Source organism: Bacteroides sp. D55t1_190419_B8 (genome assembly GCF_015558905.1).
GTDB classification, from domain to species: domain Bacteria; phylum Bacteroidota; class Bacteroidia; order Bacteroidales; family Bacteroidaceae; genus Bacteroides; species Bacteroides vicugnae.
In genome coordinates, this window is the sequence record NZ_JADMOU010000010.1 from 1 (window position 1) to 57,671 (window position 57,671).

The following is a 57,671-nucleotide window of genomic DNA, read 5'->3' on the forward strand; positions in this document are numbered from 1 at the left end:
ATATGGGTAGGACTTCTTATCATAATTCAACAAATCATGCAAGTCATGAAAGTCGACAATCCGGTGAATCAGATTGGCAGAAGGAAGAAATTGGCAACATACCTCTTTTTCTCCCTCCAATTTATATTTTATTTTTGGTATACATACATCAGTAATATTCACACCATCAGACTTTAGTATCTCTATATCCACTACCTTCCCATATGTTTTCTTGCTATACGCTTTTATTATCTTGCAATGAATTATCCACAAGATTCCCATTTGCAGAACAAGAAAAGCACCTCGCAATAGAAGTACAACAGCAACTATACAAACTATTATATTTATAAACATACTTTTATTTTTTATGTCGACTAGCTCTTTTCTTCCGGATATCTGCTTTCATCTTCGCTGCACCCGAACCATGCTGACCACGAATATACGTCGCTTTTTTCGCTTTCGTTTTCACCTTTTCCTCTTCTTTGGGCTTATCTTTCTTACCTTTAAAAACGATGCCACCCATGATTGCTTCTTCTATACTCATATAATCATTTATTAGTATTCAATATTTCCGATGGCAAAGATAACCCTTTTCTGCGGATTTATTTATCTTTGCAAAGTTAACAATCGTAACCACCAATGGCAACAACAATTCTTTCTGCAGAAAAGGACCCGATGGGAGCCGCTATTTCTGACTATTTCAACCATCACAGAGCTGATCGTTTGCGGGTATTTTCTTCTCAATTCGAAGAAGATGAAATTCCCGTCAAAGAACTGTTTCGTAATATACAGTCTATGCCTATACTAGAGCGTACCGCCCTGCAAATGGCTACCGGACGGATTTTGGATGTAGGTGCCGGAAGTGGTTGCCATGCGCTGGCACTTCAGGAAATGGAAAAAAACGTATGCGCCATTGACATTTCTCCCTTATCTGTCGAAGTAATGAAACAACGCGGAGTGAACGATCCCCGCCTCATCAACCTTTTTGATGAAACATTTTCCGAAACATTCGATACGATCCTAATGCTCATGAATGGTTCCGGAATTATCGGACGGCTGAATAATATGCCCGTTTTTTTCCAACGGATGAAACGTATTCTCCGCCCTGGTGGATGCATACTTATGGATTCCAGTGATTTGCGTTATCTTTTTGAAGAGGAAGACGGTAGCATAGTCATCGACCTTGCCGGAGATTATTACGGAGAGATTGACTTCCAAATGCAGTATAAAGATGTAGAAGGAGACACATTCGACTGGTTATATGTAGATTTCCAGACTCTTAGCTTATATGCTTCCGAATGTGGTTTTAAGGCAGAATTGATAAAAGAAGGAAAGCATTACGATTATCTGGTCAAACTTAGCATTGCTTGAGAATACATCATCATATAGTGACGGTATGCACTCCGGATAGCGTCACTATATAACCAAAATAGTAACGCCATCACATCAGGATAGCGTTACTATTTTTATATACTCATACCTGTTCCGTTAGAAACATCTGATGAGGGTTTTCTTTCATTTCAGCATTTCATTAATTGCCTGCACAAGAGAAGCAAACTCTTCCTCATTATATAAACGAGTCAGCTTTACAATTTTCCCTTCCTTATCAATCAACACGTTTCTCGTTATTCCGGATTCACGTAATGCATATTTCGCAAAAATATCAGCTCCCGGATCCAGTCCTAACGGATAAGTGACTCCGGTAGATTTAGCAAAAGCCAGTACTTTGTCAAGCGGTTCGTCACGGTCAATGCCAATCAGAGCAAAGTCTGCATTATTTTTATGCTTCAACCAAATATCCTTCTCGATAAACGGCATTTCTTTACGGCAAACTCCACACCAGCTTGCTGTGAACTGCAACATGACTACTTTACCACGAAGGGAAGATAAACTCACCTGTTTCCCATCTGTCAAGGTAATCGTGAAATCCGGAGCCATCTCTCCTACCCGGACAATATATCCTGTACTATCTGCCTGAACAGATTTTGCATCCGCAGCTACTTCTACACTATCTGTTGCAACTTCAACATTCGCCGTTCCTTTCTTCTGTCCGGAACAAGCCCATATACCTATGGCTAAAAGCGCCATACTACATACATTCATAATTTTCATTTTCATCTAATCATTGGTAACTTTGCAAATATAAAAAAAGTATGCGATGTATTTGCATTTTTAAAAGAAATTCATACCTTTGCACCCGCAAAAGAAAAACGCCTCTTTAGCTCAGTTGGCCAGAGCACGTGATTTGTAATCTCGGGGTCGTTGGTTCGAATCCGACAAGAGGCTCTCCAGAATGAATGCTGTTTATCACATCAGATAAGCAGCATTTTTTTATTAATTACCGTTACATTTCAAGTAGCAAGTCCGGGTACACGTTGAAAAAAAGCGTTTATCGGTGCATCGTAAATAAACTTATCCAAAGCTTGCGCCCCTATTTGCGTCCTCTTCAAAAACAAAAAGCTCCGAAACCCTTTATTATAAGTAGTTTCGGAGCTTTGCTTGAGGTTCCTGGCGGATCTTAAACCACCAAGACAATCCTTTTATTTCCAATTGATTAGAACTATCTTAGCTTCGCTACTGTAAAACAATTGTAAAACAAATATTCTGTTTAAATCGTTTATTAATAGTCACAAAGATAAACTGATAATTTTAATTTGCAAAGAAAAAATGGAAATAATTATTTCATTTCTTCTTCAAAACGAGCAGACCTATCTAAGCTATCCTCATTGCTGTTGCACTGATTACAATTGAAATAGTTATAGCTCATCTTAAGCAAATTCATTTATATAAAGATTTAAAAACCACATACATCTTAAAACTTTTGTCCTTGATATATTTCAATTTTTCTATTTTTAAACTCCTGGCTTATATATGCATATGCACTCCCAATTGAGTACAGTAGGATTAGTAGATAATAAAACATGAGGTAATATGTTAAACATCTAAGAAACAGAATACCTACTAAATACAAAGAATTTCTAAAAGCCTCCCATGACCAAAACAAAGGAATATCTGAAACAACCAAATCTTTATAATACAGAAAATAGTCCACAACTGAAATGGACATAGAATAAGAGGTACTAAAACACAATGATAATAATAAAATCAATATTATAGATAAAATAATAGAATAAGCAGTTAATGAAGTATATTGCATGAAAAAATTTCTTCGTTTTAACAATCTTACTCTTTCAATATGAGTTTTATTAGTAACATCAAAATTAGTGCTATTAAATTTATCAAATATCATTATTATAAGATTAATATTCAATCCTATAAAAATAGATAAAGCTGTTATTATATAGCCAGCAAATTCTTTATCAATACCTTCATTAAATATTGTTGTCACAACTAAAGCAACAACTAAAATAAGAAGTTTGAGAGTTGTAAAATAATTTTTCTTTTCATTTTTTTTAAGTTCATAAAGAAGACTTTTTTTCTGCCATTCATGAGCATCATGAATGATTCCCAATGTATATCTGATAGGTAGTTGCTCTATGAACCAACTAAATAATCTATTCATCCGTTTCATAAATTCTATACCCCGGCAAAGTTTCTGATTTTACAATCTCTAACTTATTATAACAGTACTCCTTCAACTGAACGAAGTTAGGTATTCCATCTTCATCAACATCCACTTCTTTATAAAGATAAATTATTGGACGAATCTTTAAATCTTTATCTATTTCAAAAGTACTGGTATTTCCTGTTTTAGTATTTTTAATTGTACCAGTGCAATGTTGATAATCCTTAGCAGCCTTATTATTTAAATTCATATTCAGTATTCTTTGTAGAAAATTAGGAATTTGCGAATAAGTAATAGGCTGATTAGATGGAGAGGACACTTCTACTTTAAGTACAACATCCTTCACTTGCTGTTCCCCTATTTCATCATCACCATTTATAGTATCCCCATTTATAAAGGGAGTAGCAAAAGTAAAATGATCTAATATACTATTCGCAGAAAACTGCTCACTCATTTCCTTTGTGCAATAATATGAAAATTCAACATCATATTTATCTCTTTTGTTACGCAGGGTTTTTCTTATAAACTCAATAATTTCGTTTTTTACCGTTATATCAGGATAATATTGCAGTAACATATATCCAACATTATGATTCATTGGCAAATAAATCATGCAATAATAATCATCTGTTATAACATCATCCTTATTTACTTCTTTTCTATTATTCTTATTCCGAAGCTGACGTGCATTTCGAGGACGACCATAAAGCCCTCCAATCATTACTCCTTCTAGGATATTTTCGGTTGGATGATATACTAGTTTAGTAGCAACCTCTTCAGGAGTTAACATAATATGAGCTTCATGTTTTACCAAACCTGCTCTAGACTTTTTGACTGATATTCCTTTTTTCTTTCCTAAGTGTGGAACTACAAATTCATCCTGATCAAGAGTGCGATAGAAGTTTTTGGCATATTTCTCGAACACAATATCATCATTGACTGTAGATTCTATATTGTACTTCTTGCATATTGCTTGTTTAAATGAAAAATCAATCTCGTCTTTATGCAAAAGCGCTATTTTTATAATGGTTAATCTTGGACTATTATCCTGCTTTTGTTTTTCTATACGCTCTAATTCAGCATCTTCTCTACTAGCTCGTGCTAATGTTGTTCGTGGGTTCGGCATTATTTACTCATTTTAGAATTTCAAATTTTATTAGATTCTCATTTTAGCTATTGAGTTAACAATTACAAATATACACAGAAGCTTCTAATTATCATAAAAATTAGAGCATTATTTCTAATCTTTCCTCCAAACGACATTTTTATACCATGATAGCACCCCTTTATTGAGAGCAAATGAGCGTCTATTTCATTTTTTGCACCTTTAATATTATAGTTTGGTGCTGTAAATAAGCAATTTGCTTTCATCTAGCTTTTCATAACTTAAAATTCTTTAAGCCATGATAGACAAATATTGCTGCAAAGCGGCTATCTCCGCTTCAACTACTAACTTCTGAAAGTCTTCCGGCAACTGTTCCGTATGTGACTTCTCCAAAGCCTTGTAGTAGTTTACCTTTGCGTCATTACTACCTTTCAGAGCAATAATAACATAGCCATGACGAAGAAGATACAAGTTCATCAACAAACGAGAGGTACGCCCATTACCATCTATAAACGGATGAATCCGCACCAGCTCATCATGTAAATAGGCAGCAATAAGAACAGGATGCACCTTTTCTAATTCCATTTGCTTGAAACGGAGAATGAAATCTTCCATCTGTTTCTCTATCAGATAGGGCTGCGGTGGCATATGTGTACTACCTAAAATCATAACTGGAACTGTGCGATACCTTCCGGCATTCTCACGGTCTATCCCATGAAGAATAAGGGCGTGTATCTCTTTGATAGTTCGTTCGCTTATCTCTATATCTTGTTTGGCAATATCTTTAATATAGCTGATAGCTTCGGCATGATTGATTGCTTCCAAATGTTCACGCATGGATTTCCCCGAAATAGTAACGCCTTCGTTTACTACAAGGGCTGTTTCCTGTAAGGTGAGCGTATTCCCTTCTATACGGTTACTTTCATAGGTATATTCAATATCCAAAGCATCTTGAATCTTTTTCAAGGCTTCTTCGGGAAGTGGACGCAAAGAGGATAATTGCTCTTTGAAAACATCTATTTCATTCAGTAATTCCTTAATATCTTCATTCATGGTTACTCTATTTCTTTAATTCGTTCCACTTGCTTATTCAGAAAGTAATCGGCATAAGGAGAATAATTGCCCGTTTCATAAAAGGCAATCAGTCCTTTCCTGTAGTTCAGTATATCGGCATCTTTGGAGGAATAGACAGGGATAATGTCAGCGTTCATCAAAACAATGCTTTCCACCATTCGGGAAGTACGTTTGTTGCCATCAATGAAAGGTTGTAACTTAGCTATGTTACAATGGAGATAAACAGCTCGTTCCAATGGATTGGTATATTGCTCCTGCTGATAAAGTATTTCATGCAACTTAGCCCTAATATCGTGTAAGTCCTTTGGGGGAATATATTCTGTACCACTGATACGGACAGCTCTGGTTCTTAAATAACCCGATTCTTCATCGGAAACCAAGCCCGTAGATATAGATTGATGTACCCTAAACAAAGTACGCTCATCTATCACTTCTTGATTCTTCCCTTTATTGATATACTCCACTTCGGAAATAAAAGTATTATATAGGTTTTTCAGCATTTTGGCATCTTCATACTTCTTTTCGGAAGTAATACCATCTTTGAGCAATGCCTCTGTTTCCACGTAAGTATAGGTATTACCTTCAATCTTACCTGAATAGTAACACCACACTACCGCCAAATCTTTTATTTCACTCGAACGCAAATCCGATAGCTTAGCTAAAGGATGATTCAAAATGAATTGCGCTTTTTCCTGCTGTTCTTTATTAAATATCTGTTCCATAATCATAAAACAATTGCAGCCTATGGTTAGATTTTATTGTTCCCTATAATACTTTTCCCTTCATAATATTTAATCCTGCCTTTCAGTTCATCAATATCCTTCTTAATAGAATCCGTAACAGGAATATTGTGCTTATCCAGAAAAGACATAAGTTTCTGTAGTTCTTCCTGTATTTCCATCTTTCGGATACCATAGTAGTAGGTAGATGTAAAGTCGAACTCGTCTTTAGACATCAATACCCTTGCCACATCTTTCGGAGTGGTTTTATCTGTTATCGTAATCTCCGATTCTAATAATGAAGAAATGTATTTCAAATCCGCAGCATCAGGGCTATACTGTTTCTTTAGTATGTCAAAGTATGAATTAAACTTTTGTTCTTTGGCATCCCATTCGAGTTTCACCATTCCGAAGCCGTGAATTGAATAAGCTATTACTTTTTTCAGCAATCCTTCCAACTCTTCCTTATTGATGCATATACCACTCGTAGTATCAGCAGAGTAGCTATCAAAGAAATAGGCGGGCTCTACATTAAAGTATTGAGCCATAGTTAGCAGCGTATCTATCTTAGTAGAATTCGCTTTAATGATTTTGTGCAAACTCTGCTCCGTCATACCCAGTTCAACGGCAGCCTGTTTCATTGTTACGTTTTTCTTTTCGCACAACTCTTTTATTCTTTCAAGATGGACCATAAGATTGTATTTAAAAGTTAAATACTAAACAAATAGTTTAGCTTTAAATATATTCTTTCTATATTTGCAGCCACAAAGATAAGAAATAAAATTTAGTTCTAACAATATAAACGAAAATTCTAATTAGAAAGAAAAGATGGAAACAGTGATTGTAACTACAGAAGCCGTTATCGAAAAGATAATGGAGAGAGTGTTGGATAAGAAGTTGCCGCAACCGCCCGAAGCGAGTGTTGAAAAGACTTATAGTATTAACCAAGTGGCGAGAATGATGGGACGTTCTCACAAAAAAATTTCAGACCTTGTTGCAGCAGGCGTACTAAAAGCAACTGCCGATAATCGAATTTTTGAGAGTTCTATTAAAGAGTATAATAACAAGTAAAGCTAACTGCTAAACAAAAAGTTGAACATGCGAATTTCTTTTTCATCCACCACACGAGAAAGTAAAGTAACGCTCCCCAGATGGGGCGTTACCTTGTAAATGAATTGATATGATAGCCCATGATAATATGCCTGAACAACAAGAAGATAGTTTTCCTATCTCTGTTTTCCCTGAACCGATACGGGAAATAATAAGCGAAACAAAAGCCTGTCTGAATTATCCGACAGACTACATTGCTTCTGCTATCTGCTTTACCCTTTCCGTTGGTATAGGCAACAATTTTGTTGCAAAGGTAAAAGAGGGGTGGGACGAACATGCCATCTTATATATGGCAATCATCGGACGTTCAGGAGTAAACAAGAGCCATCCGCTTAGTTTTGCCATGCAGCCTTTGTTTGAATTGGATATGAACTCATCCGTCAAATATCAGAAGGAGCGGAAGGAGTACGACCGTCTACTGTTTGCAAGCAGAAAAGAAAAAGGCAGTAAAGAAGAAAAGGAACTGCCAGTTGAACCTGTACTGAAAAAGTTCATCGTATCGGATATTACCCCCGAACGGCTTATCACGATTCATCAAGATAACAAACGAGGTATCTGTCTATATGTAGACGAACTGATGTCGTGGTTAAAGAATTTCAACCGTTACAACAGTGGTTCAGAAGAACAGTTTTGGTTATCCGTATTTAGTGGTAAACCGATTATACTGGATAGGCAGGGAAATAAAAGTTCTGCTTTCATCAAGCACTCCTTCATTTCCGTGATTGGCACTATACAGAAAGGATTGCTCAAAGAACTGGCAAAAGGAGAAAGAACAGAGAACGGTTTTATCGACCGCATCCTATTTGTTTTTCCACCCAACTTAAAGAAGGAGTATTGGAATGAGTGTGAACTATCTACGCACATCGCACCACTTTGGGAGTCTATTATCAGAAAGTTGACCGATATTCAATGTACTACAGGAGAGAATGGGGAACTCATTCCGTCCAAACTTGCCTTTAGCACGGAAGCTCGCAGCCTGCTCTACAAGTGGCAACACATGAATACAGACTTATGCAACACAGAATCTGATGATATTCTGGTCGGGGTATATAGCAAATTGGATATATACATTATCCGTTTCAGCCTGATTCTACAATTAGTCCGATGGGCTTGTGATGAAGCGGAACGGACAGAGATAGACCAAACAAGCGTAGAAGGAGCAATCGCAATCGTTGAGTATTTCCGTAATTCAGCAAAGAGAGTACAAGAGATTACCAATTCTTCGGCATCATTGGAACAGCTACCAACCGACAAAAGTAATCTGTATAATGCTTTACCTATGGAGTTTACCACAGGTGAAGGAATTAAGATAGCCCAAAAGCTAAATATCTCGGCAGATGCTTTCAAGCGTTTTTTAGCAGACAAGAAAGGAAAGCTCTTTGAGAATGTCAGCCACGGATCATACAAGAAGATGATATAAGCCTGCATTATCCGCATTTTCCACACTTTGACTTTCATATAATTGATTTTCAAGTGTATAAATATGCGCATGAAGTGAACTCGCCACACTTTATGCAGGTACGAAACAACCTTTGGCGAAAAAGAGTTAGATATGAATATAGAAGAAGTAAAGAATATCAAATTAGCCGATTATCTGCAAAGTTTAGGCTACCACCCTGCCAAACAGCAAGGAAACAGCCTTTGGTACAACTCACCATTTCGGGAAGAAAAAGAACCCTCGTTCAAAATAAACCTTGACCGTAACGAGTGGTACGATTTCGGGATAGGTAAAGGCGGCAACATTATTGCACTGGCGGCAGAACTGTATCATATATATAATGTGTCCGACCTATTACATCGCATCGAAGAGAAAGCACCGTACATTCGTCCCGTTGCTTTCTCTTTTCCACAGCAGACCATCGAGCCGAGCTTTCAGAATCTGGAAGTCGTTCCGCTTACCCATCCTGCATTACTTCGTTACTTGCAAGAACGTGGGATAAATGCGGAACTGGCAAAAAGAGAATCCAAGGAGCTTCACTTCGTCAGTAACGGTAAACCCTACTTTGCTGTAGGCTTTCCCAATCAGTCGGGAGGGTATGAGGTACGCAACCCATTTTTCAAAGGATGTGCAGCCCCTAAAGACATTACCCATATCCGACAGCAGGGAGAGCCCAAAAGCACCTGTTTTCTTTTCGAGGGATTCATAGACTACCTTTCTTTCCTCACACTCCGGACAAAGAGCAATCCGCAATACCCCTGTTTGGACTGGCAGGACTATATCATCCTGAACTCGACTATCAATCTATCGAAAGCGATGTACCCGTTAGCAGACTATGAACATATCCATTGCTTTCTCGATAACGACAAAGCAGGGGTAACGGCATTGCAGGAGATCACCAAAGAGTATGGTATACGTGTACGTGATGCTTCACGCCACTATTCCGAGTACAAAGACCTGAACGACTTTCTTTGTGGTAAGAAGCGCATACAGTCCACTGACTTAACCCGGCAGACAAAGCAAGCGCTACAGCCGCCCAAGAAAAAGAACAGAGGTTTCCGAATGTAATCTGCCGCATGCACCCCGCAGGTATTTAGTCAGAAATACCATAGCTTATTAGGGCTTTTTCTTCACGCTCCGTTACACTTCACTAAAAAAGCCCCAATAAGCCAAAGGGTTTCCAACCCTCTGGACACCCCGAATCGGCAGACGCCTGCCGAAATAAAGCGCTTCAAAGTTAAACATTAAAATTAGAAATAAATGGGATATGCAGTATTACATATGGAGAAAGCCGGCGGTTCGGATAACGGAATGTCGGCACATATTGAGCGAACTATCGCTCCAAAGAATGCGGATGCCAACCGCACACATCTTAATCGGGAAATGGTGACCTTTCCGGATGGAGTTAGCAATCGTACCGAAGCGATTCAACACCGATTGGAAACAGCAGGGTTGCAACGCAAGATTGGCAAGAACCAAGTTCGGGCGATACGCATTTTACTTACGGGCAGCCCCGATGATATGAAACGGATTGAGCAGGGCGGCAATTTAGATAAGTGGTGCAATGATAATTTAGATTGGCTTTACAAGACTTACGGAGCAAAGAATATCGTTTCGGCAGTTCTGCATCTTGATGAAACCACACCTCACATTCACGCCACGATGATACCTATCGTTACAGGTGAACGGAGAAAGACTAAGACAGAACAGGCAAAAGCCAAAAGGAAGTACCGTAAGAAATCGACTGACACCGCCCGATTATGTGCCGATGATGTGATGAGCCGTGTCCGTCTGAAAGAATATCAGAACAGTTATGCTGAACAGATGGCAAGGTATGGTTTGCAGCGAGGTGTTGACGGTTCGGAAGCCAAACACGCTTCCGCTTCTCAATACTATCGGGACTTGCTTACCCAAACCGAGAGTGTACAGGTAAATATATCACAGCTACTTGAACAGAAAGAACAAGCAGAACAGGAACTATCCTCAGCCAAAGCAGATATTAAAAAGGAGAAATTGAAAAACTCCGCTGCTGATATCAGCTCTAAGTTGATAGATGGGATCAGTTCCCTGTTGGGCACTCCTAAAGTAGCGAAAACCGAGATAGAGAATAAGAAACTAAAAACAGCTATACAGCAATTGTATAATGAAAATAAAACTATTCGGCAAGAGGTTGAAGCTATTCAAAGTAAAGCATTAGGTGAAATTGAGAACCTAAAAAAAGAGTATGATGTAGAGCTTGAAAAGACCAAGAAACATTACATACAGCGAGAGGAAAAATTTATTAATGAGAATAGCGGATTAAAACAATGCCTGTCTAATCTCTTTCAGTGGCTACCCATCGCCCAAGAGATATTACAGATGGAGAAGATATGCAAGGTTATCGGCTTTACAGCCGAACAAGTCAGCAAGCTTTTAACAGGAAAGTCACTATTCTTCAGCGGTTCACTATACAGCGAAGAGCACAAACGAAGATTCAATACTGATAACTCCACGGCAAAGATAGCCCAAGATAGTGAGGCTAAAAAGCTGTTCCTTGTAGTGGATGGCAGCCATATTACCGACTGGTTTAAGCAAAAGCATGAAGATTTATCAATACGTCTTTCTCGTAGCCGAAATACGGATAAAGAGAAAGGACTAAGAATATAAATATCAGAAAGTTGATACACAATATTTTGATAGAAAAGAAAGTTGAATTAATCTTTTTCTCTATATTTGTCCTACAAACTAAAATTCAGTAACATGATAATGAATAGAGCGGTTTTAAGAATTAATGAATCGGAATATGATATTCTTAAATTCAACTATAAGTTCCAAGGGATACAGATGCCAAAGGTCGCCCATATGGCAATTATTATGGCGGTGAGATATCAGTTCAACTTGAGTCCACTGATAATATCCGGCTATTTCAGCAAATGATTCGCAAAGATGTGCCAACAGTAGACGGTTCTATTGAAGTGCTTTCAGGTAATGACGGAATTTGTGTCAGGCGTATTGAATTCGAGGAAGCGTATATCTACTCTTACGGAGAGCATATGCAATCTGCAAGTTACTTACCCATGACAACTACTATTGCTATAAGCCCTATAAGGCTGGATTTCAACAACAAGGTGATCCGGCTTGACCGTAAATGGCCAAGAGCTTCGTACGGGTGGCAAAAGTATGAGGAGGTGAAATATGCGAAGCCCGTATCACGTGAAGAAAAAAAGAGCATGAAAATTATTGAGGCATATTGGATTGATAAAAAGAATAAAAAACGAAAAGATTTATTAACAGATCATCCGGTTAAACTCTATATCGTATTAGAAGAGTACACTGTTGGGGCGGAAGCTAAGTTCCATTTTGCAAATGAAGATAATAAAGATTGGGATACTGCCGACTTCTCCGGAATTATTGATAAAGATGGAATTGTAGAAATAAATGATTTTCAATTAATAAAAAAATAAATTATGGGAAGATGCAAAATAACTGCTATTAACGATGATATAAATGGCTTCGCAATGCTCAACGTGAGGATAAACAATAAGAGACTATTCATTGCGCGGTCGAGCATAGATAAAGCTTTGCCGGAAATGTACAATTACGATGGCGAACAGCTATTTTTTGTAGAAGTGCCTTATGATGCATTGATTGTTGACGGCATAGAACGGGCATCGGGAAAGGCGCGAACGGTGATGACTTTAGCCAAAATGGAGCAAAGTATTGCCGCCGGAGGGAAATCCTATAAAATAAATCCTGCCTATGGCGTGGAAACATCACAAATAGAATCATACTCCTTTACAACTAAAGGAGGAGAAGTAATGACCGTGACACCACAAGAAGGTCAATACCGGTTCTATTCAAACCGAGGTATAACAAAAATACTGGGGATTCTTGAGCAGACCGGCAATTTATTGGATATTGTCAGTATCTTAAACTTCGGAATGAATAGTGATAATAAAAAAGAACTGCTGCCTATACCCGGACCTTTGGGAGTATTGAATCTACCGATGAAACGGTATTTAGACGAGACAGACGAAGTTTTGGAGCATGCTGCGAAAGAGCAGTTGAAGAGGGCGAAGAAAGAAGGGATTGATGCTGTCCGCAAACTTGTTAGAAATAGAATGTACAAAAATATGGGATATGACCTACTAGACGTGTCAAACGATGTAGTTAATCGTATTATGGAGAATGAGTTTAACACAATAGAGGAGGTGGATAGGTTTGCCAGCAATAGTGTACCAAAGACAGCATCCATTTTGTATAGAAAAACAGAAGACAATCTTGGCGAAATAGCAACCATAGAGGCTTTCTTCTTTAATATAGAATAAGATGAGGAATTTATTATTAGTTTTATCAATCATTTACAGTTCGTGTGCGATCGCTCAAAATCCGGATAAAATAAACGTGCATATTAAACCGATTGAGTCCGACCTACAAATAGAGCTTGTGTGTGACACAGTGAATAATCGTGTGTGGGAAGTGCGTTTTCCTTTTGAGTATGAAATAAAGGATCAAACCCCTGCCGGTGCATGGGTTAGGGGTGCTGATTTTTACTATTCTGCAGAATTTTTATCTAGATATACAGAGGCAGGATGGACATCAGTACCTTATTGGATGAAAATTGATGGAAAATACATGTTTCATCCTCACCCAACGAAGCTAAAAGAAGGTAGATATCCGAACCCCAGTTATTACCTGATACGTTCTATGCACAGTATCCAAGAAAAAAGTGATATACAGGATAGTCTGGCTCAATACATTCCGGAACTAAAAAAATTTAAGGTTAACATCGGCACACTGAAGGAATTTAAAGCGAAACATCCACAGTTGACAGAAAGATTTCTCAAAGGAGACAGTGTGAGCATTCAAGGCTATAATAAACGAACTAAGCACTATGAATCAATTGATCTGCCTATTGAATATTAAAGTAGAGCAATCATGTAAAAATGAGAACAAGTACTGGCGAGAAGAAAAAATTCTTTATTCTCGCCCGCATTGTATTACACCTACTTTGTGCACATTCTTAATATACAAATACACAATACATTAACAAGAAATGTGAGGGAAGTGTGGAAAATGTACCCATATTACACCATCCACTTATCCCGCATCTCCTTCACTATATCCTCGTCATGCAAGTGCGTATAAATATCCTTGATGTCATTACCCTCCGCATGCCCCATTATCCGTTCGGCTATCCCATCACGAATACCTTTCTTCGCAGCGAGCGTTCGGAAGCTGTGCCGTGCTCGATGGAAGGTCATTGTCTTATCAATCTTCAAATCTGCCATAATATCTTTCAAATAACGATTGGTGGGCTGATTGGATATTGGCAAGAATATCTTTTGGCACGGTTCTCCATTTCCAAGTAGAGCCACGACTACAGGCGAGACAATGGGAATTTTATAAGTTACGCTGGTTTTGGTACGCTCATTACATAATATCAGATACGTTTCGCCTGTATCAACTGTTATCGGTTTGATGTCCGAATAGGTAAGTACAGAGAACTCAGCAAAGGATAGGCTGGTATAGCAGCTAAACAGAAACTCTCTCAATACTTCCTGCTTTCCCTTGCTGTATTCTTTCTTATCGTACACCGCTTGCAGCCTTTTAAGCTCTTCTTCCGTTAATACATCGTTATTCTGTGCCTTGATATTCTTTTTGATTTCAAACTTCTCATAGGGATTCTTTGCCAATTTCTCCTTATCGACAGCAATGCCAATCAGAAATTTCAAGTTAGAGTGCTTCTTGTAGACGGTAGAAAGAATATTGCCTACTTCAAGTTCATGGTTATGGAACTGCTGAATGAAGTCCAAAGTTACCTCACTGAAAGAAAGGGTTGGTTTCCATTCCTTCATCGTATTGATGAGCTTGTAATAATTGGAAATCGTTCCTGCTGCACGGGATTGTTTTAGCTGCTCAATCTCGTTTGCTATGAAAACATAGAAATCCGTATTGCCGTGATGCTTATCTTTCAGACGTTCCAAGAATTGAGGGATAGGCAACGGAGTAAAGAAGTTCTCCATTACTATCGTGTCTGCCTTCTGATACACTTCACTGATGGCTTTGTTGTAGTAGTAACAACGAGGTTCAGAACCACGTACCGTATTCGATACTTTGTTCCAATGTTTGGGGTAAACCGCTATATTCATACTGATTAAAGTAGAACGACGGTAAGCAGTGTAACGCAGACAAACCATCTGTTTGCCTTCTTTGGTTGCATAATCTTTGCGCAACTCAATCTTAATCGTAGCTTTCATTACAATTTTTGGCTGTTTTACTGTAAAACAATTGTAAAACAAAAGCTGAAAACTATGAAATTTCTTCTTCCAATCCTTCCACCACAGAGGACGTAAGTACTTAAAAAACAGAAGGATTAGAAATTCTCTTTCTAATCCTTTCTTGCTTTTGGAGGTTCCTGGCGGATTCGAACCGCCGTACACGGTTTTGCAGACCGCTGACTAAGCCACTCATCCAAGGAACCATTATTTCTCGTTTGCGGTTGCAAAGGTAGTACAAATTTTGAAACTACCAACTATCCGCAGCAATTTTTCTTTGTACTTTTTTTCTTTACATCACACTCTCCGCGTTTCTTGTCCATCATATCCTTTAGTTCACAGCCACTTACACAGCTATCGCAAGGATTCTGATTTTCTCGCGTACGACGAAAAAAAAGAAATATTCCATATATAACGCGGGCAATACAGAGTACAACCAGTACTCCGACTACCCAATCTTGCCAATTATTCATACAAACAGTCCTCCAATCTGATAAACAGCAAATGATACAAGCCAAGCCAAGCCCGTTGTGTAACAAGCAGCAAAGAGCGCCCATTTCCAACTACCCGATTCCTGTTTTATAGCCGCTATCGCCGCAATACACGGAAAGTAAATCAATACAAACAACATATAACAGAAAGCAACCAATGGAGTAATCGGAATTCGTTCTGCCAAACTTACCGAATCAGCATCCGGATCATCTGCATATAAGACACCTAATGTACTTACTACCAACTCTTTCGCTCCCACACCGGAAAGCAAGCCAATACCTAGTTTCCAATCAAATCCCAGTGGTTTTATAACCGGCTCTATGCCACGCCCCAACTGGCCGATATAAGAATTTTCCTGCTGTTCAGCAGCCGTTTCATAAGCATCATGATTCGGATAATATCCCAGGAACCAGATTATAATAGAAGCAATCATAATAATTCCTCCCATCTTTTTCAAATACTGCGCTCCCTTTTCCCATGTGTGACGGAAGATCGATTTCGCTGTCGGCATCCGGTAAGGTGGAAGCTCCATCACAAATGGAGTATCATCACCTTTCACCAAAAACTTGCTAAATAAGCGGGCCATTACCACAGCCAATACAATACCAATCACATAAATACTTAACAACACCAGACTTGCATTGTTCGGGAAGAAAGCACCCACCAACAATAAATAAATCGGCAGACGCGCACTACAAGACATCAAAGGATTCACCAACATTGTAATAAGGCGGCTCTTCCGGTTCTCAATAGTACGGGAAGCTATAATAGCAGGCACATTGCACCCAAATCCCATAATCAAAGGTATGAATGATTTTCCGTGCAATCCCATTTTATGCATGATCTTATCCATGATAAAAGCCGCACGAGCCATATAACCCGAATCTTCCATAAGAGAAATGCAGAAATACAAAATCAAGATATTCGGCAAAAAGACAATAACCGCTCCTACCCCACCAATAATTCCATCAATCAGCAAATCTTTAAATGGACCTTCTGCCATATTATTGCGCAACAAGTCACCAATCTGCTCAACAACCCATTCAATCCCCATCATCGGATATTCTCCAATGACAAACGTACCTTCAAACATCAGATACATAAAAAGGAAAAAAATAGGAAATCCCCAAACACGATGAGTTACGATCGAATCCAGCACTTTCGTTGTCTGCGCCTGCTCCAAGTGATTATCTGTGAATGTCTCTTTCAGTGCACCGCTGATAAATCCATATTTAGCATCCGTAATAGCCGATTCACAATCCTCATTCATTGTGTCCTGAACACGCTTCGACATCTTGTCACGGACATGGAATATCTCATCCGCATTTGGCAATGTGCGCACAATACGTTCAATATCAGGATCATTCTCCAACAATTTAATGGAAAGGAAACGGGTAGAATATTTATGCCGGATAAATTCGTTCTTAGACACTTCACTTTTTACAGCCTCAATCGCTTTTTCGATATCAGGTCCATGATTAATATGAATATGTCGGAAGACACGTCCCGTCTTTTTGTGTTCACGCACATAATCTTCCAAATGCTCTTCCTCATGTTTCTTGCGATCCACCAAGGAGTCATGCCATTCAGTCAAATCCTTAAGAACTTCCGGATTCATATTTCCCTGTTTGTCGAAGAAGTCTACTCCTTCATACAGATTGATAACAACATGAAACAAGGTGTCCAATCCACGATTTTTCTTACTGACAGTAGGCAACATCGGCACCCCGAACAACTTGCTCAACAGATGATAATCCAAGGTATTTCCACTGGCTTCCAACTCATCATAAATATTCAGAGCTACTACCATGCGGACATTCATATCTATCAATTGGGTAGTCAGATATAAGTTTCGCTCCAGATTGGAGGAATCGACCACATTAATAATCACGTCCGGAGTTTCATCGATAATATGACGACGGACATAGATTTCTTCCGGCGTATAAGCAGACAAAGAATAAGTTCCCGGCAAATCGACAATACGGAAATGATAGCCTTCGAAATCAAAATAACCTTCTTTGGCATCCACGGTTACACCGCTGTAGTTTCCGACATGCTCATGAGCACCGGATGCAAGATTAAACAGAGAAGTCTTGCCACTGTTCGGGTTTCCGACCAAAGCAACATTGATGGTACGGCGTTTACCTAACGCCAACCGTTTCATATCTTCTTCTTTTACTGAAAGGTCTTCAGGCAATCCTTCATGATAAACGGTCTTTTCGGCCAGCTTCTTTGCTTCCTCCTCGCTGATCACTTCGATCATTTCAGCTTCCTGACGACGAAGAGAAATTTCATAACCTAAAACTTTATATTTTATGGGATCTTTTAGCGGGGCATTCAACAGCACTTCAACCGTTTTACCTTTAATAAAGCCCATCTCCACAATACGTTTACGAAAACCACCGTGCCCCAATACCTTTACAATAACACCTTTTTCTCCTGTTTTTAATTCGGACAAACGCATAACTCTCAAAATTTTTGGCAAAGATAATTCATAACTTCGGAGCATGCAAATTATTTAGAATGTTTTTAAATAGCAGCCTTTTTCATCCTCTAAAAGATTCAGAAAAAATAAAAAAACTTATTGATAAACTCGTATCTTTGCAGGCATGATACAACAACGCGTTACAAAATATATAGAAAAGGAACATTTGTTCTCACCGGATGATAAAATCCTGATCGCATTGAGTGGTGGTGCCGACTCGGTAGCATTGCTATATATTCTGCATACAGCAGGTTATCATTGCGAAGCCGCACATTGTAATTTCCACTTGCGAGGCAAAGAGTCAGACCGGGACGAGTTATTTGTCCGCCAACTTTGCGAAAGAATGGAAATCCATTTACATACCATTGATTTCAACACGACCCAATATGCAACGGAAAAACATATTTCGATTGAAATGGCCGCACGGGAACTCCGCTACCAATGGTTCGAGAAAATTAGAAAAGAATGTCAGGCAGATGTTATCGCTGTGGCCCATCACCAAGATGATAGCATAGAAACTATACTACTTAACCTGATTCGGGGAACAGGAATTACCGGTCTGTTAGGAATCCGCCCCCGTAATGGAGCCATCGTACGCCCTCTGCTTTGCATCAACCGGGAAGAAATAATTCGTTACCTGCAAAACATCGGACAAGATTATGTGACAGACAGCACCAATCTGGAAGACGAATATACCCGTAATAAAATCCGGCTCAACCTCCTTCCCCTCATGCAGGAAATTAATCCGTCAGTCAAAAACACTCTGATAGATACGAGTAATTATCTGAATGATGTAGCCACTATATATAATAAATGTATAGAGGCGACTAAAAAGAAAATCATTACAGCAGAAGGTGTCCGAATCAGTGATTTGGTTAAGGAACCGGCACCCGAAGCTATCTTATTCGAAGTCCTGCATCCTCTAGGATTCAATTCCGCACAAATCAAAGATATCGCCCATTCGCTTCATAGCCAACCGGGCAAGCAATTCTGCAGCAAAGAATGGAGAGTGATAAAAGACAGAGAATTCTTATTAATAGAAACCATTGAATCTGAAAATGAGGTTCTTCCTCCTTTTCAAATCATCAAAGAGGAAAGAGAGTACACCCCGGATTTTCTCATTCCACGTGAAAAGGAAATAGCCTGTTTTGATGCCGACAAACTGAATGGAGAAATTCATTACCGGAAATGGCAACCGGGAGACACTTTTATCCCTTTTGGAATGAAAGGAAAGAAAAAAATAAGCGATTATCTGACCGACCGCAAATTTTCTATCAGCCAAAAAGAACGCCAATGGGTACTCTGCTGTGGAGAACACATCGCATGGCTGATAGGCGAACGAACAGACAACCGCTTTCGTATTGATGAAACGACCAAGCGCGTCGTGATCTACAAAATAGTTTGAGGCAACTTCTGTTTCTTGAAGCAATCTGACAACAAAACTGCAAAAGGGGTATCATATACCCTTGCTTTCCTAACGCAAGCTTTTACACAGGCGCAACATTTAATACATTTAGCCTCATCCGTATGTAGCTCGTCCCCTTTCGTTATAGCCCCTGCCGGACAACGGACCACACACAACCCGCAATGGGTACACAAATTCTCATCTTCCACCCAAGGAGCCCGGGGAAGCGGTGTCCCACTTTTACGTAACTTGATGACTTTCCTCAAAAAACGGAACAAAGGAAAAAATGGCTGACTCGGACGCTTGATAGCACGTACATCCACCGGATAAAGGGTATCCATATTATCAGCTGTCTGTATTTTTTCCATGATTTTCTTCCCAAACTCCACCGCAAAGGCTAAATCCGTTTCATCAGGACGTCCCATTGCAATCGGATATTTGTCGGTACTATATGAATGTTCTCCAATAAAAGTTGCCCCGGCTATTACTTTAAATCCATGAGGAATAGCAAAAGCATCCAGTTCCATTAAAGCTTTTTCATAAGCACGATTTCCATAAACCACTACCAAAACGGTAGGAGTATCCACTCCACGGATATACTGCAAACGCTCCATTGCCAGAGGAGCGACATGTCCTCCATACACAGGCACTACAATAATAGCCAAAGAAGATGTAGGAATCACAATTTCATCTGCAATCTGCTGTGTCACATTGATAGGAAAAATATTTTTTATGCCCGCTCCGTGAACAATCGCCTCCGCAACTTGTTTAGATGTGTGTGTAGGCGAAAAATAAATTAAATGAGCTTCATTTACTGTCATACTATTTTCTTTTATGTAGCAAAGATACACTTTTACGTGGAAAAAAATGTTTGATTGTTCATGAAACCAAAAAAAATTATTATCTTTGCCCCGTTGAAACATTCTACGATTCAACATATACATCCCTAATTCAGAATAAAAAACAAAACGTATGCTCGCATATCTGTAGCCATGAGCTGTAGTAATGCTGTCCATAATTCAGCAAAAAAAGAAATATTAATAACTTACCATACTATATGTATAACATTATCCAATTAAACGACAAAAATCTGTCGGAACTTCAAGTTATTGCCAAAGAGTTAGGCATAAAAAAAGCAGACTCATACAAAAAAGAAGACCTTGTTTATAAAATACTCGATGAACAGGCCATTGTAGGAGCTACAAAAAAAGTTGCCGCAGATAAACTAAAAGAAGAACGCAAAAATGAAGAACAAAAGAAAAAGCGTTCACGGGTAGCTCCTACCAAAAAAGAAGACAAGGTGGTTTCCGCAACAAAGAGTGGAGAGGCTAACAAGACAAAAGAGCCCACTCCTGTAAAAGCGGCACCACAACCTTCCCAAAAAGAAGAGAGTACAAACAAAGAAAAAGAAACTGTTGTTGTAGAAGCTAAAGCAGAAAACACTGCTACTCCCAAGCGTAAAGTAGGCCGTCCTCGTAAGAACTCTGACGCAGAAGAGAAAAAAGAAGTAGAAAATGCAAAACCGGCAGCACCCAAAGTAGTGGAGTCTAAGCCTGTTGTTGCAGAGAAAGCTACTGGTACTGAGGAAAAAACGGCTCCGGTACAACAGCAAACAGCCGAGAAGAAAGCAAAAAACAAACCTGCATCAGAAGCGAATAAGCCTGTTGCAGAAACAAATAAACCGGCTGCAGAACCTAACAATCCTGTTGTAGAGAAAAAGGTTATAGATAAACCACAAAAGAAAGCTGCCCCCGTTATCGACGAGGAAAGTAATATCCTGTCCAACGTTGACGACGATGATTTTATTCCAATCGAAGATCTGCCTTCTGAAAAAATAGAGCTTCCTACCGAACTATTCGGAAAATTCGAAGCTACCAAAACAGAATCAGCACAGACAGCACCGGAACAATCATCTCATCCTCAACAGCAACAACAATCTCAACAGCAGCAATCCCAGCAGCAACGTCCGCGTATTGTTCGCCCACGCGACAATAACAACGGCAATAATAATGCTACTAACAATGGCAATAACGCCAATAATAATAGCAATAATAATTTCCAGCGTAACAACAATAACCAGAATCAGGCTCAGATTCCAAATCAAAATCAGAACCAAAACCAACAACGCTTACCGATGCCACGTGCCGCTCAGCAGAACAATGCGGGTGAAAATCTTCCGGTACAACAACAGCAGCAGGAACGCAAGGTTATTGAACGCGAAAAGCCTTATGAATTCGATGATATTCTCAACGGAGTAGGCGTTCTGGAAATTATGCAGGATGGATACGGATTCCTCCGTTCTTCCGACTACAACTACCTTTCTTCTCCGGACGATATTTATGTATCACAGTCTCAAATCAAACTATTTGGTCTGAAAACCGGTGATGTAGTAGAAGGAGTTATCCGTCCACCCAAAGAAGGAGAAAAATATTTCCCATTGGTAAAGGTTTCGAAAATCAACGGACGTGACGCAGCTTTCGTTCGCGACCGTGTTCCTTTCGAACATCTGACACCTCTCTTCCCGGATGAAAAGTTCAAACTTTGCAAAGGCGGTTATTCAGACTCTATGTCTGCCCGTGTTGTCGATCTTTTCGCTCCTATCGGTAAAGGTCAGCGTGCATTGATCGTTGCCCAACCAAAGACAGGTAAGACCATCTTAATGAAAGATATAGCTAATGCTATCGCAGCCAACCACCCGGAAGTTTACATGATTATGTTGCTGATTGACGAACGCCCGGAAGAAGTTACTGACATGGCTCGCAGTGTTAATGCAGAAGTAATCGCTTCTACTTTTGACGAACCGGCAGAACGTCACGTAAAAATTGCAGGTATCGTATTGGAAAAGGCAAAACGTCTGGTAGAATGCGGTCACGACGTAGTTATCTTCCTTGATTCTATCACTCGTCTGGCTCGTGCATACAATACAGTATCTCCTGCATCCGGAAAAGTTCTTTCTGGTGGTGTGGATGCAAATGCACTTCATAAACCAAAACGCTTCTTCGGTGCTGCCCGTAATATTGAAAACGGCGGTTCACTGACCATTATTGCTACCGCACTGATCGATACCGGTTCTAAAATGGACGAAGTTATCTTCGAAGAATTTAAGGGTACAGGTAACATGGAGTTGCAGCTCGACCGCAACCTGTCCAACAAACGTATCTTCCCGGCAGTCAACATTACCGCATCCAGCACTCGTCGCGACGACCTGTTGCTTGATAAAACAACCCTTGACCGCATGTGGATATTACGCAAATATCTTGCCGACATGAATCCGATCGAAGCAATGGACTTCGTTAAAGACCGTCTGGAAAAAACCAGAGACAACGACGAATTCCTGATGAGCATGAACAGCTAATCAACAGCAAACTTATAAATGAACGGTGAACAAACTGCGCCATAACAAGTGCAGTTTATTCACCGTTTTCTTTTTCAGTAACCCGTTTTATGACTTATCACCTGCCGTTTATCACTTATCATTCAACTCCCATCACCGATAGTTCCCCCTAACGGCCAGCCAACCTTTCATTTTTGTACAAAATACTTTCATTTGCGTCCAAAACCACTACCTCACCCTTTTTTACGTTTCCTTTTTTCCTATTTTTGCTTCCAAATCAAATATTACTTAATTCTAACCAGTAATGAAAACTATTTATCCATTCATGGGATTAGCCCTGTGCAGCGTGACAGCACAGGCTCAAGAAAAGCCCAATTTCCTGATTATTCAGTGCGACCATCTTACACAACGTGTTGTGGGAGCTTACGGACAAACACAAGGCTGTACCCTCCCTATTGACGAAGTCGCTTCACGAGGAGTTATCTTCTCCAATGCTTATGTAGGCTGCCCTCTCAGCCAACCCTCACGTGCTGCTTTATGGAGTGGCATGATGCCTCATCAAACCAATGTACGCTCCAACTCCAGCGAACCTATCAACTCACGTATTCCCGAAAACATACCGACATTAGGAAGCCTTTTCTCTGAAAACGGTTATGAAGCCGTACACTTCGGAAAAACACACGACATGGGTTCACTTAGAGGATTCAAGCATAAAGAACCGGTAGCCAAGCCATTCACCGATCCGGAATTCCCGGTTAATAACGACAGTTTCCTGGACGTAGGAACATGTGAAGACGCTGTTGCTTATCTAAGTAATCCGCCGGAAGAACCATTCATCTGTATTGCCGATTTTCAGAACCCTCACAATATCTGCGGATTTGTAGGAGCAAACGAAGGAATACATACCGACCGCGCCATCAGTGGAACCCTTCCGGAGCTACCGGCCAATTTCGATGTAGAAGACTGGAGCAATATCCCTAAACCAGTGCAATACATCTGCTGCAGCCATCGCCGCATGACCCAGGCCGCTCATTGGAATGAAGAGAATTACCGTCATTACATTGCCGCTTTCCAACACTATACCAAGATGGTTTCCAAGCAAGTAGACAGCGTATTGAAAGCCCTCTACTCCACTCCTGCCGGAAAAAACACAATCGTTATTATCATGGCTGACCATGGTGATGGAATGGCTTCACACCGCATGGTGACCAAGCACATCAGTTTCTATGATGAAATGACCAACGTACCGTTTATCTTTGCAGGTCCTGGCATCAAACAACAGAAAAAGCCCGTAGACCAAGTATTGACACAGCCTACGTTAGATCTTCTGCCTACCCTTTGTGATTTGGCAGGAATTCCCGTTCCGGCCGAAAAACCGGGAATCAGCCTTGCACCTATATTAAAAGGGGAGAAACAGAAAAAAACTCACCCTTATGTAGTTTCCGAATGGCATAGCGAATATGAATATGTCGTTACTCCCGGACGTATGGTACGCGGACCGAGATACAAGTACACTCACTATCTGGAAGGTAACGGAGAAGAGCTATATGATATGAAAAAGGATCCGGGAGAACGCAAGAATCTCGCCAAAGACCCTAAATACAGTAAGGTTCTCGCCGAACACCGTGCCATGCTTGATGATTACATCGCCCGCACCAAAGATGATTACCGGAGTTTGAAAGTAGATGCCGATCCACGATGCAGAAACCATACTCCCGGCTACCCCAACCACGAGGGCCCTGGGGCACGAGAGATACTCAAAAGAAAATAAATTATAAAAAAGAGTGAAGATTTCTTTGTAATCTTCACTCTTTTTAGTTCTTTTGCAGATAAACTTACAAGCAAGCAATTCTTATATCAAGTGAAAAAATACAGACGTCATATAATTGCAATAGTCGTAACCGTATTAATATCGGTCACCTTATATGCAGCACGTACAAATTCAGATCGTCTTTCTTTATTACAACCTTTACTTGAATATAATCATCCATTCAGTCCGGACATCCCTATCGACAGCATCATTGCCTGGGAAAAACTTTTAGAACCGGAATTACAAAAGAAACAACAATATCCACTCCTATTTCAAATAAATTTGCTGACCGTTCAGGCCTTGATAGCAGAAGGCAACATCAGTCTTGCCATCAATCAGGCCAACCAGATGTACCAGAAAGCCAAAGAAATGGATTATCCTCTGGGGACAGCACTCGCATTACACGCCATTGGAAATACTTATTTAAGTTCATCAACGCCACAAGCCGCCATCGAATCATACAGGGAAGCATTAGAAGTGATCCGGAAAATCCCTCATGCCAGCCAATATGTCAAAACAATTCTGCCCCAACTCATTCTGACCAAGCTCAAATATCATCAAATGACAGATATAGAAGACAATATCCGGGAACTCGAATCTGTTACTGACAAAGGCGGGAATCCACAAGACGACTTTCATCTAGTTTACTGTCAGGCATTCTACCGTATTCAGACACACCATCTTCCCGAAGCATTAAACCACATACAGCAAGCCAAGCAAATCAGTCAGCAGCATCTGTACCCATATTTTCATTTAATGATTAAATACTTGTACTCTTGCTACTACACTGAATCTAAAGAGTACATTCAGGCATTAACCACACTTGATGAATTACTTTCGCATACGAGAACTACCAACTCATACACATCCTTGCAAGTACAAAAGGATCGTGCCCACATACTTGCCCTGATGGGAAAAGGCAAGGAAGCATGTGAAGCCTATGAAATATTCAATACGTACAAAGACTCTTTGGACGCAATGAATTATATTCGCCAAATCAACGAATTACACACCCTCTACCAAATAGACAAAAACGAACTGGACAACTTAAACAGACAGAAGACAATCCTTTTCTGGAGTTGGTTTACCATCCTATTCATTGTCATACTGATTGTATTTTTCATCCTTTTGGTCAAACGAGGGAATAAAAAACTGCGCCAATCACAACAGGAGCTGGAAAAAGCGAAAAAGCAAGAAGAAAATTCCATCCGGGCAAAGAGCCTTTTCCTTTCCAACATGAGCCATGAAATTCGGACACCACTCAATGCGTTGTCCGGCTTCTCCTCTATCCTAACGGAAGAATCCATCGACAACGAGACCCGGAAACAGTGTAGCGATATTATTCAGCAAAATTCAGAACTGTTACTCAAGCTGATTAACGACGTAATCGACTTGTCCAGTCTCGAAGTGGGCAAGATGAAATTCAAATATGAGCGGTGTGATGCAGTAGCAATATGCAAAAATGTTATCGACATGGTTGAGAAAATAAAACAGACAAATGCAAACGTCCGTTTTTCAACCTCTCTCCATTCATTAGAACTGACGACAGACAATGCAAGGTTGCAACAATTATTAATCAACCTTCTCATCAACGCAACCAAATTTACTCCGCAAGGCTCCATCACCATGGAACTGGAAAAACAGACAGAAGATATAGCACTGTTTTCTGTGACCGACACCGGTTGCGGTATCTCTCCGGAGAATCAGAATAAAATATTCAACCGTTTTGAGAAACTAAATGAAAATGCTCAAGGCACAGGACTCGGCTTGTCTATCTGCCAACTCATTGTCGAACAGCTGGGCGGCAAAATATGGATTGACTCCAATTATAAGGAAGGAGCCCGTTTCCTGTTCACACACCCTATTTACCATGAGCAACCAGGAAAGGAGGAAGCCGAATGAAACAAGTCCTGCTCCTGTTCCTTCTATTATGCTGCGCCTTCTTCACCGGAAAAGCCAGTACCGAGATTGTTTTGGAATCAGATAGCCTGATAAAGGTGTTGCAAACGTTACCATACGATACGACACGGCTGAATGTTCTTAATAAAATCATCAGAATAGAACAAAACAACCAGCAATGTATCCAATATTCAGATGTATTAATGAAAGAAGCATTGCAACTGAGAAACGACAGATACGCCGGTCTGGCCGCTTACTACCATATCTTATACTATTACAATCGTAATAATCAAGACAGTGTAGCGAAATGGCTCACCATAATGGAGCCTCATGCCCGGAAATCAGATTTATGGAATTACTTCTTTGATGCCAAACGTTTCCAGATAGATCTGTACACATTCAACGAACAATATGAACTTGCTATCAACGAATCTCAAAAGATGCAACAGCAAGCCTCCCAAAGGAATAGTAACCGGGGGAGTATAGCCGCCTATCAATGCCTGAGCAATGCATATATCGGCAGTCAGCGCTGGGATAAAGGAATAGAAGCATTGGAGACTGCCTACCAGCTACTCACCCCGACAGAAAATCCGGTGGTCCGTATCTCAGTATTATCACAGTTAGTATCCGTTGTCAAAGAAAAGAAGGATAATAAAAAACTACTCAAATATCTGCAGGAACTGGAAAACACCCTTCATAACCATATCAGTGCGAACCCATCTTTAAAAACGGGGTTTGCCGATGTATATCTGTTCAATGAACTGTTCTACAGCTATTATTACCTGAATACCCATCAGCCGCAACAAGCTTATGAACATCTTGTAAAATCTAAAGAATATCTGGATGAGAATACTTATTTCATGTATAAAGTACTCTATTTCGACACATTTGCCAAATATCACCAAGCAATTGGAGACTACCAACAGGCATCGGATTATATCGACACGACACTGACGATGTTGAAGAAAGACTTCACAAGCGACTATGCCGAACAGCTACTCGAAAAGGCCAGAATATGGAAACAGGCAGGGCAAAGCGAAAAAGCCATCCCTCTGTATGAGGAGGCACTCGCCATCAAAGACTCGACAGCCACTGTACTCTCAAACAATCAGATGGCACAGATACAGAGCAAATACAATATCGAAAAAACAGAACTGGATCAAAAAAGGGAAAACAACCGGCTCCAGCTCACCTATCTGATCTTTATATTTGTTATCCTGCTTCTGCTTTTTATCTTTATGGCGCGACTCTTTATGGTACGGAAAGCACTCAAATACGCAGAAAACGAAATCCGGAAAACAACAGAAAACGTGCGGAAAACCAATGAAATAAAAAATCGCTTCCTGTCCAACATGAGCTATAACATCCGTACCCCGCTCAACAATGTAGTCGGTTTCTCACAACTCATAGCCAGTGAACCCAACATAGACAAGGAAATAAGGCAAGAATACTCAAACATCATCCACAAAAGTTCGGAGAAGTTAATGAGACTTGTCAATGACGTTCTCGACTTATCCCGTTTGGAAGCCCAAATGATGAAGTTCCAGTTGCAAGACTATGATGCCACTACCCTATGTAAGGAAGCATGTTGCATGGCGCAGATGCAAAACGAGAAAACAGGTATCCAGATTGAGTTTTCCAGTGAAACAGACGCTCAAATCCATACCGATATAACACGACTGACGCAGGCCTTGCTTAGCGCACTGGTATACCCGCAAGAACAAAGACAAGCACGAATCATCCGATTCACATTAAACCGGGATGAAGATATGCTCCGTTTCCGGATCACTAATTCACCTTTGGCAGACCATGCATTCGTATCACAGGAAACCATCATCCGGCATGATATAAACCTGTTATTGCTAAAACATTTCGGAGGAAACTATCTCGTCAACGATAAAACTCCCGAAGGTCCGGAAATTGTTTTCATCTACCCCATCGTTTCCGAATCGAAATAAAGCACTATCTTTGCAAAGTGTAAACTTAAACACTTAATTATGTACACCAACAAACAGATTTGGAGTGTCAGTTATCCGATACTACTAAGCTTGCTGGCACAAAATGTCATCAATGTCACCGACACAGCATTCCTCGGACACGTAAGTGAGGTAGCCCTTGGAGCATCGGCTATGGGCGGGTTATTCTATATATGCGTATTCACCATCGCATTCGGATTCAGTACCGGTTCGCAGATAGTCATAGCACGACGCAACGGCGAAGGACGCTATTCGGATGTCGGTCCCGTCATGATTCAAGGAGTCATGTTCCTGTTCGTGATGGCACTGCTGCTATTCGGATTCACCAAAGCATTCGGCGGAAACATCATGCGTTTGCTGGTTTCTTCAGAATCCATCTACGAGGGAACGATGGAGTTTCTGGACTGGCGTATTTACGGATTCTTTTTCTCGTTCATCAATGTCATGTTCCGGGCATTGTATATCGGCATTACACGCACTAAAGTACTAACGATCAATGCTATCGTCATGGCATTAACCAATGTAGTACTGGACTACGCATTAATTTTCGGAAAGTTCGGTTTGCCGGAAATGGGTATCAAGGGAGCGGCTATCGCCTCCGTACTGGCAGAAGCTTCCTCCATTCTCTTTTTCGTCATTTACACATACCTCACCGTCGATTTGAAGAAATATGGTCTGAACCGTCTGCGTACATTCGACCCGGCATTGCTGATGCGGATACTTAGTATCTCCTGTTTCACTATGCTGCAATATTTCCTGTCAATGGCTACCTGGTTTGTATTCTTCGTAGCCGTAGAACGGTTGGGACAACGGGAACTGGCGATTGCCAATATCGTCCGGAGTATCTACGTCGTACTGCTGATTCCGGTCAATGCATTGGCTACTACCACCAACAGTCTTGTCAGCAACGCCATCGGTGCGGGAGGTATCCAGCACGTGATGCCGCTCATCAATAAAATTGCCCGGTTCTCCTTTTTCATCATGCTGGGATTAGTAGCAGTATCAGCATTATTTCCAGAGTTCCTGCTCTCCATCTACACCAGTGAAGCGGCACTCATTACGGAATCCGTGCCCTCAGTATACGTTATTTGTTGCGCCATGCTTATCGCATCTGTAGCCAACGTGGTGTTCAACGGCATCTCCGGAACAGGAAATACACAAGCAGCCCTGTTGCTCGAAACAATTACAATCATCATCTACGGGTCCTACATAGTTTTCATCGGAATGTGGCTGAAAGCACCGATTGAAATCTGCTTTACAATTGAGATTGTGTATTATAGCTTACTGTTGATCACAAGTTATATTTATCTCAAAAAAGCAAAATGGCAAAATAAAAAGATATAAATACAAGAGATTTTTGTACATTTGCAAGCTCAAATAAAGAGTAGACGGAAAAGTCTCTCTTTTGCCCAAGTAAATTGTAATTAGTAATTCGTAATTAAATAACTATGTTCGATAATTTAAGTGAAAGACTAGAACGGTCATTCAAGATTCTGAAAGGTGAAGGCAAAATCACCGAAATCAACGTGGCGGAGACGCTGAAAGACGTACGTAAAGCACTTCTCGACGCCGACGTAAACTACAAGGTTGCAAAGAATTTCACGGATACAGTGAAAGAAAAAGCGCTTGGCCAGAACGTTCTTACGGCTGTGAAGCCAAGCCAGTTGATGGTGAAGATCGTGCATGATGAACTTACACAGTTGATGGGTGGAGAGACAGCCGAGATCAATATCGACGCCCGTCCGGCAGTTATCCTGATGTCAGGTTTGCAGGGTTCGGGTAAGACCACTTTCTCCGGTAAACTGGCACGGATGCTGAAAACCAAGAAGAACCGTAAGCCATTATTGGTCGCTTGTGACGTTTACCGTCCGGCAGCTATCGAACAGTTGCGTGTATTGGCAGAACAGATTGAAGTACCGATGTACTGTGAACTGGACAGCAAGGATCCGGTAGAAATCGCACAACACGCCATTCAGGAAGCCAAAGCCAAAGGATACGATCTCGTTATCGTCGATACAGCCGGACGTCTGGCAGTAGACGAGCAGATGATGAACGAGATCGCCGCTATCAAAAAAGCAATCAACCCGGACGAAATTCTGTTCGTGGTAGACTCCATGACCGGTCAGGACGCTGTAAACACTGCTAAAGAATTCAACGAACGTCTGGACTTTAACGGTGTGGTACTGACCAAACTCGATGGTGATACCCGCGGTGGTGCGGCTCTTTCTATCCGTTCGGTAGTGAACAAACCGATTAAATTCGTAGGTACAGGTGAAAAACTGGAAGCAATCGACCAGTTCCACCCTGCCCGTATGGCCGACCGTATTCTCGGTATGGGTGACATCGTTTCATTGGTAGAACGTGCTCAGGAACAATACGATGAAGAAGAAGCCAAACGCTTACAGAAGAAAATTGCCAAAAACCAATTCGACTTCAACGACTTCCTTAGCCAGATTGCACAAATCAAAAAAATGGGTAATCTGAAAGACCTAGCTTCCATGATTCCGGGAGTAGGAAAAGCAATCAAAGACATTGATATTGATGACAATGCTTTCAAGAGCATCGAAGCCATTATTTATTCCATGACTCCGGCAGAACGTTCCAACCCGGAAATACTGAACGGTTCACGCCGTACGCGTATCGCCAAAGGTAGCGGAACGACTATCCAGGAAGTAAACCGCCTGCTGAAACAGTTCGACCAGACACGCAAAATGATGAAAATGGTGACTAGCAGCAAAATGGGTAAGATGATGCCTAAGATGAAAAAGTAATCATTCAATAGATCCAAATCTAATGATAAGTAAGAAGAGGGAGTTTCGGCTCCCTCTTTTTTTATACCACTCATCTCTTGACAAAAATTCCAATCCCTTTGGAGAGTTCAGTTATTTATTTTACTTTTGTCCATCACCAATAAATACTCTGAAAATATGACTCTGATAGACGGAAAAGCAATTTCCGAACAAGTAAAACAAGAGATTGCAGCCGAAGTAGCCGAAATGGTGGCTCATGGCGAAAAACGCCCGCACCTGGCCGCTATTCTTGTAGGACACGATGGTGGTAGCGAGACTTATGTAGCTGCCAAAGTAAAAGCCTGTGAAGTATGTGGATTCAAGTCTTCCCTCATCCGTTATGAAAGTGACGTGACCGAAGAAGAACTGCTTGCCAAAGTACGTGAACTGAACGAAGACAACGACGTGGACGGCTTTATCGTACAACTTCCCCTACCCAAACATATCTCCGAACAGAAAGTAATCGAAACAATTGATTACCGTAAAGACGTAGACGGTTTCCACCCGATCAACGTAGGCCGTATGTCCATCGGACTTCCATGTTACGTATCTGCTACTCCCAACGGCATTCTCGAATTGTTGAAACGTTATAACATAGAAACTTCCGGAAAAAAATGCGTCGTACTCGGACGCAGCAATATTGTCGGCAAACCGATGGCTGCCCTGATGATGCAGAAAGCCTATCCGGGCGATGCCACAGTAACCGTATGCCACAGCCGTAGCAAAGACCTGGTAAAAGAATGTCAGGAAGCTGATATTATTATCGCTGCTTTGGGACAACCGAACTTTGTAAAAGCCGAAATGGTGAAAGAAGGCGCGGTAGTTATTGACGTAGGTACTACCCGTGTGCCGGATGCAACCAAGAAATCCGGCTTTAAACTGACAGGTGACGTAAAGTTTGACGAAGTTGCACCGAAATGCTCATTCATCACTCCCGTACCGGGCGGTGTCGGACCAATGACGATTGTATCGTTAATGAAAAATACACTCTTAGCTGGTAAGAAAGCTATTTATCAATGAGACATACCCTGTTTCTGATGATTTTGCTTCTCTCTTTGTCCTGCACCTCCCGGTCGCAGGCAAAGAGAGATTCTATCATTGACACCCTATCGGACGGACTTTCCGACAGCATCTTACCCACCGACACCCTACGCCTCCTTTTTGTAGGTGACCTCATGCAACATCAGGGACAAATCAACGCTGCACGAACATCGACCGGTTATGATTACTCCACATGCTTTGCGTATGTCAAAGAAGAGATAAAAAAAGCCGATCTCTCTATCGCCAACCTGGAAGTGACATTAGGAGGCAAACCTTACAAAGGTTATCCTGCTTTCAGCGCGCCGGACGAATTTCTGACCGCAATTCACGATGCAGGTTTCAATGTTTTAGTGACTGCCAACAACCACAGTCTCGATCGTGGTAAATCCGGACTGGAGAGAACCATTCAATTAATAGACTCTTTAAAGGTTCCACACGCAGGCACGTATATCAACGCTGATGAACGCGAAAAGAAATATCCTCTTTTATTAGAAAAGAACGGATTCCGCATCGCTCTGCTCAACTACACGTATGGAACAAACGGCATCCCCGTTACCTCTCCTAATATCGTGAACTATATCGATACAGCCATCATCGCCAAAGATATTGAAGAGAGTAAAGCAATGAAGCCGGATGCCATCATAGCTTGTATGCATTGGGGAATCGAATACCAGTCACTCCCGGACAAAGAGCAAAAATTCCTCGCCAATTGGCTGATTGAAAAAGGAGTAAACCATATCATCGGCTCCCATCCTCACGTAGTTCAACCCATCGAAGTTCGTACAGACAGCCTGACGAATGACAAACATCTCGTAGTCTATTCGCTGGGAAATTATATTTCCAATATGTCCGCCCGCCGCACTGACGGAGGACTGATGGTAAGAATGGAATTAGTAAAAGACAGCACTGTCCGCCTCAATAATTGTGATTATAGTTTGGTATGGACAGCCCGTCCCATTCAATCAGGAAAAAAAAATCATCAATTGCTCCCTGTCAATTTGCCGATTGATTCAATTCCTTTACAAGCACGTAACTCTCTGAAAATCTTTGTAAATGATGCGCGAACCCTTTTCAGCAAGCACAATCGGGGAATAAAAGAATATACTTTTTTCGAAAAAAAATAGCAGAATCTTTTGGAGATTAGAAGATAATATCTATCTTTGCACCGCGTTAGAGAAACGCAGACATGGTGGATGTAGTTCAGTTGGTTAGAGCGTCAGATTGTGGTTCTGAATGTCGCCGGTTCGAGTCCGGTCTTCCACCCTTAGGTAAGTCCTTGTAAGTTAGAAACTTATGAGGACTTTTTCTTTGGTAGTGGGGTATCATTCAGGTGCTAAATCTGGTATAAAATAACCTGTTAAAGTCCAATTGTTGGCTAATTGTTGGTGGAAAAATACAATACCTAACATGCTGACATTCAAGGCAGAAATCAGAAAGAATGAGATGAAAGTTGGTGGAACTTTCAATGTGAAGATTAGAGTAACCTATAACAGAGAGGTTAAGAGGTTGGCTACTCATATCTTTGTAAGAACAGAAGACCTGACTAAGGACTTCAAGTTAAAGAATCCAAAGTACATCAAGGAAGCTGACAAATTGGTCAGATACTATGAAGAGTTATGCATGGGGCTTCCATTAGAGGCTTCCAATTTAACCTTAAGTGATGTACTTGATTATATCCAGAAAGAGAAGGAAAAAAATACTCCTATTGACTTTATCCAGTTCTGCAAAGACTGGTTAACAACTACAGAGGTCAAAGGTAAGAGGAATTATCAAACTACCCTTAATACCTTCATTGCCTTCTTAGGAAAGGATAAACTGAATACCAACCAAGTTACCAAGTTGTTAATGATGGAGTTCATGGAATACCTTCACAAGAAAAGGGCTAAACAGGTGGCAGAACTCCAGAGGAAAGGCAAGAGAATACCTTCCAATAGAATGGTATCTTTATATATGGGGAGTATCAGGCATCTATTCAATGAAGCCAAGAAGAAGTATAATGACTATGACAGGAATGTCATTAGAATACCTAATTCACCTTTTGAGAATTTGGATATACCAAAGCAAGAAGCAACTAGGAAGAGAGCATTATCAGTAGAGTTAATCAAGAAGATATGGGAACTGCCTTATATCATCAATACCAATGGTAGGGAAAGGTTGTGTCCTTTTAACTTAGCCAAGGATTGTTTCATTCTCTCCTTCTGCCTAATAGGGATAAACTCTGCTGACTTGTACAACTGTACTGAAATGGAAGGTGGTTCAATTACTTATTACAGGACTAAGACTACAGACAGGAGACTTGACAAGGCTAAGATGAAAGTAGATGTTCTTCCTATCCTGTTACCTCTAATGAAGAAATATGAAGATTACACCCAGAAGAAGGTGTTCTGCTTCTATCATCTCTATTCTACTTTCAAGAACTTCAACAGAGCCATCAATCTTGGGCTAAAGCAGATTGGCAAGATACTCAAAATTGATGATTTGGAGTACTATGCTGCAAGGCACTCATGGGCTACATTAGCTGTTAACAAGGTAGGTATTGATAAGTACACTGTTCATGCTGCATTGAATCATATTGATGAGACTATGAAGGTCACTGACATCTACATTGAAAGGGACTTTAAGATAGAGAATGAAGCTAACAGAAAGGTGATTGAATATGTATTTAGTAACCATAGTGAGTTATCTTGTCCAGAAGTGAAATAAGTTTAACACAAAAGAACCTCTGTAATTGATTGAATTATGGAGGCTCTTTAGTATATTTGTTCACTTACAATCTATATACTAACTACAAACTAAGTGAGATATGAGCAAAGAAGATGAACTGGCAAAAGAACAAGCAGAAGTAGTACCTAATACCTATGGTGACTTACATGATGCACCTGTAGAATATATTGGAGAAGGAGCAGGCATTAAAACCATACCTCAAGACACAGTAATAACTAGTTTGGATAACTTACTATTTGGCAGAGCACCAGAAGTAATAAGAGAAGAAGTCAGTGACTCCTTCTGGAATCTGGCTGACTTCATAGATAAGATGCCTCATGGTATTGTAGACAAGAAGATACCAGGTATTGGAGCTACTACACTTGAGATAAACTCAAAGAGAAACTCAATCATAGTCTTTCCTACTAAGGCTCTGGCTTATGGCAAACACTCAAAGCATCCTAATACATTATATGTAGGTAGTGAGATTAAAGGTGAAAAGGTCACTAATCAGCAGATTGAGGAATACTTGGCTAAAGATGGATACAAGAAACTTCTAGTAGTTGCAGACAGTCTAGGTAGACTATTAGGTATCATAGGAAAAAACTACAAGGACTACTTCCTTATGATTGATGAGGTTGATGTTCTCCAGACTGACAACAACTTTAGACCTCAATTGGAGAATGTGATTGACTACTACCTTATGTTCCCATCAAAGAACAGATGTATGGTAACAGCTACTATGAAGGAGTTCAGCAATCCACACTTAAAGACTGAATGTAGATTTCCTATAACATGGCAATACAATACCCATAGAAATATAGACTTACTACATACAGACAATATCACACAGGCTGTCATAGAAAAGGTTATCTCTCATCCTACAGAGAAGATATTCATTGCCTATAACTCCATACTCCAGATAAGGAATATTATAGCATCACTAGATGAAGAAACCAGAAAGGAATGTGCTATCCTATGTAGTGAGGCATCCATAAAGGAAGCAGGAGAATACTTTGCACCCAAATTAGGAGACAATGATACCTTACCTGCTAGGATTAACTTTGCCACCTGTTGCTACTTCACTGGTATAGATATAGAGGATAGTTACCATCTAATCACTGTATCAGATGTAAGAAGAAGCCACTCAATGTTAACCTTAGATAGGATGACACAAATACATGGTAGATGCAGAAAGGTCAATGGGATACTTAGTGAAACTATCATATATAATACCTTAGGATATGTATCAGTAATGGAAAGTATGGATAGCTATACAGTCACCCTCTTAAATAAAGCTAAGAAGGTGCTCAAAGTAATAGAATCAGCAGATAATATCATGCAAGGTGACCATACCCTAACTGATCTGTTTGCAATGGTCAAAGAAGCCATAAGAGAGAAAGCACAAGAAAGAATTGCGGGAAATGAGTTAATTAACTTGACTAGAAAGGATATATATGGAAAGGATGTACCTGCCTACCTCAACATAGACTACATCATTGAAAGAACCGAGTTATATGCCTCATACTTCATGCCTGAAACACTGAAAGAAGTACTAAGTAAACAGGTTAAAATCATTAGCTACAAATCCCTGAAGTATGATGTATCCCCAGAGCAAAGTAGCATAGAAAAGGCTAATAAGGATGCACAGAACAAACTAACAGACAGCAATATCCAAGATGCCATAAAATACATCAAAACATTATCAACCACAGGACAGTTGAATGATAATACCTTGTACTCATATACTAGACATTGCAGAAGTAAAACTAAGATATTCTTAGAGAGATTCATCAAGCTATATAGGTATGTTGACCTTGATAGTCTACTACATCAACTATGGGAAAGTAGGACAAGTAACAGTGTAGTCTTCAAGAACCTCAATAATACAGTCATGTACTGGGCACTAGATGAAGAGCATCCTTTCAAAGTTGCTATAAGAAGAAGTCTCACCTTAAATAAGAGCTATTCAGCAAGTGAGATACAAGAGATATTAGCTCCTATAGTTCAGTATCATCTACACAAGATACTGAAACCTAGAAAATATGTAGCCCTATTGAGAAGCATATATGCCACTGACAGGACATCTAGGAATAAGTACACCATCAGAGAAGAGAATCCAAGAGGTTTTAAAGAACATACTGGCAGGATAGCTACTAAGGAAAATAATTTGTTAAAGTTATTTGTTTTATAAATTTCCCATCATAATGGATATAAGTATGAGTAATTTAAATTGGAATGAGTTTGAAATAGTTTGGGAAGGATTTAAGCAAGAGTTGCTTAGGGTAATTGCTTCTCAACCTTCTGGTAAGAGAATAGGTTCAGCTTTGCCTATTAACATTAAACATAGTGGTTACTTTGCTCTCATACCAGAGAACCTAGACCTAAATGCACATTTAGAGCAATATCCTCTTACTGACTACAAGTTTGTTAATGACCACGGACATATTAAAACTGTTACCACCACTGGTACACTAGGTGCTTACTTTGACATAGAGAGGTTGATTTATATCATGGGATTAATTAGCTCTATTCCTTCTATCAAGAAGGATTCCATAGATGAAGAAGGTTATGTATCAATTAATGCAAAGTACCTTAGGCACTTCTTCAAAGACTATCTAAGCTATCTTGATTACCTTATAAAGACAGGAATACTAATCACTGATAACCAATATATCAAGGATGAGAAGTCTAAAGGTTACAAGTTTGCTCCTGCTTATGATAGTGTTCCTCTGGTCAAGTATGTATATCAGTCAGTTAGAGAGCAAACAGTTCAAATAGAAGCTGTTCCTCAAGAAGTATTCAATGAGTCCTTAGGAAAGTTTACATTTAATCATCTACTGGAGTATCCTTATTTATCACATTGGTATGAGCAAAAGCAATTAACAATCAATGCAGACTTAGCCAGACAATATGCTTATCAAATGATGACAGAGAAGTTCAATGGGGGATATGAGTCATGGGACTCCAACAGAGATAAATGGTGTAGGAGTAGAAATACCTTTTGCAAAAAGTATCCTAGAAGTCAGTATAATGCTGCAATACATAATATTGAATCTATAGCTTGCTATGATTACAAAGCTAAGATTGACAGCAATGTCCACAGGTTACATTCAGTTATCACCAATATACAGAAGGACTACAGGCACTTCCTCTTGTATGATGAACAACCTTTAGTAGGAATTGATATAGCTAATAGTCAACCTTATCTACTGTGTCTATTGTTCAATCCTATATTCTGGGAGAAAGACTCTAATACCACTTTGAACATAGGAACACTTCCAACTAATATCCAGTCCTTATTCTCTCAAGAACACTTTGTAGAGATTAGAGATTATGTAAGTTCATTGACAGCAGAAGCACTCCAAGAGTATAAACAAATAGCCTCTGAAGGTAGAGTATATGACCATATTATGAGTCTGATTAATAGCAGGAGAAATACCACATTAGACAAGAAGAATGTCAAAACCATGATGTTAATAGTATTCTTCTCAAAGAATAGATACTACCATCAACAAGGAGCAACCCTTAAAAGATTATTTGACAATACTTACCCCGAAATATATTCACTAATAGCATTAGCCAAAAGGGACAATCATGCTGCCTTAGCCTGCCTATTGCAATCAATAGAGAGTGAAATCATTCTCCACAGATGCTGTAAAAGGATATGGAAAGAAAGCAATCATCAAGTTCCTGTATTTACTATCCATGACTCCATTGCTACAACAACTGAACATGTTGAATGGGTGAAAGGTATCATGCAAGAGGAGTTAACCAATGCAATAGGGATACCCCCAACTCTCAAGGAAGAGCAATGGAACTTAAGCCAAGTTGGACATCCTCAATACTTATACTAACTAAGACTCTAAGCATAAGACAAAGAGTATACTTATTCCCCTGTTTTCCCACCAGAAGACAGGGGCTTTCTATATCTGTACATAACTAATATATAGCACTCCCTACTGTCATCTGATATACTGTCTCCCTGATATTTTTAATTTTTATTTTCAATTTCTGTAAACTTGATACCTACAAGTGCACTCTAAGTCACAAAGTCTCCCTCCCCTTACCTTAAGAGTGGGATATCCCCCTCTGCAACAATAATAAAAAAACAATTATGGAAAAGTTAAAGTTCTTAGAGACAGTGACAGTAAATGAGTTCAAGGCTCAAAAGGGTGTAAACAAGATTGAGATTAAGCAGAATCCTCATACAGGTAAGTGCTTCTTTGTTTATGGCTGTGAAACAGGTGCAGTTAGTGACAAGTTCATCAATGGAGAGGTTACCAATCCTGTTATCTCTCAAGTATGTTCACCTGATACAGGTGACATGTTTTATATGCTGCATCAGAGAGGTGAAGGTGGAGCTATGACATTGGCAACTCTATGATGGGTGTCAATGTTGACCTCAAGGAGGCAAGTTTATTAGGACTTGCTTCCTTTTTTCTTTATAGACTGTGTATAACAATTAACCCTATTCAGATATGTTGAACTTAAGAGTTTCATCCAAGAAGCAGGCTAAGATTAAGCTTGCTCTACAAGGCTGTGCAGGTTCAGGTAAGACCTATTCAGCATTACTTTTAGCTTATGGTTTATGCAATGACTGGACTAAGATAGCCATCATTGACAGTGAACATGGAAGTGCAGACCTTTATGCTCACTTAGGTGCTTATAATGTATTAAGTCTAAGTGATAACTTTACACCTGAAACTTATATACAAGCTATTGAAATATGTGAAGGTGCAGGCATGGAAGTTATCATCATTGACAGCATCTCACAGTGTTGGGATACCTTGCTTGAGTACCATGCAGGATTACAAGGTAACAGCTTCACTAATTGGCAGAAGGTGACACCCAGAATCAATGCTTTTATGCAGAAAGTATTGCAGTCTGGAAGCCATGTAATATGCACTATGAGATGCAAACAGGACTATGTTCTAAGTGAGAAGAATGGCAAGATGATACCAGAGAAAGTAGGACTAAAAGCAGTCATGAGGGATGGCATAGATTATGAGTTTACCATAGTCTTTGACATCAACATGAAGCACCAGACTATTGCATCTAAAGACAGGACAAACCTGTTCATAGGTAAGCCAGACTTTACCATTACACCTGCTACAGGACAGATCATATTAGATTGGTGTAATGATGGTGTCAATCTGGAGATGATAAGGAGTAAGATTAACAGCAGTAAGACCATTGAAGAACTGACTGCTATTTACCATCAATATCCTGAATGGTATCAACAGTTAACATCAGACTTCATGCAGAAGAAAGCAGCACTTCAGGTACAAAAGAATCAACCAACTATTAACTATACCCCTAATTACATTAGATATGGAAACAATGCAGTTGCAGCCAGTCAGAGCTAATCTGATATACCCTAATAGAAATAAGGCGGATAACCCTTATATTCAAACAGTTGAGCCAATAGAAATCATTAACACAGGCATTGTATCAACAAATCCTGTAGAAGCTGAACCAATAAGCACCAGAGAAGGCAATAAGTTACCTTTTATTGAAGCTAATACAAAGGAAGTCACTATGCAGTACCTCAAGGAAGAATGTATTACACCTGTGTTCTCTAAAGATAATGAGGTTACTATATCACACTCCAGTTTCATTGAAACTGTATGGGATGCAGCTAATAAGGTGTTCTCCAATGAGAGAATAGAAGAACCTGCCATCAGGGTAAGCCATGTTATCAAAGGCAGAATACCGGAAGCTATTCATAAACCAGTGAATCAACTACTGGAATCAGATAAAACCATTTACTTTGAGAGAATGATGTTCTGTTTTGAGATACCTACCATATATGAGGATATTGCAGGTAACAGACTGAATTTAACCATAGGTGGAGTTAGGGCTTATAACCATGAGAACCTCTACAGCAAGAAGGGTGCAGAGAAGTTCAAGGTATTCATAGGTTTCAAGAACTTAGTCTGCTGTAACATGTGTGTATCAACAGATGGTTACAGGTCAGAATTAAAGGTTATGAGTACTGCTGAACTATTGAATGCAGTGATGAGGCTGTTCCAAGAATACAATATAGCCCAACACTTGTATTATATGTCAGCTTATGAGGATACCTATATGAGAGAGTCTCAATTTGCCCAGTTCTTAGGCAGATGCAGATTATATCAGTTTCTTCCTATTGACCAAAAGAAGAAGTTGCCGCAAATGCTGATGACTGATACCCAGATAGGATTAGTTGCCAAAGCATATTACAATGATGATAACTTTAGCACCCTTTTGGACAGCAGGGAAATCAGCATGTGGAATGTGTACAACTTACTAACTGGAGCTAATAAAAGTAGCTACATTGATAACTTCTTGGACAGGTCACTTAATGCCACCCAATTGGCAGAAGGACTTAATAAGGCTTTATATGGTGAAAGTGAATATAGTTGGTTCATTAATTAGTGCATCTCATGAACAGTATAATGAATGTGGCAGAGGTTCAATTGAGCTATAAAAGTAATGTCAAATCATCAACTAGATACAAGATAAATAGTTCACAGGATGCCTATGAACTATTGACAAAGTACTTCCCTGATGACACAATAGAATACAAGGAAAGCTTTAAAGTAGTACTACTTAATCAGTCTAACAAGGTACTGGGTATAGTACCTATTTCAGAAGGTGGAATCTCCGCAACTTATGTAGATGTAAGGCTGATATTACAAGCTGCATTGCTGGCTAATGCAACACAGGTAATATTGGCACATAATCACCCTTCTGGAAGCATGAAACCCAGTACTCTGGATGATGCTTTGACTGAAAAAGTAAGGAAGGGGGCTGAACTCATGGAAATTCATGTAGCAGACCATATAATCTTAAGTCCAGAGAAGGAATATTACTCCTATCATGATGAAGGAAAGCTATAAACATTTAACCTTCTAAGGTCTACAATATCCTACCTTCTATTAAATCTATCCCCCTCTGCTGTTATTATACCATTATGATGGGAAATTTCTCCTGTCTCACTTTCTTGCATATTATATATACAAAGTAAGTGATGCAGAATGGCAAATCAGGGGATAGTTTTATAGAGGTTGACTGCCTCTTTTAATATAGGTTGAGGGTATTTGATTACAGGGTAAAGAGATGTACTGCTATAATAACTTAACCACTTGAGGTTCGGTGAAGTATGTAAACGTGAATTGCATTAGTAGTTAGTAAGTTGGATTAAATAAAATATTGATTGAATTATGTGTGAGATTATCTTGATTCTAGTGGGATTTATCCTCACCAGTATGATACTTAAGGATTAAGAGGTTATATACCTCTTACTATGTGATTTTATTGTTGTTGATAGCCCTAGTTCTGTAATGGACTGGGGCTTTAACTAGTGTATATATGACAGCATTAGATATGATATTACAGTGGCTATTATTGATAGTAACTGGTGCTCTATTTATCAGTTTTGCATATAGAAAGTGAATAATTAAGTCTACCTTTGTGCAATAAGGATATAAGCCTACACCTATGGTACTAATATGACTTGAAACCTATCAAATTATGATAGTCAGATGATGAAGTATGACTAGAAAGTTCTATCTTTGTAGCTGTATCAACTAAATGACAACTAATGAAATAGAAGTTTAACAAGACATATTAGATAAAGAAGTGTCAGCTTCTTACTTGTGACAGTCCTAAAATTACCACCTTGAAGACTAACAATCACAGCAGTAAGTAGTGGATACTCATACCATTAGGTGTGGGCTTCCCTTATATTGTGTGATTGTAGGTATGTGGTAATACCTTGGACTCCCAATAAGGTTAGGCTCACATCTTCTTTTTGTAGTATGGCTACAAAAGGAAATACCATGAAATATTATTATGTATTATTACTAACATTAGTTATTGTATCTTGTAACAGCAACCAACAGAAATCCTCCTCATCTAATAAGGAGACACCTCAACTTAGCACTGCCCAAGATTCAGTACCAGAAGGTTGGTACAATGAAACACTCACCCCTTATACAGGTAAAGATAAAGCTGAAAAGAATATGATCAGCCAAATGAATACCTATAATCAAGCCTTGTTGAGAGGAGATATAAATAATGCTTCCCTATACATATATCCTGATGTTATTAAATATTGTAAGAAGTACTATCCAGAATTATCTGATAGAGCTATTATACAAACCTTATATAAGGATATGTCAGAAATGTATCACACTTTAAAGACCACCTATGATGAGAAAGGCATTGATTACAACATCATAGTTAGTAACATAACTAACAGGGTAGCAGACAAGGAGTATATCATTATCACATTTGAAGTGGTAGGTGTACTTACACAAGGAGAGAAGTGCATTCACGACAACCCAGAAACTAATATAGGTGTATCACATAATAAAGGTAAGAATTGGACATTCCTTGCCCTTACTGATGATGTTCCTAATATATTAAGGATGAGGTTTGATGAAGAGATAATTAACAAAATAATGAATTACTAGAATTTAAAATTATGGAAATTAGGAATTTAAGCCAGGAGGAAGAGCAGAAGCTCTGTAGATTAAGGGATATGATAGTTTTAGCTTTGTCTGGAGATGGAATTTTATCAGCAGAAGAAGAGCTATGTATCAAAACTGTAATGACTATGAAATCTATAAAGTTAGACTATGTTGAATTGGTACTATCAGACCCTTTTGCTATCAAGGATAGTTATCCAACTACACATAAAGAGAAGCTAGAATACTTAGCAGACATAGTACAACTTATGATGTCTGATAATAAATGCCCCATTAAAGAAATAAAATACTGTGAAGCCATTTCAGATAAACTTGGTCTTAGCAGAGATGATTTGAGCACATGTGTAGAAGCTTGGTCTTTTGACTACCCAAAAGCAGCAGATGATTATGTTGCTAATGGTGGAATAATAGTGAGATGATTATGTGGTGGATAATAGTTATAGGAATAATAGTATTCATCATCTATAGACTTACCAAAGAGCATGATGAATATGTAGATAAACACATTACCAGCTTTGGTGGAATGAGGGTTAAGTACAAACCCCTAATAGATTACTTAATTGAACCACAAGGAGCTAGAATAGTTAAAGAAGCCAATGAATATATTGTTATATCTTCTTCTTGTTGGACAGTAAATATCAACTATTCTGCTGGAGATTTAATCATCTCTTTGAAAGGAAGCATGCCACTTATAGGGCAGTTCTCCAAGAAATGGACATATCCTTCAGGATACCCACAAGATAAAATGATAGAGGAAATGGAGAACTATATGACTTGGCTAATGGAAGAATATCAGAGACTAAGTAAAGGTTAAGATATGGAATATCATCTTTCCTTTGGATTACATAAAGCTAAATTGCCCATTATCCCTATTGAGATAAAGGAGCAATATCTTTGCTTCATCTTAGATACTGGAAGCACCTGTAATCTGATAGACAGTACTGTAGTAGAATATTTCAAGGATATAGTAGAACCAGTTGGTGACTATTGTATCAGTGGAATAGAAGGAACTAAGCACAAGGTAGATATGATTACTCTGCCTTTTAACTTTGAAGGTCAGGTTTATAAGCCCAGATTCTGTGTAAGACCCTTACTGGATGCTTTTAAAAGCATTGAGGATGAAAGTGGAATACAAGTACATGGACTAATTGGGACTGACTTTCTACTAGAGAACAAGTGGGTTATTAACTTTGAGAAATTAGAGCTTATATATTAAGAATCAACAAAGCATTATGAAAAAAGTATTTTTAGTGTTAGCTGTAGTTCTACTATGTGTAGGATGCAGCAAAAGTGATGAAAATGAACCTTTAACAGGGTATCCAGAGATGTCTGACCCTGATGATGTATGTACTGCTATGGATGATATAGAGTTTATGAAGTACTGCTATGAACACTTTGATGTAAACAAAGATGGCAAGGTATCTCCTGTTGAGGCTCAAGCAGTCACAACTATTGGTTTTGGTAATTCAACCACCAGTATAAGTGGTATATTAACTAAAGTAAAGTCATTAAAAGGAATACAACATTTCACAAATTTAACATCTCTAGAATGTAACTGTTGTTTCATACAATCATTAGATGTGTCTAAGAACCTAAAATTAACCTCATTAAAATGCAATAACTGTGGATTAAAAGATTTAGATGTATCTAAGAATAAAAACCTAACTCATCTAGAATGTGGTAACTTACTCATTATTGATGGTAATAATAATGATATAATTGATGAGGAGGATCTTGAATATATGAACACAATTAGGGAGTTAAATCTGTCTAATAACAAAAGTTTACAGCAACTAATCTTTAAAAATTTATGGTTTATTTCTAGCATTGATTTATCAAATAACCAAGAATTAAAGAAATTAGATTGTGAGCAAGCATCAATTTCAACATTAAATATATCTAAGTGTCCCAAATTAGTTGAATTAAACTGTGGACTAACAGACATACATATATTAGATATATCGAATAATTTTGAGTTGGAAAACATAAATTGTAATTATAGCAAAATTACAAGCTTAGATATATCTAACAATCAAAAGCTTAAATCACTGAGTTGCAGCTATACGGCAATTAGTACTTTGGATATATCTAATTGTCTCCAAATAGAAAAAGTATATTGCTATGACTGTTCTTTATCTAGTATAACTATGAAAAGAAGCCAAGATAGATACAAAATATTTGGATATGTAAGTGTAGGCAATGTCTACTATATTGACTAGAAGGTATCTAAAGTTAAATCATATAGGGATAATTGCAGTCTCTTATTAATTTCATTACTAACCATAGTCAGTTCCCATATGTAAGAAGAGAAAGGCAAATGAAGTATTTCAAGTAAGTTACTTTGAATACTTGCAACCCTGACCTTGTTAAAGCTCTGATAGGGTATTTACACTCATGCCTACTTATAATAAGATGAGTATCTATTGAATGACACTTTAAACTAATTAAGTTATGAAACAGAAGGAAGAAACTTAGCACATCTAAGTGCTATTGGTAGCATGATACTAGCATAATAGTAATGCAAGAAAAGCTCAACTACAACATAAAGCCAGAGATTGTTTGGAGAACCAAACATATTCACTATATTTGCATCAATCATTAAAATCAAAAGTAATGAAGAAAGCACCTTAGAGTTTAACAGTGATTAGCAGGTAAACCTGTTACACTGACACCATATAAAATGGTGGAGAAGCTAGCCAAATTAGTAGCAATACTATCATGTTGACTAATAGTTGACTAATGAGCTAGCAAGGAGATATTTAACTTGCTGACAGTTGAGACCACTATAAGGCTACTCGTTAAAGATTGTGGTTCTGAATGTCGCCGGTTCGAGTCCGGTCTTCCACCCAACAAAAACCCTTGTAAGTCAATCCTTATGAGGGTTTTCTGCTTTCAGGAAATAGGCATCTTAGAGAGTAAATCATGCTAAATCCTACCTAATATTCCTTATTGTTGGTCTATTGTTGACCCCCAATTAAGTAAGTTAAAATGCTAACAAATAATACATAAATCTTTCCGTTTAACCCATAAACCAAATATATTCTCTATATTTGTGTAGCATTTGCACTAAAAGAACATAGTATATCATGGAAAATGAAAAGAAATTAACCCGCTCTTCCAATCGAATGATTGCAGGTGTATGTGCCGGAATAGCTGAATATTTCGGATGGGATGCTACTTTATTGAGAATAGTATATATATTGGCTACATTCTTCACTGCTTTCGCCGGAGTGATTATATATATCATCCTGTGGATTGTCATGCCGGGAAGAAAACCTTCAGACGGATATGAAGACCGCATGAATCAACGCCTACATTGATATGAAAATCAAGAATATCGACCATATCGTCATACCGGTGTCCGATATAGATAAAAGCCTACATTTCTACACAGAAGTCCTGGGAATGGAAGCCGATACAAGCAACCAACGCTTTGCCGTCAAGTTCGGTAATCAGAAAATCAATCTTCACGTAGGAGAAGCACAGTTCCTTCCTGCCGCCAAGCATCCTGCTTTCGGAAGTGCGGACATCTGTTTACTTACAGAAGGAAACATAGAGGAAATAAAAGCCGAAGTAGAATCCAAAGGAATAGAAATAGAAGTAGGTATAGTCCAGCGTCAAGGTGCTCAGGATGCCATCCGGAGTATTTATTTCAGAGATCCGGATGGTAATCTGATAGAAGTAAGTACATTAATATAATTCCAGCCCGAACTCATCTTTCAGTTGCATCAATGCCTGATTCTTTTGAGCCATCATCTGGAATTTCTCGACACGTCCCACAGGACGCACTGTTTCTGTTGCCTCACTTACCCGCACTGTCATCATCACTTTACTGTTCTTCAGTCTGCCGCGAAGATAATCCTGCAATTCGGGAATCAAAGCTGTAAAATCCTTTGCAGCAAACTCATTATCAACCACCACTTCAAAAGTCGTTGAGTTGTTAAGCAACGCCGGACGGAGCATTTGCATACGTTTTGCGAGAGCATCCTGTTCTTTCGGCAACTGGCCGGCATACTCCTGCCAATAATAATTCAAATCCCGGTCATTGAACATAAAATCCTCTTCCGGTTGTTGCACCTTAGGAACATAAGTTGTAGTCGCATTCTGCGATACTTGGTCACGCTGCGGATTCTTGATAGATACCCCCAAGCTGGACATCTTCATCACGGGAATTTTCCGTTCTTCCTTGGCAGTCTGAGCAACTCCCGCTCCTTGCGACGGAGCAGACGAAGCCGCCCTAGGAGAAGCCGGTGCTCCCTGTTGCACAGCCGCAGAAGCCTGCGGATACTGGGCAGTAGTGCCATTAGCAGCCTGTGTTGTAACTGAAGACGGAGACGAATGAACTGGAGCCTGCTGAACCTGAGTGGCAGAAGCTACCTGCGGCTGCTGTGCTGCGGCAGGCTGAGTGAATACGGGTTTTATGGTCTTCTTAGGGCCACGCCCACCACTCACGTCATCCCCCTCGGTGGTAAGCTGTGCAACCTGTATCAAGGTCAGTTCTACCAGCAAACGCTTATTTTTGCTGATGCGGTAATTCAAATCGCACTCATTACACAGCTTCATAGCCCGGTACAAAAAAGGTAGCGGACATTTCTGCGCCTGTTCCTGATAGCGTTGGCGTATGCTCGCTCCCACTTCCAGCAAAGGCAATGTCACCGGGTCTTTCCCGACCAACAGGTCACGGAAATGAGACGATAATCCGGTAATAAAGTGACTTCCGTCAAAACCTTTATTCAATATATCATTGAAAAGCAACAATGCGTCACTCACCTTGTTTTCGAGGAAGCAATCCGTCAGACGGAAATAATATTCATAATCAAGTACATTCAGATTATCAATCACACTCTTATAGGTGATATTTCCTCCGGTGAAACTAACCACCTGGTCGAAGATAGACAAAGCATCACGCATACCACCGTCCGCCTTCATGGCTATCACATTCAGCGCTTCCGGCTCTGCCGTGATTCCTTCTTTCGAAGCAACGTACGACAGATGGCTCACCGTATCTTCCACACTTATCCGGTTAAAGTCATAAATCTGACAACGGGAAAGAATAGTAGGAAGAATCTTATGCTTCTCCGTCGTAGCCAGAATAAAGATTGCATGGCGGGGAGGCTCTTCCAGCGTTTTCAGGAACGCATTGAAAGCAGATGCCGAGAGCATATGCACCTCGTCGATGATATATACCTTATACTTACCAATCTGTGGCGGGATGCGTACTTGCTCCACCAATTGGCGAATGTCATCCACCGAGTTATTGGAAGCAGCATCGAGTTCGTGAATATTATATGACCGCTGTTCGTTGAAAGCTACACATGACTCACACTGATTGCAAGCCTCTCCGTCAGCGGTGGGCGTCATACAATTAATGGTTTTGGCAAAGATACGCGCGCAAGTCGTCTTTCCTACCCCGCGCGGTCCGCAAAACAAATAAGCATGAGCCAGTTTTTGGGTAGCAATTGCATTTTTCAGCGTAGTAGTCAACGCCCGCTGTCCCACCACCGATTCGAACGTGGACGGACGGTATTTACGGGCTGAAACGATATAGTTTTCCATATCCGGGATTCTCTCTGTTTTTTGAATTTTCGCTTATTCTGCAAATGTACACAAAAAAAGTGATAAGTAATAAGGGATAAAGAGAGAAGTTTTGAAGCCGAAGCGATAAGTTTTTAAGTTATTAGTTTTATCTTTGCAGATATTAAAAGGAGAAATTATGGGTAAACTAATCAGTATCTGGAATTTCATATGCAGACGCAAGTACCTCATTACGGTCGTTGCATTTGCTGTTATCATTGGCTTTCTGGACGAGAACAGCCTGATTCGTCGTTTCGGATATGAACGGGAAATCAGCCAGTTGAAAGAAGAGATAGAAAAGTACCGGACAGATTACGAAGAGAATACCAAACGTCTCAACGAAATAAGTACCAATCCGGACGCCATCGAACAGATCGCCCGTGAAAAGTATCTGATGAAGAAACCCAACGAAGATATTTACGTTTTTGAAGATTAAAGAATGAAACAATTAGTACCTGCCCTTTTTGTCGTGGGCGCCATAATGGCTCTCGCCGGAGCAGCCGTATTTATCACCGGATGGATATACGCTCCTTACATATATACTGTTGGAGCCGGATGTATCGCATTGGCACAAGTGAACACACCCGTCAAAGGAAAGAGCAAAACATTGAAACGCCTGCGCGTTCAGCAGATATTCGGTGCACTGGCACTTATCCTGACCGGAGCCTTTATGTTTACCACACGAGGCAATGAATGGATTGCCTGCCTCACAGTTGCTGCCATCCTCGAACTTTACACCGCTTTCCGTATTCCACAGGAAGAAGAAAAAGAAAGATCATAAAAAAAGCCCGTTCATGGCTTCGCAGTCTTGAACAGGCATAACTTTTTTTAATTCGATAATGTTCCGTCCTTTTTATAAGGAACGGAACAGTTTAATATCATTTATTTCTTCACAGGTGAATATCTTGCATTCAACCCATCAACAATTTCTTTTGTAATATTGAAAGTGCTGTCAGCATAAAGCAGGTTATCGAAACCAGTGTTGCTGAAGATCAGGCTATATCCGTGAGTCTTATTATATTCTTTCAGGAAAGCGTTGATAGAATCGCGGAATTGCAAGCTATTCTTGTTGTTCTCTTCCATCAGACCATTCTGAAGTTTGTTGCTCAACTCTTGCAAATCTTGTTCCAACTTCACCAGACGGTTGTACTCTTGCTGCGCTCTATCTTGTGACAGGAAAGCATTATTTTCAACTTTCTTCTGAAAATCTTGTTTTTCCTTGTTCAAAGAGGTAGCCTTCTGATTCAATGTCATACGAACGTTTTCGCTCTTCTTTACCATCGCCTCATTCAAGTCAATACAGAAATTGTATTTGGCAAGCAGCGTATCTATTTCAACATAGGCAATTTTCATTCCTGACAGTTCGGCATTAGCCTGCGCCGGAGCATTTGTAGTTTGATTGTCAGTTTTGCCAGCACATTGTGAAAATAAAACGATAAACGCAAGAGCAGCCAAACCGTTCATGAGGTAGTTCATTCTATTCATAATTAATAAGTATTGTTTTTAATAAATTTAATTCATACTATCGTTCAAGGCTTTTTCCAACTCGTTAATAGAAAAACGCGGTTTCTTTTGTGCTTCGCGATCTTGCGATTGTGCGCATCCGATTCCTTTCTGACGCAACGCTTTATTCCCGCTCACATGACCATTCGGGAACTTCCCACCCTTCGTAAAGAATACTTTCACCCCTAATAATACCAGGGAAATAGCAACTATTAACAAAGTTATCAGTATAGTCTCAACCATTTCTATTAATTTTGTGAGTGCAAAGATAGGCTTTAATGAGATATGAGTTCAGATAAGTCAATCAAATTAACCATATTTAGCAATAGAAGAAGCGAAAACAGCCCTTCTATTCCTATTATAAAATAGAAACAGCATGGAAAAAAAAGACTTAAAGCCGGCTGGCGTATTCAAGTATTTCGAGGAAATCTGCCAAGTGCCGCGCCCTTCGAAGAAGGAAGAGAAAATGATTGCCTACCTGAAGGCATTCGGAGCAAAACATAATCTGGAAACCAAGGTGGACGAAGCCGGCAACGTATTGATTAAAAAGCCCGCTACTCCGGGAAAAGAAAATCTGCAAACCGTCGTTCTGCAATCGCATATCGACATGGTATGCGAAAAGAATAACGACGTTCAACATGACTTCCTCACCGATCCCATCGAAACGGAAATTGACGGTGAATGGCTGAAAGCCAAAGGTACTACCCTCGGAGCCGACAACGGTATCGGTGTAGCTACCGAGCTGGCTATCCTAGCTGACGACAGCATTGAGCACGGTCCGCTGGAATGCCTGTTTACCGTAGACGAAGAAACCGGACTTACCGGAGCTTTTGCCCTGCAAGAAGGTTTTATGAGCGGTGACATCCTTCTGAACCTCGATTCGGAAGATGAAGGGGAAATCTTTATCGGATGTGCCGGAGGTATTGACTCCGTTGCAGAATTTGCTTATAAGGAAGTGGAAGTTCCCGCCGGATATTTCTTCTTCAAGGTGGAAGTGAAAGGGCTGAAAGGCGGTCACTCCGGTGGCGATATTCACCTGGGACGTGGCAATGCCAACAAAATTCTGAACCGCTTCCTTTCCCGCATGGCTGCCAGACACGATCTGTACCTATGTGAAATCAACGGAGGTAACCTGCGCAACGCTATTCCCCGCGAGGCTTATGCCATCTGTGCTGTTCCCGAAGATGCCAAACACGATGTCCGCACCGAACTGAATATCTTCACCAGCGAAATGGAAGACGAATTATCCGTTGTAGAACCCGACTTAAAACTGGTTCTCGAATCGGAAAATCCACGCAAAATGGCTATCGACCAAGATACTACCGCCCGTTTATTAAAAGCTCTGTATGCAGCTCCTCACGGTGTATATGCCATGAGCCAGGATATTCCCGGACTGGTGGAAACTTCTACCAATCTGGCATCTGTCAAGATGAAGCCCAACCATATCATCCGCATTGAAACCAGTCAGAGAAGTTCTATACTGTCCGCACGCAACGATATGGCGAACACGGTTCGTGCCGTATTCCAACTGGCAGGAGCCAATGTTACTTTCGGAGAAGGTTATCCGGGATGGAAACCGAATCCACATTCGGCCATCCTCGAAGTAGCTGTTGAATCATACAAACGTTTATTCGGCGTAGATGCGAAAGTAAAAGCAATCCACGCAGGATTGGAGTGCGGCCTGTTCCTTGATAAGTATCCAACGTTGGATATGGTTTCTTTCGGACCGACACTTACAGGCGTTCACTCTCCCGACGAACGGATGCTTATTCCTACCGTAGAGAAGTTCTGGAAACATCTATTGGATATCTTGGCACATGTACCTGCCAAGAAATAACAGACAGACCAAATATCACAAAGAAGAGTATGGTAACAAGCGAAAAAAAAATGCTGTTGCCATGCTCTTTTTCACAATGTTTTTAATTGTCGTAAGTTTCTTCGCTCCTTGTTATGTCATCGCACAAGACTATCATAGCAAACAAGCTCCCTGTCAGGAAGAAAGAATCCCTTTCCGTGTTGTCAGCTGGAACATAGAAAACCTGTTTGATACGCATCATGATAGTTTAAAGAACGACCGTGAGTTTCTTCCCGATGCGCTGCGTCATTGGAATTATAGCAGATATAAGAAAAAGCTGGCTGATGTGGCGCGCGTAATCACAGCTATTGGAGAATGGAATCCTCCTGCGCTAGTCGGATTATGCGAAGTAGAAAATGATACGGTGCTGCGTGATCTGACCCGCCGTTCTCCTTTAAAAGAGCTTAACTATCGTTATGTAATGACTGATTCCCCTGATTTGAGAGGGATTGACGTAGCCTTGCTTTATCAACGGGATTTATTCAAGTTGTTATCTTCCCGTTCTATCCCCATTCCTCCATTGGGACAATACCGCCCGACAAGAGATTTACTGCACGTCAGCGGACTTCTGTTGACAGGAGATACATTAGATGTATTTGTCTGCCATCTCCCAAGCCGTTCGGGTGGAGCTAAAGAATCGGAACCCTATCGTTTATACGCAGCTCAAATTCTGCGCACGGAAGTCGATCACATTCTGAATATTCGTTCTCATCCACAAGTTATTATTATGGGAGATTTCAATGATTATCCCACGAATCAATCTATCCAGAAAGTACTGGAAGCCGAAGCACCTCCCATTACTACCCAAGATCCAGCCTCAACACTCAACTCCACCAACCGTTCAACAATTGTTCCTTCCTCATTAAAATTATATCATCTGCTTGCCCGGAAAGCAAAGTCAAAAAGCTTCGGTTCTTACAAATATCGCGGTGAATGGGGGTTGCTTGACCACCTGATTGTATCGGGCACTCTATTAAATCAATCGAGCCATTTTTTCACCAGTGAAGAAAGAGCAAACGTCTGTCTTCTCCCCTTTTTACTGAAAGAAGACGAGAAATATGGGGATAAAGAACCTTTCCGCACCTACAAAGGAATGAAATATCAGGGAGGTATCAGCGATCATCTTCCTGTTTATGCAGACTTCGAACTGATTCCCTATTGATTAGAACTCACTAAACGACGTCACAGTATATTCTGACAAGAGATCATTCTCACCGTAGTGAGAAAATATTCTCATTGCAATGAGAAAAAGTTCTCACCACTATGAGAATAAATTCTCATAGTGGTGAGAATACTTGAGAATATATATTCCCCTGTTGATGGTTGACTAATCCGAGTACTGATAAACTTTTAAATCAAACTTCGGAACCATTGCCAGCAAATGATCGAAGATATCGGACTGAATACGCTCGTATTCTTTCCAAACCTTATTGCGGGAGAAGAAGTAAACCTGAATAGGTACTCCGTACATGGTAGCTTCTTTCTGGCTGATAATCAGATCCAAATCCAGATTGACCACAGGCAGACTGCACAAATAGCGCTCAATATACACCCTGTACACTTGAGAATTGGTAGGAACCACTCCTTCTTCCGGTTGATAATCCGCCATTAATGGAATTTCTTTCCGGTAACGGTCCAGCATTTCCGGCGTACAGAATTGAAGTGTAGTTAAATCCAAAGTGATATTCTTCATCACCCGTCGTCCTCCCGACTGCACCATTCCCCGCCAATTCTGGAAAGGGCTGCTCACTAACGTATAAGGGGGAATAGTGGAAATAGTATTATCAAAATTCTGAATCTTGACCGTATTCAATGTTATCTCCTGTACCGTACCATTTGCGTCGCCGGAAGGCAATGTTATCCAGTCGCCCGGACGGACCATGTCATTGGCAGAAAGCTGGATACCTGCCACAAAGCCTAATATGGAATCCTTGAACACCAACATCAAAATAGCTGCCGAAGCACCCAACCCGGCAAACAAAGTGGCAGGAGACTTATTCACGATAATGGCAACGATCACAATTCCACCTACAAAGAAAAGAAGCACCTGCAAGACCTGAATAAACCCTTTCATCGGGCGATCCTTCATCGTTTCTTTTCCATCATAGATATCCATTATCATCAACAGAATCCCATTGATAGCCAATAGTAAAGAGAAAATAATATAAATGACACATACCTTTTGAGAAATCAACAACAACTCTTTTCCCCGGATAAAAGCCATCGGCAACAAAGCATAAACCAAAAAAGCCGGGATGGTATGAATCAAATGATGAAACACCTTGCGCTTCATCAGCAATGTATTCCACTGATGGGGCTTCCGCCTCGTATACTGTTTCATTCCTCCGATTAGAATCGCCTGGCAGAGGTAATTCAGAACGATGGCAACCACTATCATCAATAAAGCCATAATAGTCTCATCAAAACGATCGGCAACAGCCGGATCTATTCCCCAATTTATGAGGGTTTTATTCATCCATTTTCCTAAATCTACTACTAACATAACTTCTGTCTTTTTTTAATTAATAACAGTAAAATATTCATTTGGTTTAGAAAAAAAAGAGACCGGCACCTGATTCATTAAAAATCAAGAGGCCGGTCTACACTGCTATTCTCTAAACATATCTTCCGATGAGGGCTCTATCAGGGAGCCACCATCACTCCTATTTCATCCATATTTACTTTAGCAACGGCAGCATCAGGTGTAGTGGCCTCCAGTTTAATGAAACGTGTCCTCACTTTCTGATTGAAAGCAACCGTCTGTGGCAACGGATTATGCATGATATTGCTGAACTCCCCACTAGTAGGCACCTCTTTCCAATTCTTACCATCCACACTTACAAAGAATTTATAACGGAATGCCATCGTTGGCTTAGCCTCGGCTTTCGCGGGAGCATACGTAAAACTGTTCAATGTTACTGTCTTCCCCAAATCAACCGTTAATGGAGAGACGGCCACTTGTTTCCATCCGGAACGCGGCAAATTATTCCAGTCTTCTTTCTTTGTTTCTTCCTGCAAAAGTTCCGCATAATAGGCAGCAACCTGACTAATAGATGCAGTCAACCGGCATTCGTCTATTTTCACGCGAAGCTTACTGGCTTTAACTGTCGGAAAACGCAACATACGCTTATATCCTATCGTCGTACCTTTTCCAACTTCCTTCCAACCATTATCAGTCAGGGCTTCCACCGTAAAGGCTTCTACCCGCTGCCCTTTCGTTATATCCTCCTGAAGCATCACCACATTTATCTCTGCATTCGGCTTCAATGAATAAACCTTTTCACTGCCGAAAGTTGCATTCCAATATTTTCGACCATTCACAACCTTGTTAGAAGCGAATACCCGCTCACGATAAGCTGCAAATTCATTCAATCGCTGCACATCGGCTTCATTAATCAATCCCCTACGATCCGGAGGAATATTCAGCAACAAAACGGAATTATAACCTACTGATTGAAAATAAATATCCGCCAAATGTTTCAAAGACTTCACTTTGCTGTCTTCTTCCACATGATAGAACCATCCCGGACGAATGGATACGTCCACCTCCGAAGGATACCAGAATAATTCCGTAGCTTTCTCCAATATCTTACGACTTCCCAAATCTTCCGCTTTACCAAAAACTCCCAGACGATTATTATTCTCTGGTGAACGGGTATATATGCCGGGAGTTAGCACAGTTGCACTCCATTCAGTTGCACGTCCTAATCCTTTTTCGTTTCCTACCCAGCGGACATCATCCCCCATAATTGCCATCACAGCTCTGGGTTGAAGGCGTTGGATGGTCTGATAGAAAGCATCCCAATCATACACCTGTTTCTTTCCGTTCGGACCTTCTCCATTCGCTCCGTCGAACCAGACTTCATGCACTTCACCATAATTAGTGAGCAATTCAGTCAGTTGCCGGATAAAAAAATCATTGTAACGGGGAGAGTCTCCATAACATTCCGCATTCCGGTCCCAGGGAGAAAGATATACTCCAAACTTCATATCATATTTATCACAGGCAGCACGAAGTTCTTTCACTACATCGCCTTGTCCGTTTTTCCAGGGAGAAGAGGCTACGGAATGTTTGGTAGTAGCCGTAGGCCACAGGCAGAAACCGTCGTGATGTTTTGCAGTCAGAAGCACCATTTTAAAGCCGGCTTCCTTGAGGGTACGTACCCATTGTTCAGCATCCAGTTCCGAAGGGTTAAAAAGTGCGGGGTCCTCTTTTCCGTCGCCCCATTCACGTCCGGTAAAGGTGTTGATTCCGAAATGAAGGAAAGCAGTCAGTTCCATTTGCTGCCAGGCATATTGCTGCGGAGTGGGTACCAGCCGTGCTGCCATATCGACTTTCTGTTCAAGAGTTGCACCCTGAGGAAACTCAACATGCTTCACATAATAGTTTTCTTTTTTCTGCGCCTGCACTCCACCCATGAGAGTAACAGACAATAAAAGAGAGGTTAGTAGTTTATTCATGGTCTATTCATTATTGTAATCGTACAAAGATAAAATAAAGGTGCAGATTTCAACGATTATCACAGAATACTTTCTTACGATATTCCATCCAATCAGTGCAACCCCCACCTTTATATATTATCTAAAAACCTATTGATTCAGTATCTATTTCACCGGATAAAGGGTAAATTCAAAACTCTGTTTCTTTAATGGAACCAGGTATTGCGGTAATACTCCGGGACCACAAGTGGCCGTTCCCACGCCTGCCTGTTCGGCATCCAGATGTACAGTCAGCAATCCGTCACGTTCCAGTTCATTAATATGGCGGGCCTTCTCTAATAATACATCCGAGAAAGGAATGATACTAAACTGGAAAGCACGATCCGACTCAACAAAGATGCCTTCACCGGAAGTATCTGCCAATTTTGCCCAACGTACATCGGTGCGGTTACCCGTAGCCTGCGGAGCAACATAATAATGGAACATCCGTTCCGGTGTGGTCTGATATACACCGATTTTGCCGGATTGATTGCGGTCAACGTATGTTTCATTGTCCCCACGTCCCAGATAAGAAACCTGATCGTAAGAGTTCGCTACCCGGAATATCAGTCCCAAGCGGGCTATGGATTTCACGATGGTCGTATCAGGTTGGAAAGTAGTGTGTACCTTCAGTGCACCGT

Annotated in this window: 51 protein-coding genes, 3 tRNA genes and 2 pseudogenes (1 of these 56 running past the window's edge); 37 read left to right on the plus strand and 19 right to left on the minus strand. The window is 40.2% G+C overall.

Features of this window, described 5'->3' with window-relative positions:
- Both I2I13_RS24490 and I2I13_RS10860 read right to left on the minus strand, forming a co-directional pair.
- Window positions 1–333, minus strand: a pseudogene (locus I2I13_RS24490) (hypothetical protein); the annotation flags it as partial.
- A gap of 4 nt (window positions 334–337) precedes the next feature.
- On the minus strand, window positions 338–523 hold the full coding sequence (locus I2I13_RS10860; RefSeq protein WP_004300779.1) for a hypothetical protein: 186 nt from the start codon (window positions 521–523) through the stop codon (window positions 338–340).
- A gap of 95 nt (window positions 524–618) precedes the next feature.
- Between I2I13_RS10860 and I2I13_RS10865 the strand changes: the two genes are divergently transcribed.
- The gene (locus I2I13_RS10865; protein ID WP_195649488.1) at window positions 619–1,350 is read left to right on the plus strand and encodes a bifunctional 2-polyprenyl-6-hydroxyphenol methylase/3-demethylubiquinol 3-O-methyltransferase UbiG; all 732 of its coding nucleotides are present in this window, start codon (window positions 619–621) and stop codon (window positions 1,348–1,350) included.
- A 144-nt stretch (window positions 1,351–1,494) separates the two neighbouring features.
- Here the strand turns inward: I2I13_RS10865 and I2I13_RS10870 are convergent, their stop codons facing one another.
- Window positions 1,495–2,097: a TlpA disulfide reductase family protein gene (locus I2I13_RS10870; RefSeq protein WP_195649489.1), complete on the minus strand. Its 603-nt coding sequence runs from the start codon at window positions 2,095–2,097 to the stop codon at window positions 1,495–1,497.
- A 94-nt stretch (window positions 2,098–2,191) separates the two neighbouring features.
- On the opposite strand from I2I13_RS10870, the gene I2I13_RS10875 reads away from it, so the two are divergent.
- Window positions 2,192–2,265 (plus strand) — tRNA-Thr (locus I2I13_RS10875).
- Window positions 2,266–2,791: 526 nt separating this feature from the next.
- Here I2I13_RS10875 and I2I13_RS10880 read toward each other — a convergent pair.
- The 5 genes from I2I13_RS10880 to I2I13_RS10900 all read right to left on the minus strand — a co-directional run bounded on the left by I2I13_RS10880 (window position 2,792) and on the right by I2I13_RS10900 (window position 7,095).
- Window positions 2,792–3,511 carry a hypothetical protein gene (locus I2I13_RS10880; RefSeq protein WP_195649490.1) on the minus strand — a complete coding sequence of 240 codons (720 nt, stop codon included), beginning with the start codon at window positions 3,509–3,511 and terminating at the stop codon, window positions 2,792–2,794.
- On the minus strand, window positions 3,495–4,631 hold the full coding sequence (locus I2I13_RS10885; protein WP_195649491.1) for a hypothetical protein: 1,137 nt from the start codon (window positions 4,629–4,631) through the stop codon (window positions 3,495–3,497). Before I2I13_RS10885 ends, I2I13_RS10880 begins: the two co-directional genes overlap by 17 nt.
- A gap of 270 nt (window positions 4,632–4,901) precedes the next feature.
- Window positions 4,902–5,663, minus strand: a complete 762-nt coding sequence (locus tag I2I13_RS10890) for a Fic family protein (RefSeq protein WP_195649492.1) — start codon at window positions 5,661–5,663, stop codon at window positions 4,902–4,904.
- 2 nt (window positions 5,664–5,665) lie between these two features.
- Window positions 5,666–6,406: a Fic family protein gene (locus I2I13_RS10895; RefSeq protein ID WP_032566013.1), complete on the minus strand. Its 741-nt coding sequence runs from the start codon at window positions 6,404–6,406 to the stop codon at window positions 5,666–5,668.
- 26 nt (window positions 6,407–6,432) lie between these two features.
- A complete protein-coding gene (locus I2I13_RS10900; protein ID WP_195649493.1) occupies window positions 6,433–7,095 on the minus strand; it encodes a helix-turn-helix transcriptional regulator in 663 nt (220 codons plus the stop codon).
- A 136-nt stretch (window positions 7,096–7,231) separates the two neighbouring features.
- Between I2I13_RS10900 and I2I13_RS10905 the strand changes: the two genes are divergently transcribed.
- The 7 genes and pseudogenes from I2I13_RS10905 to I2I13_RS10935 all read left to right on the plus strand — a co-directional run bounded on the left by I2I13_RS10905 (window position 7,232) and on the right by I2I13_RS10935 (window position 13,856).
- A complete protein-coding gene (locus I2I13_RS10905) occupies window positions 7,232–7,474 on the plus strand; it encodes a hypothetical protein (RefSeq protein WP_195649494.1) in 243 nt (80 codons plus the stop codon).
- A 127-nt stretch (window positions 7,475–7,601) separates the two neighbouring features.
- A complete protein-coding gene (locus I2I13_RS10910) occupies window positions 7,602–8,933 on the plus strand; it encodes a DUF3987 domain-containing protein (protein WP_229128620.1) in 1,332 nt (443 codons plus the stop codon).
- Window positions 8,934–9,065: 132 nt separating this feature from the next.
- The gene (locus I2I13_RS10915) at window positions 9,066–10,019 is read left to right on the plus strand and encodes a toprim domain-containing protein (RefSeq protein ID WP_195649496.1); all 954 of its coding nucleotides are present in this window, start codon (window positions 9,066–9,068) and stop codon (window positions 10,017–10,019) included.
- Between the two features lie 192 nt (window positions 10,020–10,211).
- Window positions 10,212–11,597, plus strand: a complete 1,386-nt coding sequence (gene mobV / locus I2I13_RS10920; protein ID WP_195649497.1) for a MobV family relaxase — start codon at window positions 10,212–10,214, stop codon at window positions 11,595–11,597.
- A 179-nt stretch (window positions 11,598–11,776) separates the two neighbouring features.
- Window positions 11,777–12,394, plus strand: a pseudogene (gene tssD, locus I2I13_RS10925) (type VI secretion system tube protein TssD); the annotation flags it as partial.
- A 3-nt stretch (window positions 12,395–12,397) separates the two neighbouring features.
- The gene (locus tag I2I13_RS10930; protein WP_195649498.1) at window positions 12,398–13,258 is read left to right on the plus strand and encodes a hypothetical protein; all 861 of its coding nucleotides are present in this window, start codon (window positions 12,398–12,400) and stop codon (window positions 13,256–13,258) included.
- A gap of 1 nt (window position 13,259) precedes the next feature.
- Window positions 13,260–13,856 carry a hypothetical protein gene (locus I2I13_RS10935; RefSeq protein WP_195649499.1) on the plus strand — a complete coding sequence of 199 codons (597 nt, stop codon included), beginning with the start codon at window positions 13,260–13,262 and terminating at the stop codon, window positions 13,854–13,856.
- Between the two features lie 161 nt (window positions 13,857–14,017).
- On the opposite strand, the gene I2I13_RS10940 is transcribed toward I2I13_RS10935, so the two are convergent.
- From I2I13_RS10940 to feoB, 4 genes are all read right to left on the minus strand, one after another.
- Window positions 14,018–15,190, minus strand: a complete 1,173-nt coding sequence (locus I2I13_RS10940; RefSeq protein ID WP_195649500.1) for a site-specific integrase — start codon at window positions 15,188–15,190, stop codon at window positions 14,018–14,020.
- A gap of 149 nt (window positions 15,191–15,339) precedes the next feature.
- Window positions 15,340–15,414: transfer RNA gene (locus I2I13_RS10945), tRNA-Cys, on the minus strand.
- A 51-nt stretch (window positions 15,415–15,465) separates the two neighbouring features.
- Complete coding sequence (locus I2I13_RS10950) at window positions 15,466–15,681, minus strand: hypothetical protein (RefSeq protein ID WP_148364751.1); 216 nt, start codon at window positions 15,679–15,681, stop codon at window positions 15,466–15,468.
- The gene (gene feoB / locus I2I13_RS10955) at window positions 15,678–18,164 is read right to left on the minus strand and encodes a ferrous iron transport protein B (RefSeq protein WP_148364750.1); all 2,487 of its coding nucleotides are present in this window, start codon (window positions 18,162–18,164) and stop codon (window positions 15,678–15,680) included. The genes I2I13_RS10950 and feoB overlap by 4 nt, the downstream gene beginning before the upstream one ends.
- A 145-nt stretch (window positions 18,165–18,309) precedes the next feature.
- On the opposite strand from feoB, the gene tilS reads away from it, so the two are divergent.
- A complete protein-coding gene (gene tilS, locus I2I13_RS10960; protein WP_195649501.1) occupies window positions 18,310–19,590 on the plus strand; it encodes a tRNA lysidine(34) synthetase TilS in 1,281 nt (426 codons plus the stop codon).
- On the opposite strand, the gene I2I13_RS10965 is transcribed toward tilS, so the two are convergent.
- Window positions 19,575–20,411 carry a 4Fe-4S binding protein gene (locus I2I13_RS10965; protein WP_195649502.1) on the minus strand — a complete coding sequence of 279 codons (837 nt, stop codon included), beginning with the start codon at window positions 20,409–20,411 and terminating at the stop codon, window positions 19,575–19,577. The genes tilS and I2I13_RS10965 overlap by 16 nt on opposite strands.
- 236 nt (window positions 20,412–20,647) lie before the next feature.
- On the opposite strand from I2I13_RS10965, the gene rho reads away from it, so the two are divergent.
- The 23 genes from rho (at window position 20,648) to I2I13_RS11080 (ending at window position 47,318) form a co-directional block, all read left to right on the plus strand.
- Window positions 20,648–22,945: a transcription termination factor Rho gene (gene rho / locus I2I13_RS10970; RefSeq protein WP_148364748.1), complete on the plus strand. Its 2,298-nt coding sequence runs from the start codon at window positions 20,648–20,650 to the stop codon at window positions 22,943–22,945.
- 283 nt (window positions 22,946–23,228) lie between these two features.
- On the plus strand, window positions 23,229–24,695 hold the full coding sequence (locus I2I13_RS10975) for a sulfatase (protein ID WP_167511758.1): 1,467 nt from the start codon (window positions 23,229–23,231) through the stop codon (window positions 24,693–24,695).
- Between the two features lie 90 nt (window positions 24,696–24,785).
- Window positions 24,786–26,636 (plus strand): HAMP domain-containing sensor histidine kinase, encoded by a 1,851-nt coding sequence (locus I2I13_RS10980; protein WP_195649503.1) that lies wholly within the window; start codon window positions 24,786–24,788, stop codon window positions 26,634–26,636.
- Window positions 26,633–28,591, plus strand: coding sequence for a HAMP domain-containing sensor histidine kinase (locus tag I2I13_RS10985; RefSeq protein ID WP_195649504.1), 1,959 nt, complete (start codon window positions 26,633–26,635; stop codon window positions 28,589–28,591). Before I2I13_RS10980 ends, I2I13_RS10985 begins: the two co-directional genes overlap by 4 nt.
- Before the next feature lie 39 nt (window positions 28,592–28,630).
- Window positions 28,631–29,953 carry an MATE family efflux transporter gene (locus I2I13_RS10990; protein ID WP_195649505.1) on the plus strand — a complete coding sequence of 441 codons (1,323 nt, stop codon included), beginning with the start codon at window positions 28,631–28,633 and terminating at the stop codon, window positions 29,951–29,953.
- Between the two features lie 104 nt (window positions 29,954–30,057).
- Window positions 30,058–31,380: a signal recognition particle protein gene (ffh, locus tag I2I13_RS10995; protein WP_148364744.1), complete on the plus strand. Its 1,323-nt coding sequence runs from the start codon at window positions 30,058–30,060 to the stop codon at window positions 31,378–31,380.
- Window positions 31,381–31,536: 156 nt separating this feature from the next.
- On the plus strand, window positions 31,537–32,418 hold the full coding sequence (gene folD / locus I2I13_RS11000; RefSeq protein WP_148364743.1) for a bifunctional methylenetetrahydrofolate dehydrogenase/methenyltetrahydrofolate cyclohydrolase FolD: 882 nt from the start codon (window positions 31,537–31,539) through the stop codon (window positions 32,416–32,418).
- The gene (locus I2I13_RS11005; RefSeq protein ID WP_195649506.1) at window positions 32,415–33,563 is read left to right on the plus strand and encodes a CapA family protein; all 1,149 of its coding nucleotides are present in this window, start codon (window positions 32,415–32,417) and stop codon (window positions 33,561–33,563) included. The genes folD and I2I13_RS11005 overlap by 4 nt, the downstream gene beginning before the upstream one ends.
- Window positions 33,564–33,627: 64 nt before the next feature.
- Window positions 33,628–33,703: transfer RNA gene (locus I2I13_RS11010), tRNA-His, on the plus strand.
- 143 nt (window positions 33,704–33,846) lie between these two features.
- On the plus strand, window positions 33,847–35,142 hold the full coding sequence (locus I2I13_RS11015) for a phage integrase SAM-like domain-containing protein (RefSeq protein WP_032852014.1): 1,296 nt from the start codon (window positions 33,847–33,849) through the stop codon (window positions 35,140–35,142).
- A 100-nt stretch (window positions 35,143–35,242) separates the two neighbouring features.
- Window positions 35,243–37,336, plus strand: a complete 2,094-nt coding sequence (locus tag I2I13_RS11020; RefSeq protein WP_004304333.1) for a hypothetical protein — start codon at window positions 35,243–35,245, stop codon at window positions 37,334–37,336.
- Between the two features lie 25 nt (window positions 37,337–37,361).
- Window positions 37,362–38,999 (plus strand): hypothetical protein, encoded by a 1,638-nt coding sequence (locus I2I13_RS11025; RefSeq protein WP_229065800.1) that lies wholly within the window; start codon window positions 37,362–37,364, stop codon window positions 38,997–38,999.
- 260 nt (window positions 39,000–39,259) lie between these two features.
- Window positions 39,260–39,529, plus strand: a complete 270-nt coding sequence (locus I2I13_RS11030; protein WP_004304335.1) for a hypothetical protein — start codon at window positions 39,260–39,262, stop codon at window positions 39,527–39,529.
- 94 nt (window positions 39,530–39,623) lie between these two features.
- Complete coding sequence (locus I2I13_RS11035) at window positions 39,624–40,511, plus strand: AAA family ATPase (RefSeq protein WP_004304336.1); 888 nt, start codon at window positions 39,624–39,626, stop codon at window positions 40,509–40,511.
- Window positions 40,477–41,562, plus strand: a complete 1,086-nt coding sequence (locus I2I13_RS11040) for a DUF3871 family protein (protein ID WP_004304337.1) — start codon at window positions 40,477–40,479, stop codon at window positions 41,560–41,562. The genes I2I13_RS11035 and I2I13_RS11040 overlap by 35 nt, the downstream gene beginning before the upstream one ends.
- Window positions 41,563–41,570: 8 nt before the next feature.
- Complete coding sequence (locus I2I13_RS11045) at window positions 41,571–42,026, plus strand: JAB domain-containing protein (RefSeq protein ID WP_004304338.1); 456 nt, start codon at window positions 41,571–41,573, stop codon at window positions 42,024–42,026.
- Window positions 42,027–42,968: 942 nt separating this feature from the next.
- Window positions 42,969–43,604, plus strand: coding sequence for a hypothetical protein (locus I2I13_RS11050; protein ID WP_004304339.1), 636 nt, complete (start codon window positions 42,969–42,971; stop codon window positions 43,602–43,604).
- Window positions 43,605–43,615: 11 nt separating this feature from the next.
- The gene (locus I2I13_RS11055) at window positions 43,616–44,038 is read left to right on the plus strand and encodes a hypothetical protein (protein WP_004304340.1); all 423 of its coding nucleotides are present in this window, start codon (window positions 43,616–43,618) and stop codon (window positions 44,036–44,038) included.
- A 2-nt stretch (window positions 44,039–44,040) separates the two neighbouring features.
- On the plus strand, window positions 44,041–44,433 hold the full coding sequence (locus I2I13_RS11060; protein WP_130060911.1) for a hypothetical protein: 393 nt from the start codon (window positions 44,041–44,043) through the stop codon (window positions 44,431–44,433).
- Window positions 44,434–44,436: 3 nt separating this feature from the next.
- Window positions 44,437–44,835, plus strand: a complete 399-nt coding sequence (locus I2I13_RS11065) for a hypothetical protein (RefSeq protein WP_004304342.1) — start codon at window positions 44,437–44,439, stop codon at window positions 44,833–44,835.
- 16 nt (window positions 44,836–44,851) lie between these two features.
- On the plus strand, window positions 44,852–45,838 hold the full coding sequence (locus I2I13_RS11070) for a leucine-rich repeat domain-containing protein (protein ID WP_004304343.1): 987 nt from the start codon (window positions 44,852–44,854) through the stop codon (window positions 45,836–45,838).
- 867 nt (window positions 45,839–46,705) lie between these two features.
- On the plus strand, window positions 46,706–46,939 hold the full coding sequence (locus I2I13_RS11075) for a PspC domain-containing protein (protein ID WP_004300799.1): 234 nt from the start codon (window positions 46,706–46,708) through the stop codon (window positions 46,937–46,939).
- Between the two features lies 1 nt (window position 46,940).
- Window positions 46,941–47,318 (plus strand): VOC family protein, encoded by a 378-nt coding sequence (locus I2I13_RS11080; RefSeq protein ID WP_195649507.1) that lies wholly within the window; start codon window positions 46,941–46,943, stop codon window positions 47,316–47,318.
- Here the strand turns inward: I2I13_RS11080 and I2I13_RS11085 are convergent.
- A complete protein-coding gene (locus I2I13_RS11085) occupies window positions 47,310–49,175 on the minus strand; it encodes a DNA polymerase III subunit gamma/tau (RefSeq protein WP_195649508.1) in 1,866 nt (621 codons plus the stop codon). The two genes, I2I13_RS11080 and I2I13_RS11085, sit on opposite strands and share 9 nt — an antisense overlap.
- Before the next feature lie 157 nt (window positions 49,176–49,332).
- Between I2I13_RS11085 and I2I13_RS11090 the strand changes: the two genes are divergently transcribed.
- Window positions 49,333–49,629 carry a septum formation initiator family protein gene (locus tag I2I13_RS11090; RefSeq protein WP_195649509.1) on the plus strand — a complete coding sequence of 99 codons (297 nt, stop codon included), beginning with the start codon at window positions 49,333–49,335 and terminating at the stop codon, window positions 49,627–49,629.
- A gap of 3 nt (window positions 49,630–49,632) precedes the next feature.
- On the plus strand, window positions 49,633–49,974 hold the full coding sequence (locus I2I13_RS11095; protein ID WP_148364738.1) for a hypothetical protein: 342 nt from the start codon (window positions 49,633–49,635) through the stop codon (window positions 49,972–49,974).
- Between the two features lie 101 nt (window positions 49,975–50,075).
- Here the strand turns inward: I2I13_RS11095 and I2I13_RS11100 are convergent, their stop codons facing one another.
- Entirely contained in the window at window positions 50,076–50,678 is a 603-nt protein-coding gene (locus I2I13_RS11100; RefSeq protein WP_004300804.1) for an OmpH family outer membrane protein, read from the minus strand.
- 27 nt (window positions 50,679–50,705) lie between these two features.
- Window positions 50,706–50,939, minus strand: coding sequence for a hypothetical protein (locus I2I13_RS11105; protein WP_004300805.1), 234 nt, complete (start codon window positions 50,937–50,939; stop codon window positions 50,706–50,708).
- Between the two features lie 133 nt (window positions 50,940–51,072).
- On the opposite strand from I2I13_RS11105, the gene I2I13_RS11110 reads away from it, so the two are divergent.
- On the plus strand, window positions 51,073–52,533 hold the full coding sequence (locus I2I13_RS11110) for an aminoacyl-histidine dipeptidase (RefSeq protein WP_195649510.1): 1,461 nt from the start codon (window positions 51,073–51,075) through the stop codon (window positions 52,531–52,533).
- A complete protein-coding gene (locus tag I2I13_RS11115) occupies window positions 52,514–53,713 on the plus strand; it encodes an endonuclease/exonuclease/phosphatase family protein (protein WP_195649511.1) in 1,200 nt (399 codons plus the stop codon). Before I2I13_RS11110 ends, I2I13_RS11115 begins: the two co-directional genes overlap by 20 nt.
- Window positions 53,714–53,878: 165 nt before the next feature.
- On the opposite strand, the gene I2I13_RS11120 is transcribed toward I2I13_RS11115, so the two are convergent.
- The 3 genes from I2I13_RS11120 to I2I13_RS11130 form a co-directional block, all read right to left on the minus strand.
- Window positions 53,879–55,054 (minus strand): mechanosensitive ion channel family protein, encoded by a 1,176-nt coding sequence (locus I2I13_RS11120; protein WP_195649512.1) that lies wholly within the window; start codon window positions 55,052–55,054, stop codon window positions 53,879–53,881.
- Between the two features lie 140 nt (window positions 55,055–55,194).
- Window positions 55,195–57,012 (minus strand): alpha-L-fucosidase, encoded by a 1,818-nt coding sequence (locus I2I13_RS11125; protein ID WP_195649513.1) that lies wholly within the window; start codon window positions 57,010–57,012, stop codon window positions 55,195–55,197.
- Between the two features lie 144 nt (window positions 57,013–57,156).
- Window positions 57,157–57,671, minus strand: the 3' end of a protein-coding gene (locus tag I2I13_RS11130) for a glycoside hydrolase family 2 TIM barrel-domain containing protein (protein WP_195649514.1). Its footprint extends 2,560 nt past the window's final position; the window shows 515 of its 3,075 coding nt (coding positions 2,561–3,075); the start codon falls outside the window, past its right edge; the stop codon is at window positions 57,157–57,159.

Bases quoted from the DNA above. Each gene is read 5' to 3' on its own strand.
- I2I13_RS10985 (WP_195649504.1), top strand. From the start codon at position 26,633: ATGAAACAAGTCCTGCTCCTGTTCCTTCTATTATGCTGCGCCTTCTTC.
- I2I13_RS10880 (WP_195649490.1), bottom strand. From the start codon at position 3,511: ATGAAACGGATGAATAGATTATTTAGTTGGTTCATAGAGCAACTACCT.
- feoB (WP_148364750.1), bottom strand. From the start codon at position 18,164: ATGCGTTTGTCCGAATTAAAAACAGGAGAAAAAGGTGTTATTGTAAAG.
- mobV (WP_195649497.1), top strand. From the start codon at position 10,212: ATGGGATATGCAGTATTACATATGGAGAAAGCCGGCGGTTCGGATAAC.
- I2I13_RS10900 (WP_195649493.1), bottom strand. From the start codon at position 7,095: ATGGTCCATCTTGAAAGAATAAAAGAGTTGTGCGAAAAGAAAAACGTA.
- I2I13_RS11055 (WP_004304340.1), top strand. From the start codon at position 43,616: ATGGAAATTAGGAATTTAAGCCAGGAGGAAGAGCAGAAGCTCTGTAGA.
- I2I13_RS11065 (WP_004304342.1), top strand. From the start codon at position 44,437: ATGGAATATCATCTTTCCTTTGGATTACATAAAGCTAAATTGCCCATT.
- I2I13_RS11085 (WP_195649508.1), bottom strand. From the start codon at position 49,175: ATGGAAAACTATATCGTTTCAGCCCGTAAATACCGTCCGTCCACGTTC.
- I2I13_RS10890 (WP_195649492.1), bottom strand. From the start codon at position 5,663: ATGAATGAAGATATTAAGGAATTACTGAATGAAATAGATGTTTTCAAA.
- I2I13_RS11040 (WP_004304337.1), top strand. From the start codon at position 40,477: ATGGAAACAATGCAGTTGCAGCCAGTCAGAGCTAATCTGATATACCCT.
- I2I13_RS11015 (WP_032852014.1), top strand. From the start codon at position 33,847: ATGCTGACATTCAAGGCAGAAATCAGAAAGAATGAGATGAAAGTTGGT.
- I2I13_RS11095 (WP_148364738.1), top strand. From the start codon at position 49,633: ATGAAACAATTAGTACCTGCCCTTTTTGTCGTGGGCGCCATAATGGCT.
- I2I13_RS11050 (WP_004304339.1), top strand. From the start codon at position 42,969: ATGAAATATTATTATGTATTATTACTAACATTAGTTATTGTATCTTGT.
- I2I13_RS10940 (WP_195649500.1), bottom strand. From the start codon at position 15,190: ATGAAAGCTACGATTAAGATTGAGTTGCGCAAAGATTATGCAACCAAA.
- I2I13_RS10915 (WP_195649496.1), top strand. From the start codon at position 9,066: ATGAATATAGAAGAAGTAAAGAATATCAAATTAGCCGATTATCTGCAA.
- I2I13_RS10965 (WP_195649502.1), bottom strand. From the start codon at position 20,411: ATGACAGTAAATGAAGCTCATTTAATTTATTTTTCGCCTACACACACA.
- I2I13_RS10975 (WP_167511758.1), top strand. From the start codon at position 23,229: ATGAAAACTATTTATCCATTCATGGGATTAGCCCTGTGCAGCGTGACA.
- I2I13_RS11030 (WP_004304335.1), top strand. From the start codon at position 39,260: ATGGAAAAGTTAAAGTTCTTAGAGACAGTGACAGTAAATGAGTTCAAG.
- I2I13_RS10990 (WP_195649505.1), top strand. From the start codon at position 28,631: ATGTACACCAACAAACAGATTTGGAGTGTCAGTTATCCGATACTACTA.
- I2I13_RS11100 (WP_004300804.1), bottom strand. From the start codon at position 50,678: ATGAATAGAATGAACTACCTCATGAACGGTTTGGCTGCTCTTGCGTTT.
- I2I13_RS11090 (WP_195649509.1), top strand. From the start codon at position 49,333: ATGGGTAAACTAATCAGTATCTGGAATTTCATATGCAGACGCAAGTAC.
- I2I13_RS11105 (WP_004300805.1), bottom strand. From the start codon at position 50,939: ATGGTTGAGACTATACTGATAACTTTGTTAATAGTTGCTATTTCCCTG.
- I2I13_RS10930 (WP_195649498.1), top strand. From the start codon at position 12,398: ATGGGAAGATGCAAAATAACTGCTATTAACGATGATATAAATGGCTTC.
- I2I13_RS11005 (WP_195649506.1), top strand. From the start codon at position 32,415: ATGAGACATACCCTGTTTCTGATGATTTTGCTTCTCTCTTTGTCCTGC.
- I2I13_RS10910 (WP_229128620.1), top strand. From the start codon at position 7,602: ATGCCTGAACAACAAGAAGATAGTTTTCCTATCTCTGTTTTCCCTGAA.
- I2I13_RS11045 (WP_004304338.1), top strand. From the start codon at position 41,571: ATGAACAGTATAATGAATGTGGCAGAGGTTCAATTGAGCTATAAAAGT.
- I2I13_RS11020 (WP_004304333.1), top strand. From the start codon at position 35,243: ATGAGCAAAGAAGATGAACTGGCAAAAGAACAAGCAGAAGTAGTACCT.
- I2I13_RS11075 (WP_004300799.1), top strand. From the start codon at position 46,706: ATGGAAAATGAAAAGAAATTAACCCGCTCTTCCAATCGAATGATTGCA.
- ffh (WP_148364744.1), top strand. From the start codon at position 30,058: ATGTTCGATAATTTAAGTGAAAGACTAGAACGGTCATTCAAGATTCTG.
- I2I13_RS11035 (WP_004304336.1), top strand. From the start codon at position 39,624: ATGTTGAACTTAAGAGTTTCATCCAAGAAGCAGGCTAAGATTAAGCTT.
- I2I13_RS10860 (WP_004300779.1), bottom strand. From the start codon at position 523: ATGAGTATAGAAGAAGCAATCATGGGTGGCATCGTTTTTAAAGGTAAG.
- folD (WP_148364743.1), top strand. From the start codon at position 31,537: ATGACTCTGATAGACGGAAAAGCAATTTCCGAACAAGTAAAACAAGAG.
- I2I13_RS10870 (WP_195649489.1), bottom strand. From the start codon at position 2,097: ATGAAAATGAAAATTATGAATGTATGTAGTATGGCGCTTTTAGCCATA.
- I2I13_RS10865 (WP_195649488.1), top strand. From the start codon at position 619: ATGGCAACAACAATTCTTTCTGCAGAAAAGGACCCGATGGGAGCCGCT.
- I2I13_RS11060 (WP_130060911.1), top strand. From the start codon at position 44,041: ATGTGGTGGATAATAGTTATAGGAATAATAGTATTCATCATCTATAGA.
- I2I13_RS11120 (WP_195649512.1), bottom strand. From the start codon at position 55,054: ATGTTAGTAGTAGATTTAGGAAAATGGATGAATAAAACCCTCATAAAT.
- I2I13_RS10950 (WP_148364751.1), bottom strand. From the start codon at position 15,681: ATGAATAATTGGCAAGATTGGGTAGTCGGAGTACTGGTTGTACTCTGT.
- tilS (WP_195649501.1), top strand. From the start codon at position 18,310: ATGATACAACAACGCGTTACAAAATATATAGAAAAGGAACATTTGTTC.
- I2I13_RS11025 (WP_229065800.1), top strand. From the start codon at position 37,362: ATGAGTAATTTAAATTGGAATGAGTTTGAAATAGTTTGGGAAGGATTT.
- I2I13_RS11125 (WP_195649513.1), bottom strand. From the start codon at position 57,012: ATGAATAAACTACTAACCTCTCTTTTATTGTCTGTTACTCTCATGGGT.
- I2I13_RS11080 (WP_195649507.1), top strand. From the start codon at position 46,941: ATGAAAATCAAGAATATCGACCATATCGTCATACCGGTGTCCGATATA.
- I2I13_RS10935 (WP_195649499.1), top strand. From the start codon at position 13,260: ATGAGGAATTTATTATTAGTTTTATCAATCATTTACAGTTCGTGTGCG.
- I2I13_RS11115 (WP_195649511.1), top strand. From the start codon at position 52,514: ATGTACCTGCCAAGAAATAACAGACAGACCAAATATCACAAAGAAGAG.
- I2I13_RS10895 (WP_032566013.1), bottom strand. From the start codon at position 6,406: ATGGAACAGATATTTAATAAAGAACAGCAGGAAAAAGCGCAATTCATT.
- I2I13_RS11070 (WP_004304343.1), top strand. From the start codon at position 44,852: ATGAAAAAAGTATTTTTAGTGTTAGCTGTAGTTCTACTATGTGTAGGA.
- I2I13_RS10885 (WP_195649491.1), bottom strand. From the start codon at position 4,631: ATGCCGAACCCACGAACAACATTAGCACGAGCTAGTAGAGAAGATGCT.
- I2I13_RS10905 (WP_195649494.1), top strand. From the start codon at position 7,232: ATGGAAACAGTGATTGTAACTACAGAAGCCGTTATCGAAAAGATAATG.
- I2I13_RS11110 (WP_195649510.1), top strand. From the start codon at position 51,073: ATGGAAAAAAAAGACTTAAAGCCGGCTGGCGTATTCAAGTATTTCGAG.
- rho (WP_148364748.1), top strand. From the start codon at position 20,648: ATGTATAACATTATCCAATTAAACGACAAAAATCTGTCGGAACTTCAA.